This is a genomic window from Streptomyces sp. NPDC002817, assembly GCF_053592055.1.
This window is the reverse complement of the sequence record NZ_JBSFUY010000045.1, coordinates 1-55485: the sequence shown is the minus strand read 5'-3', so window position 1 is coordinate 55485 and position 55485 is coordinate 1. Positions and strand designations below refer to the sequence as shown.

General features: G+C 68.8%; 50 protein-coding genes and 8 pseudogenes (1 of these 58 only partly in view). 26 read left to right on the top strand and 32 right to left on the bottom strand.

Going from position 1 to position 55485, the window contains the following annotated elements:
- On the top strand, positions 1–12 hold the 3' portion of the coding sequence (locus ACWD3I_RS44430; protein ID WP_451084368.1) for a zinc-binding dehydrogenase. 474 nt of this gene lie to the left of the window's left edge; only the last 12 of its 486 coding nucleotides appear in the window; its start codon lies off the left edge, out of view; it ends in the stop codon at positions 10–12.
- Between the two features lie 333 nt (positions 13–345).
- Here the strand turns inward: ACWD3I_RS44430 and ACWD3I_RS44425 are convergent, their stop codons facing one another.
- From ACWD3I_RS44425 to ACWD3I_RS44415, 3 genes are read right to left on the bottom strand one after another with little or no spacing between them, the layout of a single operon-like run.
- Positions 346–1455: a M20/M25/M40 family metallo-hydrolase gene (locus ACWD3I_RS44425; RefSeq protein ID WP_365404076.1), complete on the bottom strand. Its 1110-nt coding sequence runs from the start codon at positions 1453–1455 to the stop codon at positions 346–348.
- Positions 1452–2567, bottom strand: a complete 1116-nt coding sequence (menC, locus tag ACWD3I_RS44420; RefSeq protein WP_365404079.1) for an o-succinylbenzoate synthase — start codon at positions 2565–2567, stop codon at positions 1452–1454. The genes ACWD3I_RS44425 and menC overlap by 4 nt, the downstream gene beginning before the upstream one ends.
- Positions 2564–3364, bottom strand: coding sequence for a GNAT family N-acetyltransferase (locus ACWD3I_RS44415; RefSeq protein WP_365404082.1), 801 nt, complete (start codon positions 3362–3364; stop codon positions 2564–2566). The genes menC and ACWD3I_RS44415 overlap by 4 nt, the downstream gene beginning before the upstream one ends.
- Positions 3365–3465: 101 nt before the next feature.
- Between ACWD3I_RS44415 and ACWD3I_RS44410 the strand changes: the two genes are divergently transcribed.
- A complete protein-coding gene (locus ACWD3I_RS44410) occupies positions 3466–5130 on the top strand; it encodes a PucR family transcriptional regulator (RefSeq protein ID WP_365404086.1) in 1665 nt (554 codons plus the stop codon).
- Positions 5131–5854: 724 nt separating this feature from the next.
- Here ACWD3I_RS44410 and ACWD3I_RS44405 read toward each other — a convergent pair.
- Positions 5855–6416, bottom strand: a pseudogene (locus tag ACWD3I_RS44405) (transposase family protein); the annotation flags it as partial.
- Between the two features lie 60 nt (positions 6417–6476).
- Positions 6477–7592 (bottom strand): ABC transporter substrate-binding protein, encoded by a 1116-nt coding sequence (locus tag ACWD3I_RS44400; protein WP_365404089.1) that lies wholly within the window; start codon positions 7590–7592, stop codon positions 6477–6479.
- A 157-nt stretch (positions 7593–7749) separates the two neighbouring features.
- On the opposite strand from ACWD3I_RS44400, the gene ACWD3I_RS44395 reads away from it, so the two are divergent.
- Both ACWD3I_RS44395 and ACWD3I_RS44390 read left to right on the top strand, forming a co-directional pair.
- Positions 7750–8226 (top strand): MarR family winged helix-turn-helix transcriptional regulator, encoded by a 477-nt coding sequence (locus ACWD3I_RS44395; protein ID WP_365404092.1) that lies wholly within the window; start codon positions 7750–7752, stop codon positions 8224–8226.
- A gap of 103 nt (positions 8227–8329) precedes the next feature.
- Complete coding sequence (locus ACWD3I_RS44390; protein WP_365404095.1) at positions 8330–8482, top strand: hypothetical protein; 153 nt, start codon at positions 8330–8332, stop codon at positions 8480–8482.
- A gap of 207 nt (positions 8483–8689) precedes the next feature.
- Here ACWD3I_RS44390 and ACWD3I_RS44385 read toward each other — a convergent pair whose 3' ends face one another.
- Positions 8690–10339, bottom strand: a complete 1650-nt coding sequence (locus tag ACWD3I_RS44385) for a PucR family transcriptional regulator (RefSeq protein ID WP_365404098.1) — start codon at positions 10337–10339, stop codon at positions 8690–8692.
- Between the two features lie 238 nt (positions 10340–10577).
- Between ACWD3I_RS44385 and ACWD3I_RS44380 the strand changes: the two genes are divergently transcribed.
- The 4 genes and pseudogenes from ACWD3I_RS44380 to ACWD3I_RS44365 form a co-directional block, all read left to right on the top strand.
- Entirely contained in the window at positions 10578–11036 is a 459-nt protein-coding gene (locus tag ACWD3I_RS44380) for a RidA family protein (RefSeq protein ID WP_365404221.1), read from the top strand.
- Between the two features lie 113 nt (positions 11037–11149).
- Positions 11150–12568, top strand: a complete 1419-nt coding sequence (locus ACWD3I_RS44375; protein WP_365404101.1) for an amino acid permease — start codon at positions 11150–11152, stop codon at positions 12566–12568.
- Positions 12569–12627: 59 nt separating this feature from the next.
- Positions 12628–13794 (top strand): alanine racemase, encoded by a 1167-nt coding sequence (locus ACWD3I_RS44370; RefSeq protein WP_365404104.1) that lies wholly within the window; start codon positions 12628–12630, stop codon positions 13792–13794.
- Between the two features lie 239 nt (positions 13795–14033).
- A pseudogene (locus ACWD3I_RS44365) lies at positions 14034–14279 on the top strand (DDE-type integrase/transposase/recombinase); the annotation flags it as partial.
- 478 nt (positions 14280–14757) lie between these two features.
- Here ACWD3I_RS44365 and ACWD3I_RS44360 read toward each other — a convergent pair.
- Positions 14758–15660, bottom strand: coding sequence for a LysR family transcriptional regulator (locus tag ACWD3I_RS44360; RefSeq protein ID WP_365404107.1), 903 nt, complete (start codon positions 15658–15660; stop codon positions 14758–14760).
- Positions 15661–15734: 74 nt separating this feature from the next.
- Here ACWD3I_RS44360 and ACWD3I_RS44355 point away from each other — a divergent pair, with 74 nt between their 5' ends.
- From ACWD3I_RS44355 to ACWD3I_RS44335, 5 genes are read left to right on the top strand one after another with little or no spacing between them, the layout of a single operon-like run.
- Positions 15735–16400 (top strand): RraA family protein, encoded by a 666-nt coding sequence (locus ACWD3I_RS44355; protein ID WP_365404110.1) that lies wholly within the window; start codon positions 15735–15737, stop codon positions 16398–16400.
- On the top strand, positions 16397–17077 hold the full coding sequence (locus ACWD3I_RS44350) for an RraA family protein (RefSeq protein ID WP_365404113.1): 681 nt from the start codon (positions 16397–16399) through the stop codon (positions 17075–17077). Before ACWD3I_RS44355 ends, ACWD3I_RS44350 begins: the two co-directional genes overlap by 4 nt.
- Positions 17074–17688 carry an RraA family protein gene (locus ACWD3I_RS44345; RefSeq protein WP_365404116.1) on the top strand — a complete coding sequence of 205 codons (615 nt, stop codon included), beginning with the start codon at positions 17074–17076 and terminating at the stop codon, positions 17686–17688. The genes ACWD3I_RS44350 and ACWD3I_RS44345 overlap by 4 nt, the downstream gene beginning before the upstream one ends.
- Before the next feature lie 8 nt (positions 17689–17696).
- Positions 17697–18878, top strand: a complete 1182-nt coding sequence (locus ACWD3I_RS44340; protein WP_365404119.1) for an aminotransferase class I/II-fold pyridoxal phosphate-dependent enzyme — start codon at positions 17697–17699, stop codon at positions 18876–18878.
- Positions 18875–19696, top strand: a complete 822-nt coding sequence (locus tag ACWD3I_RS44335; RefSeq protein ID WP_365404122.1) for an alpha/beta fold hydrolase — start codon at positions 18875–18877, stop codon at positions 19694–19696. Before ACWD3I_RS44340 ends, ACWD3I_RS44335 begins: the two co-directional genes overlap by 4 nt.
- A gap of 1049 nt (positions 19697–20745) precedes the next feature.
- Here ACWD3I_RS44335 and ACWD3I_RS44330 read toward each other — a convergent pair.
- The 8 genes from ACWD3I_RS44330 to ACWD3I_RS44295 all read right to left on the bottom strand — a co-directional run bounded on the left by ACWD3I_RS44330 (position 20746) and on the right by ACWD3I_RS44295 (position 28440).
- Positions 20746–21561, bottom strand: coding sequence for an HpcH/HpaI aldolase/citrate lyase family protein (locus tag ACWD3I_RS44330; RefSeq protein WP_365404125.1), 816 nt, complete (start codon positions 21559–21561; stop codon positions 20746–20748).
- On the bottom strand, positions 21558–22427 hold the full coding sequence (locus ACWD3I_RS44325) for a hypothetical protein (protein ID WP_365404128.1): 870 nt from the start codon (positions 22425–22427) through the stop codon (positions 21558–21560). Before ACWD3I_RS44325 ends, ACWD3I_RS44330 begins: the two co-directional genes overlap by 4 nt.
- 42 nt (positions 22428–22469) lie before the next feature.
- Positions 22470–23834: an MFS transporter gene (locus ACWD3I_RS44320; RefSeq protein ID WP_365404131.1), complete on the bottom strand. Its 1365-nt coding sequence runs from the start codon at positions 23832–23834 to the stop codon at positions 22470–22472.
- A gap of 49 nt (positions 23835–23883) precedes the next feature.
- Entirely contained in the window at positions 23884–25350 is a 1467-nt protein-coding gene (locus tag ACWD3I_RS44315; protein ID WP_365404134.1) for an aldehyde dehydrogenase, read from the bottom strand.
- Between the two features lie 15 nt (positions 25351–25365).
- Positions 25366–25959 carry a thiamine pyrophosphate-dependent enzyme gene (locus ACWD3I_RS44310; protein WP_365404137.1) on the bottom strand — a complete coding sequence of 198 codons (594 nt, stop codon included), beginning with the start codon at positions 25957–25959 and terminating at the stop codon, positions 25366–25368.
- Positions 25959–26495 carry a phosphonopyruvate decarboxylase gene (locus tag ACWD3I_RS44305; protein ID WP_365404140.1) on the bottom strand — a complete coding sequence of 179 codons (537 nt, stop codon included), beginning with the start codon at positions 26493–26495 and terminating at the stop codon, positions 25959–25961. The genes ACWD3I_RS44310 and ACWD3I_RS44305 overlap by 1 nt, the downstream gene beginning before the upstream one ends.
- Positions 26496–26639: 144 nt before the next feature.
- The gene (locus ACWD3I_RS44300) at positions 26640–27452 is read right to left on the bottom strand and encodes an alpha/beta fold hydrolase (protein ID WP_365404143.1); all 813 of its coding nucleotides are present in this window, start codon (positions 27450–27452) and stop codon (positions 26640–26642) included.
- A gap of 37 nt (positions 27453–27489) precedes the next feature.
- Entirely contained in the window at positions 27490–28440 is a 951-nt protein-coding gene (locus ACWD3I_RS44295; RefSeq protein ID WP_365404146.1) for a LysR family transcriptional regulator, read from the bottom strand.
- A gap of 130 nt (positions 28441–28570) precedes the next feature.
- On the opposite strand from ACWD3I_RS44295, the gene ACWD3I_RS44290 reads away from it, so the two are divergent.
- The 7 genes and pseudogenes from ACWD3I_RS44290 to ACWD3I_RS44260 form a co-directional block, all read left to right on the top strand.
- The gene (locus ACWD3I_RS44290) at positions 28571–29770 is read left to right on the top strand and encodes a CaiB/BaiF CoA transferase family protein (RefSeq protein WP_365404149.1); all 1200 of its coding nucleotides are present in this window, start codon (positions 28571–28573) and stop codon (positions 29768–29770) included.
- 43 nt (positions 29771–29813) lie between these two features.
- The gene (locus tag ACWD3I_RS44285) at positions 29814–30983 is read left to right on the top strand and encodes an acyl-CoA dehydrogenase family protein (RefSeq protein ID WP_365404152.1); all 1170 of its coding nucleotides are present in this window, start codon (positions 29814–29816) and stop codon (positions 30981–30983) included.
- Positions 30984–31065: 82 nt separating this feature from the next.
- A complete protein-coding gene (locus ACWD3I_RS44280; RefSeq protein ID WP_451084367.1) occupies positions 31066–31251 on the top strand; it encodes a hypothetical protein in 186 nt (61 codons plus the stop codon).
- Between the two features lie 87 nt (positions 31252–31338).
- Positions 31339–31491: a hypothetical protein gene (locus ACWD3I_RS44275; RefSeq protein ID WP_365404155.1), complete on the top strand. Its 153-nt coding sequence runs from the start codon at positions 31339–31341 to the stop codon at positions 31489–31491.
- Positions 31492–31724: 233 nt separating this feature from the next.
- On the top strand, positions 31725–33110 hold the full coding sequence (locus ACWD3I_RS44270) for an IS4 family transposase (protein WP_365404158.1): 1386 nt from the start codon (positions 31725–31727) through the stop codon (positions 33108–33110).
- Between the two features lie 8 nt (positions 33111–33118).
- A complete protein-coding gene (locus ACWD3I_RS44265; RefSeq protein WP_365404161.1) occupies positions 33119–33673 on the top strand; it encodes a hypothetical protein in 555 nt (184 codons plus the stop codon).
- 32 nt (positions 33674–33705) lie between these two features.
- Positions 33706–33810 (top strand): annotated as a pseudogene (locus ACWD3I_RS44260) (IS5/IS1182 family transposase); the annotation flags it as partial.
- Positions 33811–34063: 253 nt separating this feature from the next.
- On the opposite strand, the gene ACWD3I_RS44255 reads toward ACWD3I_RS44260, so the two are convergent.
- Together ACWD3I_RS44255 and ACWD3I_RS44250 are read right to left on the bottom strand one after the other, a co-directional pair.
- Positions 34064–34846 carry a helix-turn-helix domain-containing protein gene (locus ACWD3I_RS44255; protein WP_365404164.1) on the bottom strand — a complete coding sequence of 261 codons (783 nt, stop codon included), beginning with the start codon at positions 34844–34846 and terminating at the stop codon, positions 34064–34066.
- A 238-nt stretch (positions 34847–35084) separates the two neighbouring features.
- Entirely contained in the window at positions 35085–36002 is a 918-nt protein-coding gene (locus tag ACWD3I_RS44250) for a helix-turn-helix transcriptional regulator (RefSeq protein WP_365404167.1), read from the bottom strand.
- Between the two features lie 230 nt (positions 36003–36232).
- On the opposite strand from ACWD3I_RS44250, the gene ACWD3I_RS44245 reads away from it, so the two are divergent.
- Positions 36233–37069: an MFS transporter gene (locus tag ACWD3I_RS44245; RefSeq protein ID WP_365404170.1), complete on the top strand. Its 837-nt coding sequence runs from the start codon at positions 36233–36235 to the stop codon at positions 37067–37069.
- Here the strand turns inward: ACWD3I_RS44245 and ACWD3I_RS44240 are convergent.
- The 8 genes and pseudogenes from ACWD3I_RS44240 to ACWD3I_RS44205 all read right to left on the bottom strand — a co-directional run.
- A pseudogene (locus ACWD3I_RS44240) lies at positions 37005–37730 on the bottom strand (ISL3 family transposase); the annotation flags it as partial. The gene ACWD3I_RS44245 and the pseudogene ACWD3I_RS44240 sit on opposite strands and share 65 nt — an antisense overlap.
- A 279-nt stretch (positions 37731–38009) precedes the next feature.
- Positions 38010–38293 (bottom strand): annotated as a pseudogene (locus ACWD3I_RS44235) (IS5/IS1182 family transposase); the annotation flags it as partial.
- A gap of 262 nt (positions 38294–38555) precedes the next feature.
- Positions 38556–41366 (bottom strand): glycoside hydrolase family 2 TIM barrel-domain containing protein, encoded by a 2811-nt coding sequence (locus ACWD3I_RS44230; RefSeq protein WP_365404173.1) that lies wholly within the window; start codon positions 41364–41366, stop codon positions 38556–38558.
- Positions 41367–41929: 563 nt separating this feature from the next.
- Positions 41930–42436, bottom strand: a pseudogene (locus ACWD3I_RS44225) (alpha-L-arabinofuranosidase C-terminal domain-containing protein); the annotation flags it as partial.
- Between the two features lie 15 nt (positions 42437–42451).
- Positions 42452–42757 carry a hypothetical protein gene (locus ACWD3I_RS44220; RefSeq protein ID WP_365404179.1) on the bottom strand — a complete coding sequence of 102 codons (306 nt, stop codon included), beginning with the start codon at positions 42755–42757 and terminating at the stop codon, positions 42452–42454.
- A gap of 735 nt (positions 42758–43492) precedes the next feature.
- On the bottom strand, positions 43493–43906 hold the full coding sequence (locus ACWD3I_RS44215) for a hypothetical protein (protein WP_365404182.1): 414 nt from the start codon (positions 43904–43906) through the stop codon (positions 43493–43495).
- Between the two features lie 565 nt (positions 43907–44471).
- Positions 44472–44807, bottom strand: coding sequence for a hypothetical protein (locus tag ACWD3I_RS44210; RefSeq protein WP_365404185.1), 336 nt, complete (start codon positions 44805–44807; stop codon positions 44472–44474).
- A gap of 237 nt (positions 44808–45044) precedes the next feature.
- Positions 45045–45557, bottom strand: coding sequence for a hypothetical protein (locus tag ACWD3I_RS44205; protein WP_365404188.1), 513 nt, complete (start codon positions 45555–45557; stop codon positions 45045–45047).
- 161 nt (positions 45558–45718) lie between these two features.
- Here ACWD3I_RS44205 and ACWD3I_RS44200 point away from each other — a divergent pair.
- The 3 genes and pseudogenes from ACWD3I_RS44200 to ACWD3I_RS44190 all read left to right on the top strand — a co-directional run.
- A pseudogene (locus ACWD3I_RS44200) lies at positions 45719–46054 on the top strand (helix-turn-helix domain-containing protein); the annotation flags it as partial.
- 233 nt (positions 46055–46287) lie between these two features.
- Positions 46288–46983: a hypothetical protein gene (locus ACWD3I_RS44195; RefSeq protein WP_365404191.1), complete on the top strand. Its 696-nt coding sequence runs from the start codon at positions 46288–46290 to the stop codon at positions 46981–46983.
- 1350 nt (positions 46984–48333) lie between these two features.
- A complete protein-coding gene (locus tag ACWD3I_RS44190) occupies positions 48334–49410 on the top strand; it encodes a hypothetical protein (RefSeq protein WP_365404194.1) in 1077 nt (358 codons plus the stop codon).
- Between the two features lie 265 nt (positions 49411–49675).
- Here the strand turns inward: ACWD3I_RS44190 and ACWD3I_RS44185 are convergent, their stop codons facing one another.
- Positions 49676–50038, bottom strand: a complete 363-nt coding sequence (locus ACWD3I_RS44185) for a hypothetical protein (RefSeq protein ID WP_365404197.1) — start codon at positions 50036–50038, stop codon at positions 49676–49678.
- A 661-nt stretch (positions 50039–50699) separates the two neighbouring features.
- Between ACWD3I_RS44185 and ACWD3I_RS44180 the strand changes: the two genes are divergently transcribed.
- A complete protein-coding gene (locus ACWD3I_RS44180; protein WP_365404200.1) occupies positions 50700–51095 on the top strand; it encodes a hypothetical protein in 396 nt (131 codons plus the stop codon).
- On the opposite strand, the pseudogene ACWD3I_RS44175 reads toward ACWD3I_RS44180, so the two are convergent.
- Positions 51070–51407 (bottom strand): annotated as a pseudogene (locus ACWD3I_RS44175) (DUF5063 domain-containing protein); the annotation flags it as partial. The gene ACWD3I_RS44180 and the pseudogene ACWD3I_RS44175 overlap by 26 nt on opposite strands.
- 68 nt (positions 51408–51475) lie before the next feature.
- Here ACWD3I_RS44175 and ACWD3I_RS44170 point away from each other — a divergent pair.
- Positions 51476–52290, top strand: a protein-coding gene (locus ACWD3I_RS44170; protein ID WP_451084366.1) for an IS5 family transposase whose coding sequence is annotated in 2 segments (ribosomal slippage) — positions 51476–51808 and positions 51811–52290 — 813 coding nt in all. Because the reading frame shifts where the segments join, the coding sequence is not laid out codon by codon here.
- Here ACWD3I_RS44170 and ACWD3I_RS44165 read toward each other — a convergent pair.
- The 5 genes from ACWD3I_RS44165 to ACWD3I_RS44145 form a co-directional block, all read right to left on the bottom strand.
- Positions 52279–52728: a DUF5959 family protein gene (locus tag ACWD3I_RS44165; protein ID WP_365404206.1), complete on the bottom strand. Its 450-nt coding sequence runs from the start codon at positions 52726–52728 to the stop codon at positions 52279–52281. The two genes, ACWD3I_RS44170 and ACWD3I_RS44165, sit on opposite strands and share 12 nt — an antisense overlap.
- A 267-nt stretch (positions 52729–52995) precedes the next feature.
- The gene (locus ACWD3I_RS44160; protein WP_365404209.1) at positions 52996–53322 is read right to left on the bottom strand and encodes a hypothetical protein; all 327 of its coding nucleotides are present in this window, start codon (positions 53320–53322) and stop codon (positions 52996–52998) included.
- 338 nt (positions 53323–53660) lie between these two features.
- A complete protein-coding gene (locus tag ACWD3I_RS44155) occupies positions 53661–54002 on the bottom strand; it encodes a hypothetical protein (RefSeq protein WP_365404212.1) in 342 nt (113 codons plus the stop codon).
- Complete coding sequence (locus tag ACWD3I_RS44150) at positions 53999–54268, bottom strand: hypothetical protein (RefSeq protein ID WP_365404215.1); 270 nt, start codon at positions 54266–54268, stop codon at positions 53999–54001. The genes ACWD3I_RS44155 and ACWD3I_RS44150 overlap by 4 nt, the downstream gene beginning before the upstream one ends.
- 381 nt (positions 54269–54649) lie before the next feature.
- The gene (locus tag ACWD3I_RS44145) at positions 54650–55138 is read right to left on the bottom strand and encodes a DUF3592 domain-containing protein (RefSeq protein WP_365404225.1); all 489 of its coding nucleotides are present in this window, start codon (positions 55136–55138) and stop codon (positions 54650–54652) included.
- Between the last annotated feature and the right edge of the window lie 347 nt (positions 55139–55485).

The window sequence follows — 55485 nt, the reverse complement described above, 5'->3', positions numbered from 1 at the left end:
GCGGCTACCTGAGAAGGACGGCGAGTGTCGTCGCTCAGCAATGGATGCGAAGTCCGCCAAAAGGCAGGACGCCCAGCGGGCTCGCGTCGGTTACTGGTAGGCCGCTCAGATCCATGATGGGCGCAGCGGGTGCGGAGAGCCGGCGTCGCCGCATAATGCTGTCGGCCTGGATTGCGCCGCCGCGCGTAGGTGCGGCGGCCCGTTGCGCACCGAGGGGCGTCCGGCCACACGCCGCGGGCGGTCCGGTGCCTCGTCTGGACGTATGGTGCGTGGTACGCCGTGGCCCGAGAGCCTCGACATCGCCGGTTACCGGGCTGAGGGATGGAAGACAGGGCTGCGGCGACGTCACACAGGCGGCAGCAGGCGGGCGACGAGGCTGGCGACGAGGGCCGCCCGGCGGGGCATCTCGGCGATGACGGCGTACTCGCCTTCGGCGTGCGCGTGTGCGCCGACCGCGCCGAGGCCGTCGAGGGTGGGGATGCCGATCCCGGCGGTGAAGTTGCCGTCGGACGCGCCACCGACACTGACCGCGCGGATGTCTCCGAGGCCAAGGTCCCTGGCGGCGACGCGCGCGAGATCCAGCAGGGGCAGCGCCTGGCCCGCCTCCATCGGCGGGCGGTTGGGGCCGCCCTCTACGGTGACCGAGGCACTGGGCAGCGCTGGGGACAGTGCGGCCATCCGGGCATGCAGGGCGTCCTGCTCGGCGCGGGTGGTGGCGCGGGCGTCCACGTGGAAGTGGGCCTCGGCCGGGACGGTGTTGGTCGTGGTGCCGGCGGCGGCGAGAGTGGGAGTGACGGTGAGCCCGCCGGAACCGAACGAGGTGACGGTGCGAGCCTGTTCGGCGAGCTCCAGGAGCGCGTTCACGCCCTTCTCGGGTTCCAGGCCGGCGTGCGCGGCCCGCCCCAGGACCCGCACCACATACTGGCTGACGCCCTTGCGGCCGGTCTTGAGTGCGCCGTCCGCGCTGGCCTCCAGCACCAGAACCGCCCCGGCACGGGCGGCAACCTTTTCGATCAGCGGTCGGGAGACGGGTGAGCCGATCTCCTCGTCGGTCGTCAGCAGCATGCCGCAGCCCGCAGGCGAGCCGAGCGCCGCCATCGCGTACAGGCCCTGCACGACCCCGGCCTTCATGTCGAAGACGCCGGGGCAACTGAGGGTGGTCCGAGTGCACAACGGCTTCGGCCAGCGGGCCAGGGTGCCGACCGGCCAGACTGTGTCGAGGTGGCCGAGCAGCAGCACACCACCCGGCGCCGGCTCCCAGTACAGCGCCGGCCGGTCCCGCTCGGTGATCCACTCGGGCGCGCGGCCGAGCAGGCGGGTGCCCAGCTCGGCGGTATGCTCCGCGACCTGGGTCAGTCGGCCGAAGTCCTCGGACGGCGACTCCACCAGGCACAGGTCGAGGGTTGCCCGGGCCATCTCCTCAGTGCGCGCGGTCAGTTCGTCCAGGAGGGTCATGGCTTGAGCACCTGTGTGGTGACAGTGAGTTCGGCCAGTACTTCGGGGATCGGGGCGACGCCGATGCCGGGCCCGGTCGGGATTTCGATGCGGCCGTCCTCGGTCATCGTGATCGGCTCGGTCAGGTCCTGCTTGAAGTAGCGGTCGGAGGCCGAGATGTCCGAGGGCAGGGTGAAGTTGGGCAGGCCGCCCAGGGCGAGGTTGGCTGCCCGGCCGATGCCGGTCTCCAGCATGCCGCCGGCCCAGACGGGGATGCCGGCTGCCGCGCAGACGTCGTGCACGCGCCGCGCTTCGAGGTAGCCGCCGACCCGGCCGGGCTTGATGTTGACGATTCTGCAGGCGCCGGTGCGGATCGCCTCGTACGCGGCCTGGGCGGAGACGACCGACTCGTCGAGACAGATCGGGGTCCGCACGACGCGGGCGAGCTGGGCGTGGCCGGCGATGTCCTCTTCGTCGAGTGGCTGCTCGATCAAGAGGAGCCCGAACGCGTCGAGGAGCGCGAGGTGGCGGGCGTCGGAGCGGGTGTAGGCGGAGTTGGCGTCCACCTGGAGGAGCACGTCGTCGCCGAATCGCTCCCGCACCGCGGCGACCGGCTCGATGTCCCAGCCCGGCTCGATCTTGAGCTTGATCCGGCGGTATCCGGCGTCCAGGTAGCCCGCCACCGCGTCTAGCAGCTCCGGCACGGCGTCGTAGATGCTCACCGACACGCCGGAGTCGACATGCGTCGCGGTCGCCCCCAGGTGGCGGCTCAGCGGAACTCCGGCGGCCTTCAGCTGGGCGTCGAGCACAGCCGTCTCCACCGCCGCTTTGGCCATCCGGTGCCCGCGTACCGGCTCCAGCAGCGGGGCCACCAGGTCGGCGTTGAGCCGGTCCGCGGCGAACAGGCGGGGCAGCAGATGGTCCGCGACAATCCGGTGCGCACCGTCGGTGAACTCGCTCGAGTACAGCGGGTCGGCGATCGCAACGCACTCGGCCCAGCCCTCGGCCTGGTCGGTGATCACCCGTACCAGCAGCACGTCGCGCTCGGTCTGGGTGCTGAACGAGGTGCGGAACGGGGATGCCAGCGGCATGGCGACCCGCCGAAGTTCGACAGCTTCGATGTTCGGGTTCATTGGTTCCTCGGGCTCGTCGGGATCTTCAGGTCAAGGGGAGTGGTGAGGACGTAGATGCCGTTCCGGTCGGCTCCCGTCCATCGGTATCCGGACCGCAGCAGCGGCCGCATCGCCTCGCGCAGAGCGAGGCGCCAGTCCAGGACCAGGGAAACGTCATCAGGCAGCAGCTCCGGGACGCGCAGCCGCACCTCCTCGCCGGGCCGGGGGCCCACGGCCCGGCGCACCGGCCCTCCCGCCTCACCGATATCCAGCAGGGGGCTGTCGGAACGGGCCGGAGCGGGCGAGCGGCCGGGCTCGGCGGCCGCCAGATCCCAGTGCACCAGGACCCGGTCCGTCGGGATCCCGCGGTTGAAGGCATCGTTCATCTGCCCGTAGAACTCCGCGTGGTACGAGATGCCCGTGGCGCCGAGTCCGGCCAGGTTGAAGGAGGCGTTGGCGGTCCGCAGCGGATCGAAGGTCCAGGCCATCCGTTTGATGCCGCGCTCCAGGCACCAGTCGCGCTGGCCGAGCTTGATCGCCCGGCCCACACCCGTGCGCCGCCACTCCTTGCCGACGCCGACCACGTGCGAGTGCAGCAGGGGCCCGTCCGGATCGGAGCCGAGGAAACCCACCGCCACACCGGCGAGCCGCCCGTCGACGAGGCCACCGAGCACCTGTGCCCCGGCTTGGCTGAGTGCCCGCATGAAGGGAAACGGCACCGGCGGAATCTCCGCCTGCCATACCTCGGTGATCAGGTCGGTCGCGGCCAGCAGTTCCTCGACGCCGGTCAGCTCCCGTACCTCCGTGTTCACGACCATGGGCTGTAGCCTGCCGGATCTTGCCCCACCAGGTTTTGTGCTGAGCATCAAAACTGAGGTCGCCGAGTGGGTGTCTACGACAATCCGGCTAGGGTGGCGCCATGGAGCAAGCCCCCACCCTGCACCGCCTCATCCAGGACATCGGTGAGCCCCTGCTGCGGCTCGCCGTCGATCCGGGCGGCTCGGACCAGCCCCTCGCCGGGGTGGCCATTCACGACCCGGCCGACGGGGAGGGAATGGAGGCGGGGTGTTTGGTGCTGTGCGTGGGCGTGACCCGGGGGGCAGAGCTGCTCACCCTCGGCAGCGCCGCGCAGCGCGCCGGTGCGCGTGGCCTCGCAGTGAAGGGACCGCTCCCCGCCGAGACCGCCGACTGCCCGGTGCCGGTCGTCGAGGTCAACCCGGACGCCTCCTGGATGCACGTCGCGACGATCCTGCGGCAGCGCCTGCTGGACCACTCGCGGGCGCAGTGGGAGCCCGCGGGCGCCACCAGCGACCTGTTCGCGCTGGCCAACACAGTCAGCGCGATGATCCAGGCCCCGGTCACCATCGAGGACGCGGCCTCGGCGGTGCTGGCCTGGTCGGCAGGACAGGACGACACGGACGAATCGAGGGTGGAGACGATCCTCAGCCGCGCGGTGCATCCGAGCCGGCTGCACAAGCTCGCGGAGCAGGGTGCCTTCGACCGGCTGCACTCCACCACCGCGCCGGTGTACATCGAATCGTACGAACCGGGCCTTCTGCCCCGGGTGGCGATTGCCGTACGTGCCAACTCCGAAGTCCTCGGCTACGTCTGGGCAGTCGTCACCGCCCCGCTGCCGGAGGAACACACCCGATGGCTCGAACTGTTCGCCCCGGTCGTCGCCCTGCACCTGGCCAACACCCGCTCCGACGGCTCCGCCTGGGCCCGGCAGCAGCGCCGCGAACTGGCCGCGGCAGTGCTCGCCGGGGGCCCGGCCGGGGAAGGTGCGGCCCGTGAGCTACAACTGCACACCGGGGCGCTGTGTCTGATCGCTGTGGGTCTGCGCCCACGGGACGCCGCCTCGGACGCCGCCTCGGACGCCGCCTCCGCAGAGGCCGCCGTCGCAGCCGCCGGCCTTCGCAGGCTGGAGGACGCCCTGACGCTCTACCTCACCGCAGTGCGCCCCTCGGCGGTGGCCGTGCGCGGCGACCGTGCGGTGTACGTGCTGGTGGCCTGGCCGCAGCCGTCCAGAGACGAGATCCTGGCCGCGGCCCGCTCGTTGGCCGCGGACTTCGTTGCCCGGTCGCCGGGAGGGCCCGGAGGGGACTATCTGGCCGCGGTCGCCGGGCCCGCCGCCGAGCCCGGCCGTGTGCCCGCCGTCCGGGCCCAGGCCGACGCCGTGCTGCGCGCCCTGCGCGGTGCCGGGGGCTCGGCGCCCGCCGTGGCCACCCTCGACGAGACGGCACTCCAGGTGCTGCTCGACCGCCTCGGCGACGTCGCCCGTCCGCTCGGCCTGCCGCCGACCACCGGCCCGCTGCGCCGCCTTGCCGAGCACGACGGCCCAGACGGCGTGCTCACCGAGACCTTCGCCGCCTACCTGGCCGCGGGATGCGTGGCTGAGGGCGCTGCTGCCCGACTGCGGGTGCACGTCAACACCTTGCGATACCGGTTGCGCCGGATCAGGGAGGTGTCAGGTCTGGACTTCCATGACGCCGATCAGATGCTCCTGGCCCAGTTGCAGCTGCGGCTGCGCGAGACGACAGCCCCTTTTCGCACAGACGAGAATGCTCGGCTTTCCACGTTCTGATTGGTCGTCACCTGGCTGCCGATAGGGGTGACAGGGCGCGATCGATTCCGCGGTGAGGCGGGTGGCAGAGAAGCAGCGGCGGTGCTTACGTCCCCTCCCAAGAGGGGCCGAACCATGGACCGGACCGCGGCGCACCGGCAAGGTCTCCACCGCGTTGATTCGCCCCGGCCCGCGGAGTCCACGAACGTGTCCAACCCTCGCCCAGCGACAAGCGAGCGCATTCGGAATCGGCGATCGCGTACGGCTCGGTCAAGTCCTGGAGCCCGCATGGCTCCGACCACGTCCCCGATCTCGGGGAGCACCCGGGCGCCGAGCTGGGCGCCAAGACCGGGAAAGCTGAGGATCACGTCAGCATCCGGGTACAGGGGGAACGCCTCCTCCACCGCCTCCGCGAGGTCGGCTGCGGCCATGCAAGCAGCTTCCAACTGCCACAGGAGGGCGAGCATTTGCTTGCCGCGCGCGTCATCGATCGAGGGCCGCTGGTGGACGTACTCGCCGCGGAAGATCTCCCGTATCCGGTGCGCATCGACTTCGATCCCTCGCGTATGCCCTACCCGCGCGAGCTCGGAACGAAGTTGAGCTCGCGAGAGGCCGGTAGTACGGGAGGAAGCCGGTCCTGCAATCGAACAACCCACTCCGGCTACGGTCACCGTCCGGCTGTTGAAACCCAATTGGGCGTTGGACGTGGCGGTGGGTGATCAGGTATGTGGTGAGGCCGAGGAATGCGATCGGGTAGCACGTCGATCCGCTCGTGGTTCCCGCCATCGATGAGCACGGTGGCATAGCGGTGGCGCCGACGCAGGTCGAAGTCGTCGACGCCGATCGAGCGGAGTATTCGGCCGGTGAGCAGTGGGAAACGCAGCCAGGGTCCGAAGAGCGGTGTGCCGCAAGGCGCCTACCGCGAGTATCGCCGGCAAACGAGCCCTGGCCCGCCAACTCCTTGACCACGGCCATGACTTGCCTGGTCAGAAGATCCGTGCGTCGCTGGTGCGGCTCCAGTACACCAGGCACCCGCTCACGGAAGGTGTGCCGACAGTCTCGCGTGGGACACACCAGTCGCCGCACACGGACCACTGCTCGTCGCCCGTCCACCGGTACATCGAGCACCGTCCGTAGGTGAAAGCCATGCACCCGCCCGGACCGTGCCCCACAACTCGGGCACGGCACCATGTCCACCGGCGTCCGTGCTCGCACCAGGATCCGCTCGCCTTGGCCGATGACGTCCTCGATTCTCAGCGGTAACAGCCCGAGAACACCACATCTACAAGCTCGTTGACATCTGGCACTTAAATGTCAACGGCCTTGGCAACCCTCCGTGACCACCGAATGTGTGACAGGGCCGTTGATCAGACATTCCCGCGTCCGGGGTGCAGGCCGAGCCACCCGGGGGAGGGCGCTCCCGTCACCTCGCCGACGTAGAGAGTGAGCTGCTGCCTGAAGCGCTCGACGAGGCCCCGGTCCGCCATGAAGCCCTCGAAGCCGTCGAGGTGGGCGTTGCCGTACTCCCAGATGGGGCGGTAGCCCTGGTGGGGCTGGACGTCGGTGCGTACCGACCACATGTAGAAGTCGGACTGGGTCCTCTTCGACAGCCACCAGTTCATGTACAGCTTCGCAGCGGCGGGGTGCTTCGCGTGCCGGAAAATGGCAGCGCGCTGGGCCCAGGCCATGAACGGGTCGTGTTTCGGGACGACGAAGCGGGTCTTCACGCCCGCTGCCGGGGTCAGCATGCCGTCCGTGCCCAGCGCGACGGCCGCGGTGCCCGCCTCGACCCGGTCCGCGGGTTCCTGCGTACCTCGCACCCAGGCCACGTCCTGGGCGACGAACCGACGCAGCCACTCCCAGCCGTACTTGTCGACGATGAGCTTGTACAGGTACAGCACCGCATCGTCGTCGTTCGGGTACGTCGAGACGATCTTGCCCTTCCAACGCGGGTCGAGGAGGTCCCGGGCCGACGCAGGTGAAGCGCCACCTGCCGTGTCGACGTTGTAGACGGTGGAGAAGGCGTCGACGAAGATGCCGGTCCAGGTGCCGTGGGGGTCCTTGAAGGCCGGGTGGACGCGGGAGAATCCGGCGGGTTTGTACGGAAGCAGCACCCCTTCCTTCCTCCAGCGGGGGAAGTCCTGAAGGGTCTGCAGCTGTACGACGTCCGGGACGAGGGAGTCGGTGGCGAGCTGGTTGTCGATACGGGCGTCGTGGAACTTGCTGTAGTCCACCACGATGTTCAGCGTGATGCCGGGGAATGCCGTCTCGAAGGCGGCCTTGTTGCCGTCCTGCTGGGTGGCGGTGTCGCCGCCCGCGTAGACGGTTAGGGTGCCGCCCTCCGCCTTCGCCTCGCGGTACAGCTGCTTCAGACCCTTGGACTCCTCACCGGACCGAGCGGCGTATCCCGTTCCGGCGCCCAGTATGACCCCGGCGGCCGTGAGCGAACCTGCGGCGAGTACCTGACGTCGTCCGACCGGCATGGCTGTTCCCCTTCAGAGCGGTGCTTCAGTGCAATGGTCGGTGGAGAAGATACCTGCGTCAGCAGCTTTATTCCAGTCTTCAAGTTCGACGATACGGCATGATTACGTACTGATATGTTCCTGCGGAGAGCCCCAAGGTAGCTGTATCGTCAGCTTTATGAGTGAGCTGCTGAACGACGAGACAGTCGTCCTGTACGGCGACATCCTGCGGCTGACGGATGCGATCGGCGGACGGGCCGAGCGCACCATCCGTGAGGCCGCCGGACTGGGCGGATCCGAGTTCGAGGTGCTCCTTCGTCTGGCCCGCCACCGGGAGAACCGGACCACCAGTGCCCGCCTGGCCGAGGACCTGTCGTTCACCTCGGGCGGGCTGACCCGTCTGATCGCCCGCATGGAGGAGGCCGGGCTGCTTGCCCGCCACCCCCACCCCGACGACCGCCGGGCCGCGCTGCTGGAAGCCACCCCAAAGGGTCGCGAACTGCTGAAACGCGCCCTCGCCTCCCACGTTCCGCAGGTCACCACCGACCTGATGGAGCCGCTCACCCCGGTCGAGCGGCTGATCCTGCGCGAGCTCGTGACCAAGCTGCTGGCCCACTCCGCGCGCGGCACGGTGCAGGGCCCCGCGCGACCGTGACCGGTCAGCCTCGCCCTCCCCTCCAGCCTCTCCCCACCTGAGACGCATGCGGAAACGAACAGGAGTACCCCTGTGGAGATCCTTTTGATCGGCGGCCACGGGCATGATCGGCTCCCGCCTCGTCGCGGAGGCGCTGAGCCGCGGCCGTGAGGTGACAGCCGCGACCCGCTCAGGCTCGGCCGCCGCCTTGCCGGAGCACCCGGCCCTGACCCCGCTGGTCCTCGACGCCTCCGTGCCCGGCCGCTGCCGGCCATGACGCGGTGGTCTCCGTGCTCTCCCCGCCCCGCGACGGCTCCGACCCGACCGCCCCGCTCCTGGCGGTCTGCCCCTCTGACCAGATATCCACATTCGCCCGCCTGATCGAGTCAAAGTGCAGGCCGGATGCCCGGTGCACGGTGACGTCCCGGTGAGCGCCGACCCTCATCGGCTCCGCCGGTACGGCGCTCGCACTCGCGCCGGTGGGTCAGCCGCTTTCGGCGGACGGTCGTTGCCGAGTGAGCCGGAACTCGAGCATCGCCGCAAAGCGTTCGTCGGGATCATCCAGATTCAGTTGCGCGATTTCTGCCGCCCGACGAAGGCGGTATCTGAATGTGTTGGGGTGTACATCCATAGCCGCAGACGCGTTCAGGGTGTTGCCGAGGTGGTCGAGCCATAGGCCCACGGTTGCCGCCATCGTGGTTCCGTGTTCTCGATCGTGGTGACGCAGCTGGGCGATGGGGCCGTCCAGCAGTCCGCCCTGGTTGTGCAGTTGGTCACCGATCTCCAGCAAGAGTGCGTCGATTTGGACGTCGGCGACCATCGCGACACGGCCGGCTGGTTCCTGGCGCAGGACACGTAGGGTCCTGTCCGCATCGTGCCGCGAGCGAGCGAGGTCGGCCGGATCGGATGACGAGACTTCGCGGCCGATGCCGATCGCCACTCCTCCAGATCTGTCCCGTGCACGGTCGACGAAATCGTTCGAAACCCGCTGAGCCATGGCCGTGACATCTTCTTTTCCTCTCCGGATCGGCGCTGGCACGATCGCGTAACACACGTCGCCGACCAATGCGGCGACCGCGCCGGGGACCGCGACCGACAGGTGAAATGCGAAGGAGTCGGTGATCCGTTCCAAGGTCTGCCGTCGCGTTTGCCCGGCGGCCGCCGTGTCAGCCGGGTTCCCATTCGGAAGGGACAGGCCGAGCACCGCGATGGTCCGGTGCGCAAGTCCAAGACGCTCGATCGCGCCCGAGGCCGGGGCGCCTCCCATCAATGCGGTTGCGATGAGGTCCGCGCGAATCTGCCGGTCGATGTCTACACCGATACGGTGCCGCAGCAGTTGCAGCGCAACAACTTTCGCCGCATCGACGAGTACTTGCTCCTTCTCGTCGCTCAAGGGCCCGGGGACAGCCGCCCAGATCGAACCGAGCACTTGGTCACCCGCGCGGACGGCTATCGCCACGCGCGGAAGACCTGGCACTCCTTCGATCTGCGGTGTGTCGATGAAGATCGGTTTCTCGCCGGCGTAGAGCCGTTTGAAGACGCCCGCTCGTTCCTGGGCGAGGCGGGCGTGCTGAGGGACGCCCCGTCCGAGAATCGTCTCGATCCGTGTTTGATCAGCCTCGTTCTGGCGATCGGAGAACGCCAGAATCTGTGAGTCGCGATCTTCGATGGTGATCGGCGCGTCGAGTAGCGATCCGATCGCGTTCGCCAGGGCGAACGAGTCTTCCGCGGGCATTCCGGCCAGCAGTTCCTCACCGCTCCTACTGCTGGAGAGCAGCGAGCGGAGCAGAACGACCAACTGTGCCCACGTTGCTCCGCCCGCGAGGCCGAGCAGGACCACACCGCTGCGTTCGATGCGAGCGCGCAGCTCCGGCTCGAGATCCAGCGGCGCACGTACCACGAGGGCGGGCGCCTGGCGTGACACCGCACGATCGAGCAAGGCCGGCACATCTTGGACGTCGGCGGCGGTACACAGAAGCATGGCCCCAGGGCGAACCGGCGCCTGTTCCCGCGGGTCGTCGACGACGACGTCGGTGATCAACGTAGTTCCGTCGACGCTCCCCGCAAGAACCTCCAGCAGGGTGCCGGCGAGCTTGCTCACGATGTTGTCGAGCCTGGCTCCAGGGCTGGTCATGATCGGCACCCTTCGTTCGCTGCCCGCTGCCCGCTGCCCCAACGGTACGTCGTTGGTGAATCCACACCACACCTCGGTCGAGATTGGTGCAGCCGCACGATGCACGTCGTGGTGAAGCGCAGCACGCTGATGCCCATCGACACCCCCACCCCCGAAGGCAGGCAGCGTTTACATGTTCGTGACACCATCCACCAGCGGTGCATCCGACCACGCGCGGAGCACTGCTTCCGCGTCGCCCATGTCGTCATGGGCGGACAACCTCGCCGAGCTCGGGTTCGAACTGCCGTCGACGGCTGCGTCGATCGGTGTCTATGTTCCGGCGGTGCGGACCGGTGGTCTGGTCTATACCTCTGGTCAGTTGCCGTTGGTGCGGGGATCGATCGAACGACCGGGAAAGGTCGGCCGCGAGGTCTCGGTGACGGACGCGTCGAGGGCAGCGGAAATCTGCACTCTAAACGCACTTGCTGCGATCGATGCCCTCATCGGCCTCGACTCGGTCGTACGGGTGGTGAAGGTGACCGGGTTCGTCGCTTCCGCCGACGACTTCGCCGGTCAGCCCGACGTCGTCAACGGCGCCTCGAATCTGCTCGCGAGCGTTTTCGGTCATGCCGGAACACACGCGCGCTCGGCTGTCGGCGTCGCCGAACTGCCACTCAACGCCCCCGTCGAAGTCGAACTCATCGTCGAGGTTGCCTGACCCTCCACACCCAGCCGGACCCGACCGAGCGACACCCGGCGCGGTCTACCGCGGCTGTCCTCGCCGAATCAAAACGCCCATATCCGAACGCTGATCTCGAACAAGGACACATCATGACAGTTGACAGCTCCCCCGAAGGGGCGAACGAGGACGGCCTCGCGCAAGGACTCAACAAGCGGCACATCCGCATGATCGCGATCGGCGGTGCCATCGGAGTCGGGCTCTTCCTCGGATCCGGGAAAGGGATCTCCTACGCTGGGCCCGCCCTGATCGGCGTCTACGCAGTCACCGGTGTGTTCATCTTCATCATCATGCGTGCCCTCGGCGAGCTGCTGATGTACCGGCCCGTCGCAGGGAGCTTCGCCGAGTATGCCCGCGAGTTCCTGGGCCCTGCATACGGCTTCGTCACCGGCTGGGGATACTGGATCACGTGGACCATCATCGGGATGGCCGAGCTCACCGCGGCCGGGGTCTTCGTCAAGTTCTGGTTCCCGGCCATGCCGCAATACCTCACGGCACTGATCGCCCTGCTCGGACTCGTCGGATTGAACCTGGCCAAGGTCGGATTCTTCGGGGAGGCGGAATTCTGGTTCGCATCGATCAAGGTCGTCACCATCGTTGCCCTGATCGGTGGCGGAATCTTGGCACTGGTCTTCAACGTCGGTGAAGCTGGCCAGGCAGGCGGGATCGAGAACCTCTGGATTCACGCAGGCATTGCCCCGCACGGGCTGCTCGCGGTCCTTCTGGCCTTCCAGATCGTGGTCTTCTCCTACCAGGGCGTCGAACTCATCGGCATGACCGCGGCCGAGACCAAGGACCGGGAGACCGTGATACCGAAGGCGATCAACTCCGTGCCCTGGCGTATCGGGATCTTCTACGTCGGCACCCTGATCGTCCTGATGTCACTGTTCCCCTGGGACCAGTTCAGCGCGGACGAGAGCCCCTTCGTCAAGGGCTTCACGCACATTGGTCTTCCCGCGGCCGCTGGCGTCATGAACTTCGTCGTCCTCGCCTCCGCTCTGTCGGCGTGCAGCGCCGGACTGTACAGCAACGGACGCCTGCTCAAGAAGCTTGCCGCGGACGGGCTCGCGCCCAAGGTGTTCGAGAAGACCAGCCGTGGTCACGTGCCTGCGGCCGCCATCATCGCCTCCGGCACTCTGATGCTCGTCGGCGTCGCGGTCAACGCGATCGTCCCGGAGAAGGCGTTCTCGTACATCTCGTCGGTCGCCACCCTGGGAGGAATCTGGAGCTGGGGTGTCATCGTCGTCTGCCACCTCGTCTACCGGCGGCGCGTCGAACGCGGTGAGGCACCCGCGAGTACGTTCCGGCTCCCTTACGCCAAGCCCCTGTGCTGGGCCACTCTCGCCTTCCTCGCAGCCTTGACGGTTCTCCTTGCGTTCGACGAGGGCCAGCGCATCGCCCTGTACGCCCTGCCGGTATGGGCAGCGGTTCTCATCGGCGGCTACCGGATGTCGTCGCGAAACGCCGCCCGCAAGGAGCACATCCCGGCCCGGGCACCAAGCGCGATGTGAGCCGTGAGTCCATCCACTGGCGCTGACGCCCTCCCGAGCAGCCACCTGAAGGAACAGCCGTGATTCCCTCCGCATACCCCCAACTGCGTCTCGACGCCGCCGCCCTCGATCACAACATCCGCGTCATGGCCGACTGGTGCAAAACCCATGACGTCGCGCTTGCTCCCCACGTCAAGACGACGATGTCCGCTCCTATCATCGAACGGCAGATCGCAGCAGGCGCCGTCGGCGTCACCGTTGCCACCGTCGACCAGGCCGCGACCGTGCTCAGCTGGGGACACAACACCGTCCTCATCGCGAACCAGATCGTCGACCCATTCGGACTGGCACGACTTCGAGCCTGGCTCACCGCCGAGCCGGAACGGAAGATCCGGTGCCTCGTCGACTCCGCGGCCGGGATCGCCGCGGCGAAACACGTGTTCGGCGCGCACGGCCCCGCTCTTGAAGTGCTCCTGGACATCGGCACCCCGGGTGGCCGCACCGGTATCCGCGACCCGAAGCAGGCCCGCCGCACAGCGGAGCTTGTCCGAGCAGCTCAAGGACTCCGGCTCGTGGGAGTCGCCGGGTACGAAGGCGTCGCCCCGAACACGAGGACCGACGAAACGCTTGCGGCCGTGGACGAACACTGTCGCCGGGTCCGCGACGTCTACCTCGATGTCGCCGGACTCTTCGAGACCGACCACCCCGTGTACTCGATGGGCGGATCGGCCTTTCCCGACCGTGTCGTCGACTTCCTCCCGACGGACGACGACGTTCCGGGCACCATCCGGTTGCTCAGGTCCGGTTGCTACGTCACGCACGACCACGGTGTCTACGCCCGCGTGAGCCCGATTCCCGGCCTCGTCCCAGCCCTGGCCGTGCGCGCGGTCGTCGTGTCCGCCGCCGAGGACGGCACCGCCGTGATCGGAGCCGGGAAGCGCGACCTTCCCTACGACACCGAGACACCGATCCTTCTGTCCGCCAGCACGGCCGCCGGACAGGACAAGTCCGATGTCCGCGGACACGTCAGCGCGCTGTACGACCACCACGCCGTGCTCTCCGACGCATGGAATCTTGAGGTGACGGACGTCGTCGAGTTCGGGATCTCGCATCCGTGCTCGGCATTTGACCGGTGGCCCGAGTACCTCGTCATCAACGACCACGGTGACGTGATCGATGCCTGGTGCACCGACTTCCGCCGGTCGTCGATCGACACAACCCTCAATGAGTCGGCGAGAAGGGCGTGACTACCTTGGCCACAGCGACGTCGCCATCAGCGGATCGGGGACGGGGATCGGCGACGGGAAGCACATACCTGCCTGCTCAGCGGAGGAATCGCTGTATGCCGTCGGATTCGACATCCGGTCTGCTCAGGAGCGGTCAGAATCGTCATGGGCCGGCCGATCCCCGACGGATGGATCGAGCCGGCGCAGGCCCCTCCGCTCAAGCGTCCCAACCTGCTTCGTGCGGTGCTCAGTGACCGGCAAAGCGGGACTTCGCCGCGATCGAGCCGAACACCAAGTACGCCGGCGACATCACTTGTCTGCCCGTCGGAGATGGCCCATTCCTCTATCTGGCAACGGTGTCGGACCTGCATTCCCGGCGACTCGCGGGCTGGTCGATTGCCGACCACATGTGTACCGAGCTGGTCACCGACGCGCTCGAAGCCGCCGCCCACACCCGGGGCGGCAGCCTCGACGGGGCGATCTTCCACAGTGACAACGGAGCGCGATAGCAGGACCCGGTCTGGGAGCCGTACCTGATCGCCCGCAACGGCAAACCCGTCGCCTACTACTCCGACGAGAACGCCTGTCTCAGCTACGACACCACTGCTGGCATACCGGTCCTCGACCTGGACGACGACACCGCGCCGGACTCGGACGGCCAGATCCTCGCGCACAAGGTCTGGGACGGCCGCAGCACGTCCTGGAGCCGGCCGGTCGTCGACATGGCAGTTACCGCGGTCAGCCGGGGCAACGGCAAGACGCAGATCGGCGGCTAACGCCCGGGTAAGACGACGCCGGCCCCGACGACCGACGGCAAGTGGATCATGACCTACGAGTACTTCTTGGGCGGACCGGACGTCCGCTACAGGATCGCGGACGATCGGCTGAAGTTCTACGCCGCCGCCGACCACCCGATCGGCCAGAGAGCCAGCCGTTTCTGAGCAGCCGGAAAGTCGAGTACGACGTCTGCTTGTTCGTCCGGAGTCAGTCGTGCGGCGGCGCCGATGCTCTGGTCAGTTGCGACGCGATGGCGGTGAGGCGTTCGGCCAGCGCACCAGGTTCGGACCTTGTCATGGCGGTCAGTTCGATGGTCGCCGTCGCGTGACGGAGTGGTCTGAATCGTACGGCGGGGTGTGACGCGGACGCGGCGGCCGGTACGACGGTGACGCCGAGCCCGCACTCGACCATGGCGATCTGCGAGGTCACCGACCGTGCCCAGTGGTTGGGAACGGGGCTGAAGCCGGCGGCTCGGCACATGGTTGCCATGGCGTCGTGGTAGTCGGGCGAGATGTGGCGGTGCAGCCACACCCAGGCGTCGCCCGCGAGGTCCGCCAGATCCAGTGGACCGGCGTCGTCCGCCGCCGGGTGACCCGAGGGGAGGGCCGCCACGAACCTGTCGGCGTAGAGCGAGGTTGCCGTGGTGCCGCGGACCGGGGCGGTCTGGCGGACGATCGCCCAGTCGAGCGAGCGGTCGAGGAGGCCCGGGCCGGCCTCGTGGGTATCGATTTCCTGGGTGCGGATCTCGACGTCCGGCAGCGCCTCGTGAAACCGCTTCAGCACAAGGGGCAACGGCCAGGAGAACGCCGAGGCGACCGCACCCAGGGTCAGTCGCCCACCCAGTCCGGTGGCGGCCTGGCGTGCGGCGATCTCCGCCTCCTCCGCCTGTCGGACCAGTGCGCGGCAGTGGTCCAGGAATACGGTCCCGGCGGGGCTGAGGGCGGCCGACCGCTGGGTGCGGTGCAGCAGTTCGCAGCCGAGCTGCTGTTCGAGCTGCTTGATCGCCTGGGACAGCGGTGGCTGGGACATCTGCAACCGCTGCGCCGCGCGGCCGAAGTGGAGCTCTTCGGCGACCGCGACGAAATAGCGGGCCTGCCGGATCTCGACCATGATTCGCTCAGCCTCTTACTGATAGTGGAAATCAGACCTTCCAAATATAGATGGTGGCTGTTGAAGTGGAAGCCATGAGCAACTCATCTCTCCTGGACCGCTTCGCGGCGCTCGACTCCGCCGCGGTCAGCGACGCGCTCGACCAGCTCGGGCTCCCCTCCGGAGTCGGCGGCATCCGTCCGGTGTGGGGCCCCGCAGCAGTGGTGGGGTTCGCCGTCACTGTGGGGCTCGAACCGTGTACCGAAGGGCCGGCCGGCTCCCACATCGCCACCACCGCCGTCGAGAGCGCGGACGAGTACAGCGTGATCGTCGTCGACAACCAGGGGCGCACCGACGTGTCGTGCTGGGGCGGAATCCTGAGCCTGGGCGCTTCCCTTCGGGGTGCGCGCGGCGTCGTCGCCGACGGTGTGTGCCGCGACGTAGCGGAGGCCCGCGCACTGGAGTTCCCCGTGTTCTCGCGAGGATCGATCCCGGCCACGGCGCGGGGCAGGCTGCAGCAGCGCTCCACCGGCGAGCCGGTCAGCGTCGCCGGGCTCACGGTCGAGCAGGGCGACGTCGTCCTCGCCGACGAGACCGGTCTCGTCGTCGTCCCCCGGGACCGGGCCGAGGAAGTGGCCGAGATCGCCACCGCGATTGTCGCCCGGGAGCGCGCCATCGCTGACGAGGTGCGCGCAGGCGCGCCCCTCTCCCAGGCCATGCGCGACGCCCGCCTCGCCGGAGAGACGGAGTCGGTCCGATGAGTGACCCCACCGCCCCATCGAACCTCGCCACCGACCTGTCCACCGCGTCGGTCTCCGACGCTCTCGACTCGCTCGGGCTCCCGGGATCCCTGCACGGCATCGGCGCGCTGCGCCAGGGCCAGAGGACGGTCGGACCGGTCTTCACCGTCACCTACGAACCGGTCGACGAGGCCGGCGGCACGGTGGGCGACTTCCTGGACGACGTCCCCGTCGGCGCGGTGATCCTCATCGACAACGCCGGCCGCACCGACTGCACGGTGTGGGGCGGCATCATGAGCCAGACTGCCCACGCGCGCGGCATCGCGGGCACCGTCATCCACGGCACCTGCCGAGATGTCGCCGTCGCGACCGATGTTGGGTACCCGATCTGGTCGTTCTCCCGGTTCATGCGCACCGGTAAGGACCGCGTGCGGGTGGCCGCGGTGCAGACGGCCGTCACCGTCGACGGCGTCCTCATCCGTCCCGGCGACATCCTTGTGGCCGACGACGACGGAGCCGTGGTCGTCCCGGCCGCTCGCTGGGACGAGGTCGCCGACATCGCCCGCCGTATCGACCGCGTCGAAGACGCCATCGTCGAGGCCGTCCGCGGCGGTGCCACGCTCGCCGAGGCGCGTGCGCGACACGGCTACCACTCGCTCCAGACCCCGAACGACCAGACCCGGAAGGACCCCTCGTGAGCAAGCACGACCTCGCCCGCGGTCACTCCAGCGCGACGCTGTCCGAGGCGTCCGGGCTGCCCGTGGCCCTGTCCCCCCAGATCCGGTCGCTGTGGGCCGGTGCCCGCCTGTGCGGCCCGGCGTTCACCGTGCAGGGCGCCGGCGGCGACAACCTCGCCCTGCACCACGCCGTACTGCAGGCCCCATCCGGGTCGGTCCTCGTGGCCGACCTCGGCGGCGCCCGCTTCGGCCACTGGGGCGAGATTCTCACGGTGGCCGCCCAGCACCGCGGGATCGCGGGCCTCCTCATCGACGGCGGCGTCCGCGACGCGGCGGAGACCGAGGCGCTCGGCTTCCCGGTCTTCTCCCGCAACAACTCCATCCTCGGCACCCGCAAGGATTTCCGCGGCGTTCTCGGGCGCCCCGTCAAGGTCGGTGGCGTCATGGTCCACACCGGCGACCTCGTCGTCGGCGACGTCGACGGAGTCGCGGCGCTTCCGGCGTCCGACACCGAGCGGATCCTCGACCGGGCCGACGCGCGCGTGGCCCACGAGAACGAGCTGATGAAGCAGCTGCGGGAAGGCCGCAGCACCCTTGACCTGTACAACAACTTCGAAGCTGCCGGGCGGTGACGACACCCATGACGGACAACCCGATCTTCGCTGTGGCCGCCCAAGCCGAAGCGCTGCGGGCCAGGGGCGCGGACGTCATCACACTCGCCGCCGGTGAGCCCCAGGCCGCCAGCAGTGCCGCGGTGGTGGAAGCAGCCATGGCCGCGGCCCGCGACCCCGCCACCCACCACTACGGGACCGCCCAGGGCGACCCGGCCCTGCGCGCGCTCGTCGCCACCACCGTCGCCGGTGACACCCGGCTCCCCTGGAGCGCGGACGACGTCCAGATCGCCCTCGGCGCGAAGCACGCCCTCTTCGTCGCCACCCAGACCCTGATCGACGCCGGTGGCGAGGTCCTGGTCGCCGCGCCCGGCTGGCCCGGACACGCCGAAGTCGTCACCGCCGCAGGCGGTCTCGCCGTCCCGGTCGCCACCGACGAGGCGTTCCGGCTCTCGGTCGACGCACTCGACCGCTGCCGTGGCCCGCGCACCCGGGCATTGATTCTGTCCAGCCCGGGCAACCCCACCGGCGCCGTCCATCCCGAGTCCCGGCTGCGGCAGATCGCCGACTGGGCGCAGGAGCACGGCATCTGGGTCATCAGCGACGACATCTACCGGGCGTTCGACTACACCGGGACCTACCGGTCGATCCTGCGGGTGGCTCCGCAACTGCGCGGCCGTACCGTCGTCGTGGGCGGGGTGTCCAAGGAACATGCCATGACCGGCTGGCGCGTCGGCTGGCTCGCAGCGCCGCCGGAGGTCATCGCCTCGGCGCGACGGCACGTGTCCCGCACCATCACCCATGTCCCTACGGTCAACCAGCGGGCCGCCCTTGCCGCTCTGGGCGACACTGGCACCCCCGTCGAGGCCGCACGCGACTACCGGCGCCGGCGCGCTCTGCTGGTGGAGGCGCTGAACGGGATCGACGGCATCTCCTGCCCGCTACCCGACGGCGGCATGTTCGCCTTCCCCGACGTCAGCGGACTGCTCCGCGACCGCGGCTGGACCAGCAGCGCCGACCTCGCCGCGTGGCTCCTCGACACGGTCCATCTCGCAGTCGTACCCGGCGAGGCGTTCAACGCGCCTCGACGCATCCGCGTGTGCTTCGCTGTCGACGACGACACGCTGATCACCGCGATCGAGCGACTGCGGACCGCCTTCGGAACCACGGTGCGAGAGACGGCCGCGCAACAGCTGGAGGAGGTCCGATGAGCCCGGTGAGGAAACTTGAACGCTTCACGTTCCCTCTTACTGTCGGCGCGACCCGCGTCAAGGTGTCCGGCCTCCACCGCGGTGGGACCGGCACGCCCCTGGTCTTCCTGCACGGCTTCGGATCGACGAAGGAGGACTACGCGGACGTCGTCCATCAGACCGCGCTGGCCGACCGGCCCGTACTGATCTACGACGCGCCAGGCTGCGGCGACAGCGCCTGTGCGGACCTGGGCGCCGTCTCCATCCCCTTCCTCGTCTCCGTCGCCGAACGGGTTCTGGAGGCTCGGCAGATCGACCGCTTCCACGTCGTCGGGCACTCGATGGGTGGCCTGACCGCACTCCTGCTCGCCGACGGGGATCCCGGCAGGGTCGCGAGCTTCACCAACATCGAGGGCAACCTCGCCCCCGAGGACTGCTTCCTGAGCCGGCAGATCGTCACTCACTCCCAGGACGGTCCCGACGAGTTCCTGGCCCGGTTCGCCGAACGCGTCGGCGGCTCACGCTTCTACGGTGGCGCCCTGTACGCGTCGAGCCTTCCCCACAAGGTCCGGGCCGCAGCGGTCAGGGCGATCTTCGAGTCCATGGTCGACCTCTCCGATCACGGCAAGCTGCTCGACCGGTTCCTCGGGCTCCCCACGCCGAAGATGTTCATGTACGGGGAGCAGAACAGCACGCTGTCCTACCTCCCCGCCCTGGCCGAAGGCGGCGTCGAGCTCGCCGAGATCGAACACTGCGCCCATTTCCCGATGTACTCCAACCCGCCGCAGATGTGGGCCCGTATCGCGGACCTCGTCTCACGTGCGGACGCCGGCGCCTGACGGCTCGGTGCCCCGAGGCGATGTCGGCCGTGCCGGCGGCGACGTCCAGCCGCCACCGGACCGACCGCGCACGAACCGTGATGGCCCCGTCGACCTCACCGTCGACGGGTTCGTCCTGTCGGACGGGAGCCTCGGGACAAAGGGACCGGCTCGGCTGCCTCCGCCTCGTGAACAGCCCGGAAGTCCGGAGTCGGGCACCGAGCAGAGCGTGGCCTGCCAGCGGGTTTCCGAGTGGGCCTCGGTGACGACGGACGGCCGGAAAGGGTACTCATGACTGGCTCGGCCGTCGCTTCGGCGTCGGACAGCTCTTGCGTCGTCCCGAGAGCCTGTGCACAGACGTGTTGTTCCGCGCCCGTACGGACATGGGGTGGCGGCACTTTCGGCGCTGGGGCGTTTGCGGTTCGGTCCGTGGCTTCGACGACGGGACGACCAGCCCCGGGCCTCGCCGAGTCCCTGCTCGCTGCCGATTGGGATCGGAACGGGGAAGGGCGGTTGTCCGCCCTGGTCGAGGCACACAACTGCCCAACGCCGTGATTGGTCTCACCGCGGCGGCGAACCGAGGGAATCAGGTCGTACCGGAGGAATCGAATCCCGCCGATGGGGCGGGTAGGCCGACGGGCGCGACCCGGCTGTCGTGCCCCTCCTCTGACTCGCTATCAGGGCGATGCGGTCAGGCAGAGAAACCACCCACCGACGAGTGCGGGAATGACAAGCAGCAGGGAGAACGTCGTAGAGGTGCCGACCGGATAGTCGGGTCCGATGAGCACGAGCACGGCGGCCGGGAAGGCAAGAGTCAGATACGAGGTGTACGGGGCTCCGAACAGCTGGAACTTCCTCGCCGATCCTCAGGACGGGCTTCCGAAGACGGGCCTGGAACCCGTCCTTGGGCCACGCCCGTCGCGAGGGGCAGTGTGCGGTCCCGGCCACCTGGCCGCAGTCAGCCTCACGAGAGAGGCGGCGCAAGCACACGTGAAACACACCGACTCCGCCGCCGCGGCCCGGCACGTGCGTCGTAATTCGTCGCGCCCGCGTTCCGAGCACCAGCCCTGTCAGGTTGCGGGGTGCGGTCCGTGGGCCTGTGCCAGGACGCGGCGTGCGCGTTCCAGCACCGGCTTGTCGACCATCTGCCCGTCGACCGTGGTGACCGAGTTTCCGGCGTCTAGGACCGCGCGCGCCCACCGCACTGCCTCGGCCGAGGGCGTGAACCCCTCGGCCACTCGCGGGAGTTGGTGGGGGTGGATGCAGAGTTTGCCGGTGAAGCCCAGCCGTCGGGCGTGGGCGATGTCGGCGGAGAGCGTGTCCATGTCCCGCACGGCGGTGGTGACGCCGTCGACGGGTGGGGAGATGCCTGCCGCGGCCGAGGCGACGACCAGTCTGGAGCGGGCGTGGGCAAGCGCCGTGTGGTCGTCGTGGGCGATGCCGAGTTGGGCAGCCAGGTCGACGTTGCCGAAGGCGGCACGGGTGACGCCCGGTGCGGCGCACACCTCGCGCGCCCGTTCCACGCCGAGCGCGGTCTCGACGAGTGGGATGAGGTCACATCGGCCGGCAGTCCGGGCGGCCAGGTCGGCCAGTACGGCGGAGTCCTCCGCCTTGGGCACCATGACCGGGCAGCCGTGGTCGGCCGCCACGCGCAGGTCGGTCTCGGACCAGGGGGTCCCGGGCGCGTTGATCCGTACGGTCGCGCGGTTGCCGAGGGCGAGCCAGGCTGCGGCGTTGGCGCGGGCGCGGTCCTTGTCCTCGGCGGCGACCGCGTCCTCCAGGTCGATGATCACCACGTCGGCGCCGGAGGAGGCGGCCTTGTCGAAGCGGTCGGGCCGGTGTCCCGGCACGAAGAGGAGGCTGCGGGCGGAGAGGACCGGGATCATGCGAAGGTCACCTCCGCCTCGGCGTGCCGTTTCTCCCGGTGGGTAGCGACGCGCAGTTCGGCGCGGTCGCCGTGAGGCGTGCCGCAGGCCAGGAGGTGTTCGCCGGCGAACACGGGCCGATGCAGCCGGTACGACAAGGAGCGCACCTGGCGGTCGGGGGCGTGACGGCGGGCGAGTTCCAGCATCAGCAGGGCCAGCAGAGGGCCGTGGACGACGAGTCCGGGGTAGCCCTCCTCACCCCGGCAGTACAGGGCGTCGTAGTGGATGCGGTGGGCGTTCGCGGTCAGGGCGCTGAAGCGGAAGAGCAGGGCAGGGTCAGGGTGCAGGGGGAGCTGCCACGGCTCGTCCCCGTGAGGGCCAATCAACTCGTCGACGCTGGAAGGGTGTTGTCCGGTGCTGCGTCCGGAGCGGTAGACGATGTCCTGCTCCTCCACGAGGCAGGTCCGCCCGCGCTGGCGGAACTCGCGGCGCTCGGTGACGAACAACATCTCCCCGGTGCGCCCCCGCTTGGCGGTCACGGAAGCGAGAGAGCTGACACGTTCGGCGGGTACGCCGAGGCGGAGCGGCTCGGTGATCTCGCAGCGGCCGCCCGCCCACATGCGCTGCCGATGGGGAAGGGGCGGCAGGAAGTGGCCGTTCGAGGGGTGGCCGTCGGTGCCGAGTTCCCGTCCGGCGGGCCAGTTCAGGAAATAGAGCCACTGCCACAGCGGGGGGAGCAGCCCGTCGGCCCTCGGGCCGGGGCCGGGGAGGCTCAGGACCGCCGACAGGGTCGCCGCCGGGCCGGCGTCCAGCGGGTCCTCCTCCTCGACCGGCCCCGGAGTCCACGACTCCACGTAGGTGCTGAGCGGGGGTGGGGTGGGCTGCATCGTCCTTCTGTCCTTGAGGTCTGGCATGCGGCTGGGCTGTGGTCAGGCGAGCGGTGCCGTCTTCGGCCGGGGACGGGAGGCGGGGGTCTCGGCGGTTTCCAGAAGCGAGGTGCGGGACGGCTCGGGTACGAGGAGGGTGGCCAGGAAGGTCAGCGCGATGCATCCGGTGACGTACCAGAAGAAGACCGTCTCGTGGCCGCTGTTCTTGAGGCCCAGGGCGATGGGTTCGGTCATCCCGCCGAAGGTGGCGGCGACCAGGGCGTGCGGGAGGCCGACGCCCAGGGCCCGGACCTTGGTGGGGAACATCTCCGCCTTGATGATGGCGGCCAGGGCCGAGTAGCAGCTGACGAAGGTGAGGGCGATCGTCATCAGCAGGAAGGCGATCCACGGACTGTCGGTGTGGCCGAGGACGGTCATGATCGGGACGGTGAGCAGCATGCCGCCGACGCAGAAGACGAGCATCACCGGGCGTCTACCTACGCGGTCGGACAGATGGCCGGCCACAGGCTGGAGCAGCATGAACACGAACAGGGCGGCGAAGCCGATGACGGAGACCGTCGACTTGGGGATGCCCGCCGTGTTCACCAGGTACTTCTGCAGGTAGGTGGTGTAGGTGTAGAAGGCGACGGTGCCGCCGATGGCCAGCCCGAACACGGCGATCAGCTGGCGCGGGTACTCGGCGAACAGAGCCCGCAACCCCTTGCGCTCCTTGACGTCCGCCTCCTGCGCGGCGGCTTTCGCCTGTTCCTCCTGGAAGTGCTGCGACTCCTCCATGGTGCGGCGCAGGTACATCACGACCAGGCCGGAGACGGCGCCGATCACGAAGGGGATGCGCCAGCCCCAGCTCTGCAACTGGTCCTCGGTCAGCAGGTTCTGAAGCACGATCATCACGAGCAGCGCGGCGAGCTGGCCGAGCACGATGGACACGTACTGGAAGCTGGAGTAGAAGCCGCGTCGGCCGGGCGGGGCGATCTCGGCGAGGTAGGAGGCGCTGGAGCCGAACTCGCCGCCGACGGAGAGTCCTTGGGCGAGCCTCGCCAGCACCAGGAGGGCTGGTGCCCAGAGGCCGATGGCGTCGTGGGAGGGGGTGAACGCGATGGTCAGCGAGCCGATGCTCATGAGCGTGACCGACAGGGTCAGTGCCTGGCGGCGGCCGTGCCGGTCGGCGTATGCGCCGAGCAGCCAGCCGCCGAGCGGACGTATCAGAAAGCCGACGGCGAAGACGACCGCTGTGGACAGGAGTTGGGCCGTCTGGTTGCCCTTGGGGAAGAACACGGACGCGAAGTAGATGCTGAAGGTGGCGTAGATGAACCAGTCGTACCACTCGACGAGGTTGCCCAAGCAGCCGCGTACGACGTTGGCGGTGACCCGGGTCGGTGCGGGGGCAGGGGTGCTGGACTGCGACATGGGAAGCTCCGTTGCTCGTGTCGCCGGGGAGATGTCTTTGTGGGGTCTTTCAGCGCAGGACGAACGGATTGCTGGTGGCCGCGCCGGTGTTGATCCAGACGCTCTTGTCCTCCAGGTACGCCGCGATGGCGCCGATGCCGTTCTCGCGGCCGATGCCGGAGTCCTTGAAGCCGCCGAAGGGCGTCAGGTAGCTGACCGCGCGGTAGGTGTTGACCCAGACGGTGCCGGAGCGGATGCGGTCGGCCATGCGGAAGGCGCGGCCGATGTCGCTGGTCCAGACGCCGGCGCCGAGGCCGTAGCGGCTGTCGTTGGCGAGGGTGACGGCCTCGTCCTCGTCGTGGAAGGGGATCACGGCGAGGACGGGACCGAAGATCTCCTCCTGGGCGATGCGCATGCTGTTGCGTACGCCGGTGAAGACGGTCGGCTCGACGAACCGGCCTCCGTGGTCCGCGGCCTTGCCGCCGAGGGCAAGCCGGGCGCCTTCGCGCTGCGCGATGTCGATGTAGTCGAGGATCTTGGCGTACTGGGCCGGGGTGGTGATGGGTCCGACCTGGGTGGCCTCGTCCATGGGGTCGCCCGTCCGGGCGGTGCGCGCGAGGTCGACCAGGCGGCCCACGACCTCGTCGTGCACGTCCTGCTGCACCAGGAGCCGGGATCCGGCGATGCAGGTCTGTCCGGTGGCGGCGAAGATGCCGGAGATGGCGCCGTTGACGGCGGCGTCCAGGTCGGCGTCGGCGAAGACGATGTTGGGTGACTTGCCGCCGAGTTCGAGGCTGACGCGCTTGAAGTCGCGTGCGGCGGCCTGGTTGATGCGGCGGCCGGTGGTGTCCGAGCCGGTGAACGTGATCTTGCGGACGAGGGGGTGCTCGACGAGGGCGGCGCCGACGTCCTGGCCGAAGCCGGTGACGACGTTGACCACGCCGGGCGGCAGTCCTGCCTCGTGGAGGAGCTGGACCAGTTCGAGGGTGGAGGCGGAGGTGAACTCCGACGGTTTGACCACCACTGTGCAGCCGGCGGCCAGGGCCGGGGCGATCTTCCAGGCGAGCAGCAACAGCGGGGAGTTCCAGGGAGTGATGACCGCGACGACCCCGACGGGCTCCTTCTTCGTGTAGGCGAAGTAGCCCTTCTTGTCCAACGGGGGGACGGTGCCCTCGATCTTGTCGGCGAGCCCGCCGTAGTAGTGGAACCACTGGGGGAGGTAGGTCAGTTGGCCGTACATCTCCGTGAACAGCTTCCCGTTGTCGCGGACTTCGGTCTCCGCGAGGCGGCGGGTGTGCGTGGCGATGGTGTCGCCGAGCCGTCGGAGCAGCGCGCCGCGGGCGCTTGCGGTGAGTTCGGCCCAGGGTCCGCTGTGCAGGGCGCGGTGGGCGGCTCGGACGGCGTCGTCGACGTCTTCCGCGGTGCCCTTGGCGATCTCGGCCCATGAAGTGCCCAGGTAGGGGTTGTCGGTGGGGAACCATTCGCCCGCGCCGGGCTTCCGGTTCTCCCCGTCGATGAACATCTCGTAGCGCTGCATGGAGAGTCCTGTCGGCTAGAAGGTGCTCAGACCGAGTGCGGCGCGGAAGGAGTTCTTGTTGGCGACGCCGTCGCGGGGCGGCAGGGCGCGCGGCGGCTCGTCGGTGGTGATCAGCACCTGTGCGTACGTCGTCGCCGCGCGCGCCTTGATCCGCAGGGCGAGGTCCTCCGTCCGGTCGGCGTCGGTGATCCGCACGACATCGCGGATGCCGAAGCCCTGGGCGACGGCCAAGAGGTCGGTGCCGAGCCCGGTGTGACTGGGCTGCATACCGGTCTCGCCGAAGTGGGCGTTGTCCAGCACCACGACCGTCAGGTTGGGCGGGAGTACGGCCCCGATGGTGGCCAGGGTGCCGATGCCCATGAGGTGTTCTCCGTCGCCGGTGATGGCGACGACCGGGCGGTCCGGCCGGGCCAGGGCGAGGCCGAGGGCGAGCGGGGCGGCGGCGCCCATCGCGCCCCAGAGGTAGAACGTGCCGGGGCGGTCGCCGGCGGCGAACACGTCGTAGCTGGGCGAGCCGAGGCCGGTGACGATCAGGGCGTCCTCGGGGAGGCGGCCGATCAGGTCGGCGACGAAGCGGCGCCGGTCGAGGCGGGGGAGAGCGGAGGTCATCAGTTGCGCTCCCACTTCTTGCGGCCGATCAGTTTCTGTCCGAGGAGCACGGCGACGCGCTCGCCGGCCTCGAACACCGAGTCGAGGGCGGCCTCGACGGTCTCCGCTACGTCCTCGGGTTCGTCGGCCCGCAGGGCGGTGATGCCCATGAGTTCCAGGGCCTGCTGGGTGGTGCGGCCCATGGGGCTCTGCCACGGGTTGAACTCGGCGTACTCGCCGCGCATCGTCACCAGCGTGAGGAAGGGGAACCGGGCCATCTGCGGCAGGGAGAACATGTTGACGCAGTTGCCGACGCCGCTGCTCTGCATCAGCAGCACCGCCCGCTGACCGCCCAGCCACGCCCCGCTGACCACGGCGACGCCCTCCTCCTCGGTGGTCAGCACCACGTCGTGGATGGCCGGATCGCGTCGGGCCTCACGGATGGTGTGGGAGTGACCGGAGTCGGGCACATAGGCGATCTGCTGGACTCCGTGCTTCTTCAGCGCGGTGAACACGTCCTCCTGCCAGGAGGGTGCCGGGGCATGTGTCTGGCTCATCCGTAGCGACTCCGCTGATCGGTCGGCTCAAGGTGCCACACATCATGAGTGCTGATGGATGAGGTTAGACAATAGAAATGTGTGATATCCGCATGCCTTGCTCGCATAGCGGGAGCCGCGGGCCGCGATGGGCCCGTGGTTCGGCTACGACCGTTCGCCTTCGCCGAGGAACGCCACGACGAGCGGACCGGCCTGCGTGCGGCACTCCTCGAAGTAGGCGTGGCGGGCGCCAGGGATCAGATGCGTCCGGGCATCGGGTATGCGGGCGGCCAGCAGAGGGAGGTTGTCCGGCGGAGTGAGCCGGTCCTGGTCGCCGTGCAGGATCAAGGTGGGCGCGGCGATGAGGGCAAGGGCCTCCCAGGCGTCGTGGCCGTTGCTGGCGACCAGATGGCCGTGGCGGGCGTGCGGGGGCATGCCGGGATCGCCAAGGGTGGTGTAAGGGCCGGGGTGGGTGGCGCGCCAGGCGGGGGAGTACATCAGGTCGGTCAGCGCCTGCCGGGCGGCCTCCGGGTCCGGCTGGGCCAGGGCCCGTCGTACGGACCTGTCGCGCTCGACGGCGTGCGGACCACCGGGCGAGGTGCAGCCCAGGACGAGCCGCCGCACACGGTCCGGGTGGCGGGCGGCCACCCACTGGGCCACGCGGCCACCCATGGAGGTGCCGTAGACGTCGGCCCGCCCGACGCCCGCGTGATCGAGGACGGCGATGACATCCTCGGCGAACTGCTGTGTGGAGTACGGGCCTTGGGGCTTGTCGCTGTCGCCGGTGCCGCGCTGGTCGAGGGTGAGGGTGGAGTGCGTGGCGTGGAAGTCCCCGCGTACGGCGTCCCACCAGTGGTGGTTGTTCGCCTGCCCGGCCAGCAGGACGAGCGGATATCCGTCGCCCTGGAGCTGGTAGGACAGCGCGATGCCGTCCTGGGCACGGGCGATGGCGGTCGACCGGGGGCCGGTGTCGTTCATGGAGGTTCCTTCGACGGTGTTCTCGGGGTGCGGCGCGTCACTCGTCCTCGGCGGCGTCGGTGCCCTGGATCCGGGCGGACGGCCATCTGCCCAGGGACACCGCCGAGTTGATCCTGCGGACCAGCTCACGCGCGACGACCTCCACGGCGGGCGGGGTGCGCCCGGACCGCGGAGTGCCGAGGACGATCGACCGCCACACGTCGGGCTCGCACAGCGGCGCGGCGCTCAGGGTGCCCTGTGCGACGTCCTCGGCGATGCCCACGCCGGGCAGCACCGTCCAGCCGTGCCCCGCACGGACGAGCTGTTTCTGCACCCGCATGGAGTTGGTCTGCACGACGACGTCCAGGGCGGAGTCGGCGCGCACCGCCGCCGCGTCGATCAGCCGGCGCAGCGCATGCCCCGAGGCGGGCATGACGAGCCGATGCCCCGCCGCCTGAGCGAACGGCACCGGACGGTCGGCACGCAGGCCGGCCGACGGCGGAGCGACCGCCCACAGACGCTCGCGCACCAGCGGGTGGGCGTTGAGTGAGGGCGTGCTGTCCAGGTTGTAGAGCAGGGTCAGATCAAGGTCGCCGTCGTCGAGCCACTGCTGGAGGTGACCCGAGTAGGCGGTCATCAGTCGAAGCTCGACGCCGGGATGGCTGCGGGCGACAGCGGTCACCAACGGCTCGGAAAGCAGATCGCTGGTGCTCTCCAGCAGGCCGACGGTGACAATGCCGGACACCTCGCCCGGGGCCGGTTGCACCTCGGCGCGGGCCCGCTCCAGCTCGTTCAGGGCCCGCCGGGCACGGTCGACCATGATCGAGCCCGCCTCGGTGGGGCGCATGCCCGTCCCGGTCCGCTCGAAGAGGTCGACGCCGAGTTCCTGTTCCAGGGTGCGGATCTGCCGGGTCACCGCGGGCTGCACCAGATGCAGCAGCGCCGCGGCACGCGTGACGCTGCCCACCTCGGCGACCGTGACGATCGCCTTGAGCTGCTTGACGTCCAAGAGGGGCCTTCCTTCCGCAGCCATCCGGTGTGTGCATGGGGGTATCACACAATGGCATTTCACTGACATCACCATGAGCATTCATGATGGTAGCCCCGGTTCGGGACCCGTATCCCCCTGGAGGCCACCCATGACCGAGCCCGCCGAAGCGCTGCCGCTGGCCGGCCTGACCGTCGTCAGCCTCGAACAGGCGGTCGCCGCCCCCTTCGCCACCCGCCAGCTGGCCGACCTCGGTGCCCGGGTCATCAAGGTGGAGCGGCCGGGTGGAGGCGACTTCGCCCGCCGCTACGACACCACCGTGCACGGCGAGTCCAGCTACTTCGTTTGGCTCAACCGGTCCAAGGAGTCCGTCACGCTCGACCTGAAGTCGGACGCGGGAAGAGCCGTCCTGGAGCAACTCCTCACAGACGCGGACGTGTTCGTGCAGAACCTTGCCCCCGGCGCAGCCGCACGCATGGGCCTGGGCGCTGATGCGCTCGCCGAACGATTTCCCTCTCTCATCCCGTGTTCCATCTCGGGCTACGGCTCCAGCGGCCCGTGGGCCGACCGCAAGGCGTACGACCTGCTGGTGCAGTGCCAGACCGGCCTGGTCTCGCTCACCGGCAACGAGCACGGCCCGGCCCGTGTCGGCGTCTCGATCGCAGACATCGCCGCAGGCATGTACGCCTACTCCGGCATCCTCACCGCGCTGCTCACCCGCGCCACCACCGGCGTCACCCGTGCCGTGGAGGTCTCGCTGTTCGAGGCACTGGCCGAGTGGCTGAACCAGCCCTCCTACTACACCCGCTTCGGCGGCACCCAGCCCCCGCGCCTCGGCACCCAGCACGCCACCATCGCCCCGTACGGCACCTACACCGCCGCCGACGGCAAGGCGGTGCTGTTCTCCGTCCAGAACGAGCGCGAATGGGCTGCACTGTGCGGCCGGTTCCTCGGCCTGCCAGGGCTCGCCGCCGATGCACGCTTCGCCACCGGCTCCGCCCGCGTCGCCCACCGCGAGGAGCTGAACGCGATCGTGGCCGAGCGGTTCGCTGAGCTGGACGGCGACGAGGCGATGAAGCTGCTGGACGCGGCGGGCATCGCCAACGCCGGGGTGAACGACGTGACGGAGTTCCTGGAGCACCCGGTCCTCGGCGGCCGGGACCGCTGGCGGGACGTACGGATTCCCGGCGGAGCCACGGTGCCGGCGTTGCTGCCGCCGACGGACCTGGCGGGCCTCGCGCCGCGTATGGATCCCGTCCCCGCGGCAGGCGAACACACCGAGACGGTCCTGGCCGAGCTGGGGTACGGCACGGCCGACATCGACAGCCTGAGGGCCGAACGCGTCATCTGAACCGCCCTTCGCCACCCGCCAGTTCAGCAAGGAGCCCCGCCCCATGACCACCCTCGACATCCTGTCCGAGGACGAGCAGTTCATCGTCAGTACGGTGCGCGACTTCGTCGACAAGGAGGTGAAGCCGGTCGTCCGGGAACTGGAGCACACGAACACCTACCCCGAGGGTCTGATCGAGCACATGAAGCGGCTCGGCGTCTTCGGCCTCGCCGTCCCCGAGGCGTACGGCGGCATCCCCGTCTCCACCCCGTGCTATGTCCTGATCACCGAGGAACTGGCGCGCGGCTGGATGAGCCTGGCCGGCGCGATGGGCGGCCACACCGTGGTCGCCAAGCTGCTGCTGCACTTCGGCACGGAGGAGCAGAAGCGTCGGTACCTGCCGAAGATGGCCACCGGCGAGATCCGCGCGACCATGGCCCTCACCGAGCCGGGCGGCGGCTCCGACCTGCAGGCCATGCGCACGGTCGCCCGCAAGGACGGCGATCGCGGATACGTGGTCAACGGGGCGAAGACCTGGATCACCAACTCCCGCCGATCCGGCCTGATCGCCCTGCTGTGCAAGACCGACCCGGACGCCACGCCGGCCCACAACGGCATCTCGATCCTGCTCGTGGAGCACGGTCCTGGGCTGACCGTCTCACGTGACCTGCCCAAGCTCGGCTACAAGGGAGTGGAGAGCTGTGAGCTGTCCTTCGAGGACTACCGGGCCCCGGCCAACGCCGTACTCGGCGGTGTGGAGGGCAAGGGCTTCGCACAGATGATGAAGGGCTTGGAGACCGGACGCCTCCAGGTCGCCGCCCGCGCGCTCGGGGTCGGCCGGGCGGCGTTCGAGGACGCCCTCGCCTACGCCCAGCAGCGGGAGTCGTTCGGCAAGCCGATCTGGAGGCACCAGTCGATCGGCAACTACCTCGCGGACATGGCCACTTCGTTGACCGCGGCCCGCCAACTCACCCTGTACGCGGCCCGGGAGGCGGACGCCGGACGTCGGGTGGACATGGAGGCCGGGATGGCGAAACTGTTCGCCTCCGAGACCGCCATGCAGATCGCCCTCAACGCCGTTCGCATCCACGGCGGTTACGGCTACTCCACGGAGTTCGACGTCGAACGCTACTTCCGCGACGCTCCGTTGATGATCGTCGGCGAGGGCACCAACGAGATTCAGCGGAACGTCATCGCGAGCCAGCTCGTCAAACGCGGTGGTCTGGACGTATGAGGATTGTTGTCACTGTGAAGTACCCTTCCGATGCCGCAGGCGACCGGCATCTCGCCGAGACCTGACCTTCGCCCGGGAGAATGTGGGCTGCCTACCGCCCGATCTGGGCGAGTTCGAGGTCGAGCAGGCACTGCAGATCTCGGAGATCCCCGGCGACGACGCGGAGATCGCCGCACTGACGCCGGGACTTGAGGACGCCAAGGACGAGGTGCTCCGAGATCGGACCCTGCGCCGGCGCCTGGGGTGCTCGCCATGCGCGAGGTGGTAGCGACCGTCCGCTGGAGTCATCGGGTATCGGTGCTGCGCGAGGAGGCCGGGCGCTGACGTGAGGCTGTCGTGATCGCCGAGTACTGCGATGCCCTGCAACGTCGTCTTGCTGGACAGCGTCGTCGTCCTTACGGTTCATCCGGGCACACAGCATCAGGGCGGCAAAAACCTGATTCTGCACGGGTTCCGCCTCGACGTCAGCGTGATGGATCAGGTCTGGCGCTTGCTCGGCGAACTCTGACAGGGCATCACCCTCCAGCAACACGGCTTCGAGATCGCCGTCGGTGAGCGACAGCGGCACAGGCCACGAGGTCGTGTCCCTTGATGTGCAACACCGTTGCGTTATGCCGTCCGGCATCTTGTCAAGTTCATGAACGAGAGGACGGGACCCCTGGTAGATCCCTGTGGTGTCGAGCCCAGAGATCGTCGTAACCGGAGGTCCCGTTGCCGCGGCATTCTGCCACCCCGCCACCCGTGGCGTCAGCTCATGATGTGTACGCTCCCGGCCACCTGGGAGAGTTGACGCAGGTCATCGACCCGCAGCTGGTTGACGCGGTCATCGAGGAGACAGGCTCGCGTGAGCGGCGCGTGCGGTTACTGCCTGCGCGGGTGGTGGTGTACTTCGTGTTCGCCCTCGCCTTCTTCGAGAGCTCGTCCTACCAGGCGGTGTGGGGCAAACTCGGGACGGGACTGCAAGGGATCGCGGTGACGCGGCCGTGCGTCTCCTCGTTGTCGCGAGCCCGACGCCGACTGGGCAGCGCCCCGCTGCGCCGCCTGTTCGAGGTCTTGGCCGGTCCGGTGGCCGCCCGGGCACAGGCCGGCTCCTTCTACCGCGGTCTGCGGGTGGTCGCGGTGGACGGCATCACCTTGAGCATCCCCGACGAGGAGGCAGTGACCTGGCACTTCCCCAAACACGGCGGTCCGGTGCTCGAATTCGGCTACCTCCTGCTGCGCCTGGTGGCGCTGGTCGAGCGCGGCACCCGCGCCCTCCTCGGCGCGGCCTTCGGCCCGGACACCACCGGCGAACTGAACTACGCACGCCGCCTGCTGTCCCACCTGGACGCCTCGATGGTGCTGCTCGCCGACGCCTACTACGACGCATACGACTTCCTGGCGGCAGTGACCGGCACCGGCGCGTCCTTCCTGCTGCGCTCGACCCGTAAGCGGCGCCCGACGGTGCGCCGCCCGCTGCCGGACGGCTCCTATCTGACCACCATCTGCGCCGGGAAATACCAGGCCGGGCGCGGTTACGGGCGACTCGAGGTACGGATCATCGAAGCCTGGATGACCATCGAGGTGGCCGACGGCACCCGCCGCACCGAGCTGTGGCGGCTGATGACCAGCCTCCTGGACGCCGAGAGCTACCCCGCCCACGAGCTGATCACGTTGTATCACCGCAGGTGGCAAGCGGAGACCTGCTACTTCTCGTTGAAGTCGACCATCCTCAACGGACGGGTGCTGCGCTCGCGGACGGTCCCCGGACTCGAGCAGGAGATCTATGCCCTGCTGACGGTCTACCAGGCGCTGGTGCCGACCGCGGACGACCTGGTCACGGCCCAGCCGGGCCTGTCGGCGGAGCGCGTCAGCCTGATCGTGCTGCTCAACGCCGCCGCCGACCAGATCGTGGCCGCCAACGGCATCACCCCGGCCGGTCCGGTGGACCTCGTCGGGGCGATCAGCCGTGTCGCCCTGGCCGGCCTCCTGCCGAAGGGCCGACGCTGGCGACTGAAGGCCCGCGTCCGCAAGCGCAACAGCAAGTACACGTTCACAACCGGCAAGCACCCCAGAAAAGCCCAGGCATACGCCCTTCACTTCGAAATGATCAAGGAAGGTGGCCTTGACGCCACCAACGGTGGCTAAACGCAACGGTGTTGCACGACAAGGGACGCCATCGACGGTTCGGCGGAATTCCGCTGCGACGGGACAAGAAGACGGTCATCAACGACCGACGGCTGGCCCCGGTCAACACCAAACGCAAGGAACTGGTCACCTGGCTTCTTGCCGGACGGTGCGTGTCCTGTGGGCGGATCGACGCGGTGGAAGTCCACCACGTCGCCAAGTTCTTCGATCCGCGCTGCTCCCAGACCTCTACGATCACTCAGGCTGCAGCGGGGAAAGTCGGCGATGTGGGGGACCTGGTGATGGAGGCATTCAAACGGGCGTTTTGGGCGGTTGATCGCAGTTTGGGGGGTGATCGGCCACCTACTCGGCCACGCGGGCGGTTCCTGCGCCATCCGGCACTCTGTGGGCTCGTCGGCGCTCTCTTCTTCGGCGGCCTCTGCGCTGTGGCTCTTGGGAGGGTGAACCTGCAGGTCACCCTTTACAGCTTGGCAATGGGCGTATTTTCGGGCTTTCTCGTCATAGCCGAACGGAAGCGTTTGGACCACTACGGCTTCCCATGGAGGAAGGGGCGCGACGACTGAAGGGTTACCTCGGGGAGTGAGATGATCTTGGCGTGGCTGGTGTGATCACGGCGTCGGAGCCCTCCTGGATAGCCGCGTTTTCCGGGCTGAGCCCGCGGCAGTTCGGCAAGCTGCTCACCGCGCTTCGGCGTGAGGGTGTCAGACAGCCACTCGTCCTTGGGCTGCACGTAGCCGGTGAGGTGGGTGAGGGTGCAGCCGTCGGCGAGCAGGTCGTCCGGGGCGTCAGTGTCGCCGTCGAGCGTTGCCTGCAGGTAGGCGTGGAAGGCTGTGGTGACTTCGTCGTGGGCGCTTTGGTCGGGGGACTGTTGCACGGTGGCTCCTGTTTGTTCGGCAGGTCGGTGGGGATCTGAGGCGCGTCGGCCGGGGTTTGTTGCTCCATGTGTCCTGTTGTCAGGAGACGGACCCGGTGCGTAGGGCCGCCAGGCCCGTCAGCAGCCACGGGGCTTTCCCGGACGTCGAGCCGGGCTCGGCGTGATGGACGACGAGGGTCTGGTCCGTGTCGCCGGGTAACCCCATGGCTTCGAAGGACAGGGTGAGTTTGCCCACCACCGGGTGCCGTAGCCGCTGGACGCCGTGGCCTCTGAGGCACACGTCGTGCCGGGCCCACAATCGTCGGAAGTCGTTGCTCTTCTTCGTCAACTCGCCGATCAGGGCGCCCAGTTCCGTGTCCTCCGGGTGTGTGCCGGCGTCCACGCGCAGGACGCTGACGACGTCCTGCATCCTGGCTTCCAGGTCGGTGAAACGGTCGCGTGCTGCAGGGCAGAGGAAGGCCAGCCGGGACAGGTTGCGCTCCCGGGGCGGGAGCCGGGACCAGTCACCGAACACGGTGGTGGCGAGCCTGTTCCAGCCCAGGACGTCCAGGCGCCTTCCGCAGACGTACGCCGGAACTCCGTCGAGCGCGTCCAGCAGTTGCTGGACGCCCGGCCGCAGCCTCTGTCTCTGCGGCACGGTGTGGCGTTTCGCGTGTAGTTCCGGCCGGGCAAGGTGGAACAGATGGGCGTGCTCGTCTTCACTCAGGCGCAGGGCGTGGGCGACGGCGTCCAGCACCTCGGTCGACATGGTTGCCCCATGGCCCTGTTCCAGGGGGGTGTAGTACGCGAAGGACACCCCCGCCAGCCGTGCGAGCTCCTCGCGGCGCAGGCCCGGCACCCGGCGTCGCCCGGAAGACGGCAACCCCACGTCCTCGGGTCTGAGGCGGGCCCGCCGGGGATCGGAGGAATTCCCGCAGTTCTGCGCGCCGGTCGAGTCCGGACTCCGAACTGCTGCCTATCGGTGGAGGCGGCGGCTGCGCGCTTGTGAGCGTGACGTGAGAGGGCATGAGGGTCCGTGTGGGGGGCCGGGTTCCGGGCTGTCAGAGGTTCGTGGGCATGCGTGTGACGTACGGCTTTTCCAGGGAGCGGGTCTCGTCCCGTCACGCGTTCTCGATGGTTTGGCTGTCGGGTGAGCGTCTCGGGTCGTGCTCGGACTCGGTGGCGGCCAGGTCGAGCAGGGTCAGCGTGTCGTGTTCGGGTGTGCCGGCCTCGGCGTAGTACACGACCATGCACTGGCCCGGGGTGCCCTGTAGTTGCATGGTCTGGTAGCCCAAGGTCAGGTCGCCGACCTCGGGATGATGGAAGGTCTTGCGCCCGTAGGAGTGGCCCTTGACGTCGTAGCGCTCCCACATGCGCGCGAACTCGGGGCTCTTGAGTGGGAGTTCGCCGACCAGTTGCGTCAGGGCGGGTGCGTCCGGCTCCATGCCGGCCAGGGCGCGCAGTCCGTTGACGCAGGTGCGGACCTGGCCCGACCAGTCGTCGAACAGGCCTCGGGCGGCGGGGTGCAGGAGGACGTAGCGGGCGATGTTGCGCTGCTTGGCCGGCCAGTCGTCCAGGCCGGGAAGCAGCCGCAGCCCGGCCGGGGTGTACGCCAGCACGTCGCCGGTGCGGCTGAACACGTGCGCGGGGTAGGGGCGCAGGCTTTCCAGCAGCAGCTTGACGCCGGGCCGCACGGTGGGGTTAGGCGCCGTTGGCGGCTCGGGTGTCGACCGGGCGGCGAGCGCGGTGAGAGCGCGCAGGTGAGCGCGCTCGTCCTCCTCCAGCTTGAGCGCACGTGCGAGGGTGTCGATCACGGACGGGCTGGGCCGGGTCTCCGTGCCGCGCTCCAGCCGCGCGTAGTAGTCGATGCTGATGCCGGCGAGCGTGGCCAGCTCCTCCCGGCGCAGTCCAGGTGTGCGGCGCCGCCCGCCGCCGGCCGCCAGGCCGACCTCTTCGGGCGTCAGCCGGGCACGGCAGGCGCGCAGAAAACGCCCCAGCTCCGTACCGCGGGTGCCGCCGCTGTGCTGCTCACGATCCATGTGTTCAAAGTGTGGGGATGCCGCGACCTGGGCGGAAGGCGCGTGGGGTGCCCTGACACAGCACCGAACGCGGCTCCAGGGCACAGCCCGGCCTGCCACATCTCGCCGCCGGCCCGCACGCTTGACGAGCGTGGAAGAGGGCCCTGCCCGCGCGGCCGACAGTGTGGTCCCGCTCTCCGGTGTCCGGCGCTTCCCTTCGTTCCATCCGTCACAGAAATCGAGCTGTTCCCATGTCTGCAAGTCAGAATCCTGCCGGTGCGCCGACGCCCGATCCGCGGCGCTGGAAGGCGCTGACGGTCATCGCGATAGCCCAGCTGATGGTGGTGCTGGACGCGACGGTCGTGAACATCGCGCTGCCGCACGCCCAGGCGGACCTGAACATCTCCGACGGCAGCCGGCAGTGGGTGATCACCGCCTACAGCCTCGCCTTCGGCGGTCTGCTGCTGCTGGGCGGACGGATCGGCGACCTGTGGGGCCGCAAGCGGGCCTTCATCATCGGCTTGGTCGGTTTCGCCCTGGCCTCCGCGCTCGGCGGCGCCGCCGTCAACCTCGGCATGCTGCTCGCCTCCCGCGCCCTCCAGGGCGTCTTCGGCGCCTTGCTCGCCCCCGCCGCTCTGTCCCTGCTCACCGTGGCGTTCACCGAGGCCAGGGAGCGTGCCAAGGCGTTCGGTATCTTCGGCGCCATCGCCGCGGCAGGCGGTGCGGTCGGCCTGCTCCTGGGAGGTGTGCTCACCGAGTACATCAACTGGCGCTGGTGCATGTACGTCAACATCGTCGTCGCCGTCGTAGCAGCGGTCGGTGCCACCGTCTACATCAGCGACTGGGGAGACAAGCGCAACCTGGGTCATCGCATCGGGAGCGACCGGAGTCGGAGACCGCGTGCACCGTCTCGAACAGCCGCTTGGCGTGGCGCCGGGCGGGGCTATCGGCGGCCTCGGGCTGTTCTGCCGACGGTGGTGAGGCCGGTTCGGCGTCAGGCACTGCGGCGGACAGGCAGCCGCGATGGGCGGCGGCGATGTCCGAGACCCGTTTGGAAAGCCCTTGCCAGAGCTGGAAGCGATCGCTGACCTGCACCGCGTTGGGGGCTCCGTCGGTGATGCCCTGCCGGTAGACCAGCGAGCCGTCCCGGCACACCACCTCCACGCCAGGATGCATGCGCAGCCAGGCGGCCAACTGGCCGGCATCGCGCCCAGCCCACAAGTCGATCGGCAGCCGCGTGTCGGCATCCACGAGCAGCGTGCCGTAGACGTCCGCGTACAGGGCGAAGTCGTCCACGCCCAGCACGCGCGGTGTCGCGGCCGACGGCAGCCGCATGCGCATCAAGTGGAACAGCACGCTCGTCCGTGAGAGCGGCGCCTTCAGGATGCTCAGGAGCCGGGCGCCGCCGCGGCCGGCGAGCAACACACCAGCCGTCTCGACCAGGTGCTGCAGCAGCGGGCTGCGTCGCTGGTAGCGCGCCGTCAGCCCCTTGACCTGCTCGGCGAATGTCCGCCGAGTGCAGTTGGGGCCGTCGCAGTACAACCGCCGCACCGACAGTCCGATCAGCACCGGGCGGCCACCCACAGCGACGTCGGCCAACGTGCGGAGATACCGGCTGTGCACCCGTTCCGACTCGCAACCGCAGTCCGGACACACCACCATCAACTCCCGGGTGCGGGCCGCGATGCGGACTACACCGCCCGCCGACCACACCCGTTCCACCTGCACCGCATCCAGGTGCGGAGACATGATCCGTACGAGGTCATCACACTCGCTGACACTGCCGCTACCCGTGACGGAGCGTTACCGGCGCACGGTGGCACACTTGAGCTTCACGGAAATCTTGCCAGGGCCACGATCATTTGTACGCGGACAAGTGCACCCACTGCGACCGCCGACGAGCCGCCGGCACCGTCACGTCGCAGCACAGCGAAACCTCTTCAACCGCCTTATGGGCATGCTCTTCCACTGCCTCCAGAACGGTCACGCCTAGGACGAAGCGATCGCTTTCCCGCAGTCCTCAGCGGGCCTCAAGGCGGCGGCTTGACGCCTATCCGCGTGGGATGTCTTGTCCGCAGCGACAGCGCCGGGCCGGGTGCGCGGGCGGCCGACCGGGCCACGCACCCTGATGCCCTCCAGCACCGGGTCGAAGCGGGGGCCGTCGGCGGCCTGTCCCGGGGTGAGGACGAACGACAGGGGCCAGCACCAGCGTTCGGCCGCGAGGTGGGTCTTGCTGGTCAGCCCGCCCGGGAACGGCCCATTTCAGCCGCACGGAGCCGGGCTATGCGCCGCCGCCGTAAACGCCGCCGCTCCTCGCACGCCACGTCGTCGCCGACCTCGCCCGATGGGCTACCGGTGCGATTTGCCTGTTTCGATAGCTTGGGGCCTGCTACGTGGGCATCGGCCCAGGGAACTCCGGGTTGTTCACGTTGCCGAGAACGTCCTCGGCACGGCTGCTCATCCAGGTGCGTGCCGCCTCGACGAGCTCCGCGGTACTGATCAGCCCCACGCGCAGCCGTGTGGGATGGCGGCTCAATGCTGTCCGCGATCCGAGACGGTAATGGGGGAGACGCGCTACTGGGAAAACGAGAAGTACAGCGTCCGGCCGTAGTCGCCTGTCGCCGTGGTGGGGGCGCCGCTGGGGCCGAGGGCGCCCGGCGGGTCGAACTTGGTGCCGATCGCCGGGATGGCGTCGAGGAAGGAGAGGTCGCCCTTCGGGAAGGGCGGCGCGGTGTGGCGGGGGTCGGGTCCGAAGCGGGGGGTGAAGAGGCGCAGGTAGAGGTTCTCGTCCTCGGAGACGACCGTGATGCGTCCGGCGGTGGTGTGCAGGGACGCCCAGCGGACGTTCGCGTGGTAGCCCTTGAACTCCGGGTACACCCAGCCGTCGGCACCGGTCGCGGTGTCGTTGTACTGCTTCGTCCAGACGTCCGTCGCGACCCCGCGCAGCCGGTTCTTCCACACCCTGTGGGGTCCGTGGCCGAGCCAGGTTACGCCGGTCACCTGCGATTCGGGATGGTCGAAGCCGACGCCGAGGAAGTCGTGCTCGCCGGCGAGGTGGTAGCGGTAGTCCAACTGCAGCCAGCCGCTGGGATGCAGGCACCACCGGACGTGGCGCAGGACGCCGGAGTACTCGGCCTCCGCCATGTAGCCGTTGCCGTCGGGCCCGCGCGTCAGGCGGGTGAGGTCGGCCGTTCCGGTGGTGGGCAGCGGGCCGCGGGACAGCGCGAAGTCCGTCCCCCGGTGGGTGACGCCGGCCAGCATGCCCGTCGTGGCGTCGAGCGTAACCGTGGTGTGGCGGGATACGAGGGTGAGCCTGTTGTCCGTGAGGGAGCCGCGTACGCCTGGTCCCGGGCCCGTCCGTACCAGTCGTCGAGCCTGGTCGGCGGCCGACGCGATGGTCCAAGTCCAGCTGCGGATCTCGCGGCCGTCGGCATCGGTGACGGTGAGCGCCAGGGCGTCGGCGCGTCGCCGGCCGGACGGCAGGGGCAGGCGCAGCACTCCTCGCGCGCCGGGCTCGATGTCCGGCGCGGAGGCGGTGCCCTGGGCGCGCACCGTGTGGCCGTCCCGTCGCTGCGAGGGGGTGCAGAAGTCCAGAAGTCGCCAAGTGAACCGGCACGTGCGGGTGTTGGTGAAGGCGTAGTGGTTGGTGAGGCTGATCCGTCCGTCGAAGTCGTCCGGCAGGCCGGAGGCGAACCGCTCCGGCTCGGAGAGTTGTACGGGCGACCAGATGTCCCTGATCGTGTAGAAGCTGGCCTCCTTCTCGCGGAAGGGGCCGAGGATGCCGTCGGGTGCGGCGTTGCCCGCCACGTCGATGGCGCCGCCGAGGTCGTCCCGCACTATGCCCTCGTCGATCAGTGACCAGAGGAAGCCTCCGGCGGAGAGCCGTTCACGGCCCATCAGCTTCCAGTAGTCGTCGAGGCCCGCGCCGGCGCCGCCGTCGTAGAGGCCGTGGAGGAACTCGGTGGGCATGAAGACGTCGCCCTGTTCCTGGAGGATGCGGCGGGTGCTGTCGTAGTTCTCGTAGTGGTCGGTGTTGATGCCGCCGAAGTTCGCCCAGGGGTGGAGAACGGTGCGCCGCTGGGGGTCGTGGCGGGCGTAGTCGTCGTCGAGGGCGGTGTTCCAGCCGCCTTCGTTGCCGTTGCACCAGAACAGGATCGAGGGGTGGTTGACGTCACGGGTGACCATCTCGGCGACGAGGGGTCTGCCCGCCGCCTCGTCGTACGACTTCTGCCAGCCGGCCAGTTCGTCGAGCACGTACAGCCCGAGTTCGTCGGCGAGGTCGAGGAAGTGCGTGTCCGGCGGGTAGTGGGACATCCGGACCGCGTTCATGTTCATCTCCTGCATCAGGAGGATGTCCTTGCGGCTGATGCGCGCGCTGGTCGCCCGGCCGGACGTGGGCCAGATGGTGTGCCGGTTGGCTCCCTTGAGGATGACTTTGACGCCGTTGACGTACACGCCGTCGCAGGGGCGCACCTCGACGGTGCGGAAGCCGAACCTCTCGTCGACGCGGTGGACGGTGCGGTCGTCGGCGCGAAGCGCGACCTCGACGCGGTATAGGTGCGGGGTCTCCGCCGTCCACTGGCGGGGGGAGTCGACATCGGTCCTGAGGGTCACCGTCGTGGCGCCGGGAGCGACGGCCGCGGTGGCTGTGGCGCCGACCGGGCGCCCGGAGAGGTCGGTGACCTGGGCGACGAGACGGTCGGCGGAGCCGGTACCCGACAGGTGGGCGTCGATCCGCAGCGTGCCGTCAGCGCGGGCGTGGACGGCGATGCGCTCGATGTGCTGGAGCGGGAAGGCCTCCAGGTGGACGGGGCGGTAGATGCCGCCGAAGTTCCAGTAGTCGCCCAGGCGTTCGGCTCGGTTGACGGAGTCGTCGGTGGACTCCTTGCTGACGGTCACCTCCAGGAGGTTGTCCCGGCCCGGACGCAGCTTGCCAGTCACCTCGTGCCGGAACCGGTAGAAGCCGCCGCGGTGGATGGGCCCGGCCGGCTCGCCGTTGATCCACGCCTCGGTCTCGGTCATGGCCCCTTCGAAGACGAGGAAGACGCGTCTGTCACGCCAGTGGTCGGGGGGCGTGAAGGTGTGCCGGTAGCGGCCCTTCTCCTCCGGGCGCAGATTCCACCCGTAGTTATAGGTGCCGTATCCGTGGAACTCCCAGTTGGACGGAACCGGGATGCTGCCCCAACTGCCGCTGCGACGCCCGCTGGTGCACAGGAAGTCCCAGTCGACCGGGTGGTCGGCGTCCTCTCCGGACAGATACAGGCGCTCGGTGCGCGTGGAGACGTCCGTTCCGTCGGCCGTCCCGGCGGCCCGGGCCGAGCCCGTGGGAAGGCCTCCGGCGCCGGCGGCGCCGAGGATCAGAACGCCACGACGTGAAATTTCCATGACATCTCCAGCCTTCAGGGAGCCATCGAGGAGGGAACGACGGGACGCGCGATGCAGTCGGCGGGGCCCGGTCGGAGCTCACTGTCGAAGCGCTTCCGTGCCTAACGCCGCAGATCAGAAACGCACTCGAAACGAAGATGACCCTAGAAGTCGAAGGGCATCGAACGCAAGAGGGCAGCAGAAACACAGGCGCCTCCGGAAGCGCGCAGCGCCGGGGCCGCCGACCTCAGTGGCCGCCACGGCCGAGGTGCGGGGCTCGCTTTGCTGCACCGCGACCGGGCCTTCGAGTGCACCGTTGCCGTCAACGGCCAGGCGCTCCCCTGGTACGGCCCCGAGGCCCGCGAATGAGCCAAGGGCGTGTACCGGCCGTCGCGGGGAAGTCGCGGCCATGGGCCGTAGAGCCCGTGCAAGCGCCATCGCTTCCCAAGCTGAGAGCGTGAGTTCTCAATTCGTCACCCGCTCCACGAAGAAGGCTCCGAGAGCGGGTTCGAGGGATGCGGCCAGCCTTCACTGGGCACTGAGACCGGTTCCAGTGAGGACCCAGCCAGGGGCGGTCACGGTGCTCAGCCGAGGGCGATGGCGGCCCACGACACTGGTGGCAGTTCGACGATGAGCACGCCGTCGGCCAGTTTCGCGGTCGTGTTCGCCGCCGGGGTTACGAGGTTCTGCTCCTTGAGTATGTTCTTCGCGTACACGTCGAGGTCGGCGAGCGTGACCGCCTCGGTGACCTGCGACGAGCCGAGGCCACGGACGTCGATCGCGACCTGCGCGGGCTCGTGCAGGTCACGGTTGACGAGGAAGACCGCGGCCCGGTCCTCGTCCACGGTGGCGACGGCGTCAATCAGGGAAGCCTCACCGTGGCGCGCCGTCTCGTACACGGGCGCCTCGATCACGGGCCAGATCACCTCACCGGAGGCGAGCTGGCTGGTGATCGAGAACGGGTAGACGGTCGTCTGCCGCCAGGCCGGGCCGCCGGGCTCGGTCATGATCGGCGCGATTACGTTGACCAGTTGCGCGAGCGAGGCCGAGGTGACGCGGTCGCTGTGCTTGAGCAGCGTCATCAGCAGGCTGCCGTCGACGACGGGTCAGCCAACGAGTAGACGTCCTCCAACTGCCGGGGGCGTGCCGCCACTCCACGTTGACCTCGTCGACTCCGCGTGCTCCTTTTGGTAGCAGACGTTGACGGCGGCGAGCAGAAGGCCGACGACGTACAGCAGCGGCAAGGACAGCCATCGGAGGTACGCGGCGAGCGGCACGCACAGCAACAGGACTCCGCCCACCATCTTCCCCCAGGTCAGCAATGCGAGCTTGCGGTGCCGGTCGACCAGAGCCCCGCCGAGAAGGACCGTCACTGCGGGCGGGAACCGCTGGGCGGCGTAGAGCACGCTCATCTACAGCGGCGAGGCCTGCAACGTGATCAGGGTCAGGCTCGGCAGAGCGACGGAAGTGACCGCGCCGCCCAGCACGCCGACCGCCAGCCCGTGGTTGTACCGAGTGAGGTCGCGGTTGACCGTGTCCTCGGCGGCACCGAGGCCGAGGATGGGGCAGAACGGGGGAGTGGCTCATCGGAAGCCGTCACGCACAGCCTCCTTCGGCACCGTCCAGGCGGATCCGTACTCGTCCGAGGCCCAGTGCTCGCCGCGGCGACGGCCGCCCGGTGCTCATGCCGGCGCCGTCGGAGCCGGCACCGCAGGACTGGAGGAAAGGAAGTTCGCCGACTTGGCGGCCAGATGCCGGTCGAGGTATTCCGCGGCGTCGTCGGGGCGCATGCGGGCCAGGGCGACCAGGGCCGTGATGACTACATCCGCGACTTCCGCATGCGCGTCCTCCCACGACGCGGTCGCTTTGCGGGGGTTGGTGCCGCGGGCGCCGATGACCGCCTGGGAGGCTTCCCCGGTCTCCTCGGCGATCTTGAGGACTTGCAGGCTCCACTGCTCCTCTTGGCCAGGCCGAGCGCGGCGTCGTGTTCGTTGAAGCGGCGGGCTAGTCGGTGGATGGTGTCCCAGACAGTGCTTTGCACGGTGTGGTGTCTCCTTCAGGGAGTACGCGGGGGAGGCCGGTGGTGCGGCTGACGCGATTGTTGGCGTGGAGGCTGCGCGTGACCGCATGAAGGACGGTCCATACGATCACCGGAGGTCTGCGGTGCCCTTGAGGTCGTCTGCTGTGGTACTGGCCGGAGTGTTGTTGTCCAGGGCGGGCCAGTGGAAGACCAGCCGGGAATCGGCCTTGCCCAGCACATGGCCCGCGGGCAGGTCTTGGTCCGCCGTGTCGGCCGGGTGCACGGTGAGGCGGGGGTAGCCTGCGCCGTGGACGGTGGTGTCCCAGTCGCGGACCCGGGCGGCCATCCGCTGGGCGAGGCCTTCGCCAGTGGGGCCGAAGGCGTGGACGATGAACTCGCTGCGCCGTTCGGTAGGCGTGTGCCCGTCCTGGACCAGGACGTGGGTCAGGTATGCCAGAGACTCTTCACGCACCAGGGCGGCCGCGTCCGCGCCGCGCGGCACGGCCGCCAGACCGCCGTCGCGCTCGCGGTGATCTGCCATTGCAGCCATTGGCCAGGAGCCAGACGAACGGCGGGCGGGCGCCGATTGCGTCGTGGCATGGTAAACAGGCTCACCTCTGGTGGGTCTACGCGCAGCAGCCCGTCGACCTGGCGGAGGATCGTCCCGGGTGCCGACAGATCCTGCACCTGTGTACGAGGCTCGAAGGAATCGGATTCCCCCATGGCGACCTCGTGGAGGCCAGTACTCATACCGGAAGGCAGCAAGAAGGCTGTTGGGGCGGCGTTTCTGCGCGCAGCTTCAGAGCCGCCGCGCGACTTCTTCGTCCACGACGTGCACACCCGCTGAACGACGACATCCATGGCGCCAATCATCGGGCGTGACGCAGCACTGCGGCCACAGAGTTGCGTGTCGCGCCAGCACCGTGCCAGATACCTCGGGGAACCACGGGAACACCGGTCATCCGCCCGGAGACAGCCTCAGCGGGGGACGCCGCGCAGTAGCAGGTCAGAGGGGACTTGTCGGCCCCGTCGATTCCAAGCTCCCCAAGGGGATGACGCTGCGAGTACGAGGTGGGCCCACGCCACATCAGAGTGATGCTGGTAGGTCAGGTGTCGTCGGTGATGGGTGTGAGGGTGTCGAGCCAGACGTCGAAGACGAAGCGTGTGCTGTTGGGGCCGCCCTCCAGCCACCAGGTGCTGACCGTGGCGACGTCGTCATCGATCTCTTCGATCGTGCACTGGATGCTGGTGGGGCAGGGGTAGCGAGCGGTCGGCTGCAGCTCTCCGCCGAAGTAGACGGTTTTGCCGACCAGTTGGTGGGGGCGCTCGTAGACGTCGGCGAACTCCACCAGGATCAGGCCCGGGAACGGATCGTCGGTGAGCCAGCAGACAGCGGTAGCGGGCAGTTCGCAACCATCACCCTCGCCCAGATTTGTCCCCATGCCCGCACACTACCCATCGGCTGTCGCACGGCACTACCGGTTTAGCGGCACCTCACCCCCATCGCTCAGGAACCCCAGAGTGAGAACCCTCTCGCACGGATACCCCCGACACGCCATCGTCCATCAACGTCCACGAGTGTCCATAACTGTCCACGACGAGGGGCGCAATTGCCAGGATCGGTCACGACTGGAGCGGAAGGTGGGAGTGGTGAGGGCCTTCGTCGCGTCGTGGAGTGGTCAGTTGTGTGTGCCGTACCAGGTCCAACGTGAGGACTCGATGCCGGGCTGGGCGTAGCGGGTGGAGTAGACGGCGTCACCATTCGCTGAGGTACGCAGGTGGCTGGCCGAGAGCCAGGGGCTGCTGGTGATCGTGTTGCTGTCAGCGCGCCAGTACTGTCCGTCATTGCCTGTGTCGCAGGGGCTCGTCCAGACGGCGTTCGTGTCGGTCTTCCAGTCCGTGGTGAGGCAACGGTCGCCGGTGACGTACCAGGCCTTCAGTTGGCGGAGGGTGATGCCGCTGGTGTTGTCGGTCCACGAATCACCCCAGTACCAGGCGGTTAACCCGTCACAGGGGCCCGACCAGACGTTGCTGGTCGTGCCGGAGTAGGTGAGGCAGTTGCCCTCGAAGGCGTTCTGGTACACCCAGCGGGTGGTCGCCGCGGACGCGGTGGACATCGCGCCCGCCACGGTGAGCATCAGGGCGGCGAACATCATGGGCAGCGTCAGTCTCAGAGTCTTCAGAGATTTCATGATCGCGAAAATTGGGAGATCCTTCAGAGTGGTAGATGCGGAGATCCAATGGACGGTAATCGTCGCTCGAGCCGAGAGGCCGATCAACGCTTTTCCGTGGAAGGGCGACACAGAGCCAACACTTGGTGGACTCATAGCACAGATCCGGCTCCTCGCTGCTCGTCCGGCGAGTCCGGCCCTGGCGGTTGCCGCTCGAGGACCGGGTGTTGCTGGTGGCGACGTACATGCGCACGAATCTGACGTTGCGGCAGGTGGCGCCGCTGTTCGGGGTATCCAAGTCGGCCGCGGACCGGATTTTGGACCATCTCGCACCGTTGTTGGCGATCTCACGAGCCCGCCGCAGACGGGAAGACACCGTCTCCATCGTTGACGGCACCCTGGTCCCCACGCGAGACCACAGCATCGCGGCCTCGAGCAAGAACTACCGGTACTCGACGAACCTGCAGGTGGTCATTGATGCCAACAGCCGCCTGGTGGTGGCCATCGGCGATCCGCTGCGGCTGTCTCAAGATCGCAGTCCAGTGTCCTGTTGATCTGCTGGATCTGGGTGATGGCGGTGTGCAGGCCGGAGCGGTTCCCGGCCGCGTGCTCGGTACGCATCAGGTCCTGGTAGGGCAACTCGGCACTGTCGTCGGCGCCAATGCCGGTCACGACGGCTCGCCTGGCCGTGCTGAGGTCGTGCAGCGGGTCACGTGGGTACGGCGTTCCGGCCGCCTCGTATGCTGCGCGGATGAGCGATCAGAGGATGGACGCGCCCGTGGCGGGTGGCGTCGGGGACGCGGCCGGGGCCGGAGTGCCCGCTCCAGGTGGGCAGGGCACGGGAAGGAGCGCCGGGGCGTCCGTACTCGCCACGCTCTGGGTGCTGCTGGTCGCCTGGGGGATCGCCGCCGGTAACACCGGTCTCGCCTACGTCACGCTGGGAATGGACTTCATTCCGATCGCGGCGGGCGTGCTCGGCTGCCTGGTTTTCGTGATCGTGCTGCGGCTGCTCCACAGGGCGTGGTGGCTCGCCGTCCTGTCCGTGGTCCCCGCGCTCTTCATTCTGGTCGGGTCCGTCCAGTACGCCCCCGAGGCGGCGCTCGAGCGACGTGGCGTCCGCGAGACCGTCACGATCACCGCGGACAGCGCGGCGGGAACGGCGAGCAAGAACCACCGGTTTACACTGGTCGGACCGGGCGGTGAACTCGACGAGACCCTTGAGTACCGGGGGAGCAACCCCGGTTACCGGGTGGGCGACCGCATCGAGATCCTCCGTGACCCGGAAGGCGCTGTCCCCCTGGAGGACGCCGTGGACGTCGACCCCGAAGGCAGGCTCGGCGGCCTCGTCACGGGAGTCGCCGCATGGACGGGCATGACGCTGCTCGCGGGCTGGCGCGGCCATGTGCGCCGACGGGAGAACCGCCGGGCGTGGAGCGGCACGATCTAGGAAGGCACGGGCGACGGGGGCCCCGTGCAGGACTGCGAGGTAGCGGTCGACCTCCCCGGCACCGGTCAGATACGCGGCCAGGAACTCCCCGACCGCGGACGGCAGATCACCGCCCGCCGGCACCGTCACCGTGTACGGCGACGGCGGCCTCTCGATGCGTGACGGGGACGCCACCACCGCAGGGGCGGCGGACACCGCGAACGAGGTCCCTGCGCGATCGGTGAGGACTGGCACTGCGAAGTAGCGCAACCGTCCGTCGGCGTACTGCGCAGCCGACACCTCGGGAAGATCAACATGGGGGGCCATCGACTGCGCAAGCCGGGCCTGCGCACTGCTCTCGTCCCCTGCGCGGCTGCGCAGCCACGCGGTGAGGAACACCGAGGCGTAGCCGGACGGGTTGCCCGGCGCGGCCGTCTTCACGGTGGCCGGCTTGGTCGCGGGGGCCGCACGGACCACGGTGGTGGGGCTGGCCACGGCGACGGCCAGCGCGACGGGCCCGGCCGCCATCACGGCCCACACGCTCAGCCGGGTCAGGCGGACCCGGCGCCGCATCTGCTGCAGCCGGGCCCCCGCAGCGGTCGCAGGAACAGCCTGCTCCTGCGCTGCCTGCTTGGCACGAAACATTCCGAACTCCCAGGTCAGAACCAGTCGTTGCTTCTGACCCGAGACAACCCGCTGCCCCAGACCACACCGCAGACCATGAAGGCCAGACCACGATTACGAAGGGGAGACAAACCCGTGGTATGGCCTGTGGTACGCCCAGACCACGAGCCGCACCACGACATTTCGCCCCCCCACGACGCCCTGCCTCGAGAGGGAACTTCACGCGGTTGCCGGGACGGCAGATGCGCGCTGCGCAGCCGTCTGAAGCGGTCGGGCAAGCAGTGGCGCGCGCCCGTATCGGCCGGGCTGCGCAGTCGGCTGCACAAGCCGGTTGCGCAGGAGCGCGCGCCGGTGCGCAGGACCCGACAAAGGCTGCGCAGTCGGCTGCGCAGGACGCGGGGCCCGGCTGCGCAGTCACTCGCACAAGTCGATTGCGCAGGATCTGCGCAGCGGTGCGCAGGACGCCGGCCGCGGTTGCGCAGTCGGTCGTGCGCACCGATTGCGCAGCCGTGCCGGGATGCGTGGTACGGCCCGGCCATGGGCGTACCAGGCCCGTCCAGAGCGCAAGTTGTCGGATCGTGACCGTTGGTCGGGGCTGGTGGTCGGCCCTCTGGTCTGGGGCGCCGGGTGAGCTGACGGTATGGATCTCGCCCACGTCTATTCAGTCAACGCTTCTGTTCGCTCCGCCCGCTCAGGTAGGCCGCAGAGCATCGGCGGCCGCGGGTGCATGGCGCGTGAGGGATTGCGATGAGCCGCTTCGGAGCGGGGATCCGTCGCGGGGTGATGGCGGCGGATCAGTTCACGCAGATTGCCAACGGTCTCTTCCGCGATGAGCGGCTGTCGTTCAAGGCGAAAGGGCTGTTCGGTCTGATCAGCACGCACCGGGACGGCTGGCAGGTGACGGTCGCGGACCTGGCGCGCTGCGGCCGCGGCGGAGTAGCGGCCGTGAAGAGCGGCCTCAAGGAGCTGGAGCAGCACGGCTTTTTGCGCCGGGAACGGACCCGCAACGAGGACGGCACCCTCGGTGCGGTCGTGTACTGCATCACGGACCTGCCGGGCCTGGAAAACCGCAGGTCGCAACCGGTGACGGGTTTTCCACCAGTGGATTACCCGGCGCCGGGTAATCGCCCCCTTAAGAACACCAACAGAAAGAACACCACTCAGCAGAACACCAGCCCCCTCCGTCCGTGCGAGCGCGGCGACGCCGCGCACACCTCCAGCGGGACACCAGCCTCGGACGCGTCCGCACCCGCGCCGCCGGCGGACGAACTCCATCCCGGCATCCAACTGCTGCTCGAACTTGCGGCAGCCCGGCCCGAACTGCTGCTGACCGGGCAGGCGCTGACCGATCAAGGCCGCATCCTCACGGTGATGATGGACGTCGGCTGGAGCCGCGAGCAGCTGCAGCACATCATCACTAGCCGGCCCTTGCCGCAGCCGGTGCGCACCTCCGTCGGCGCGATCATCGCCGCCCGCCTGCGCGCCGCCCAGGCATACCCGCCACCCGTCACCATGACCCCCCACCGCCACGACGACGTGCTCGGCGAGGAAGCGCCGTGGGAGCCGCCGACAGCGCGGACCTCCACGGCATCCGTCGCCCGCAGCGTGACCGAGGCCCTGACCTACCGGGCGCTCGTCGAATGCACCGGCTGCGGCAGGCCCGGCACAGCTCCAGGCGAAGACCTCTGCCCGACCTGCCTCGACTGGCCCCTATGCCACACCTGCCCCGGCCCCACCCCCCGCCGCGCCCACCCCGACAGCGACGGCCGCTGCCGCACGTGCACCTCCGCCCTTGCCCGCGCGCAGGAAGGACCGACGCCATGACGGGCCCCACATCGCCGATATTCCACTACCCGACCGCTATGCCCTCACGGGTGAAGGAACAAGCGCCGACCACGGCACCCAGACCCGCGAGCGCACCCGCGTCGCATCAACGGCCGGACCAGCGGACCAGCCCTCTGGCGGGGAACGCCCGTTGGGCCGGCTCCCGCCCGGCTTCGAGAGAGGGGCTCGGCCAACCCATGCACCTGCGCCACGCACGTCACTACTGAAGGGACCCCAGCCCATGACGCACAGCCAGAGCGACGACTCAGCCCGTGCCACGGACACCTATCTGCTCTTCGCGCACGAGGCGTACTACCCCGGCCCCGGCACCCAGGAGATCAACACCACCGTCGTCGCCGCCGACTCGCTGCTCCACCCGCAGGTACACCAGCCTGACGGCGCCCGGATGCACGCCCTCCTCACCCGAGGACGCCGGCCGGGGGAGATCATCCCGCTGTCCACGCTCACCCACGAACTGGGCGGAGGCGCCGACTGGCCGATCGTCGGCGACTGGGAGCGCGTCACCACCGACCTGCTCCACCTCGTTCACTCCGGAAACTGCGATGCCCTCAGCCTCGGCCTGCCCGAGATCGCACGCGCCCTCCTCTGCAACGGCCCGCATAGCCACGTACGCGCCTACGACGCCGCGGCAGACGACTTCATCGCCTACGGGCCCACCGACCGCGCCGCTGTCCTGACCGAGGTCGACATGTTGGTCACCGGCCTCGTGGCCGAGCAGAAGATGTGGCCCGGGGACGGCCTGCTTCCCCGATCAACTCCGGGACAACCAGGTGAGGTTCGGCTACGCGGCCCACGAATTTCGGCCGGAAGTACCGCGATTGCAGCGCTCTGCGAGGCTGCTGACCGTGCAGGGGCCAGAGAGCGGAGGCGGAAGGCTCGTCTGGGGCCGCGTTGTCTGCGGAGCCGAGTGCAGCGGCCAGCGCGTCGGCTGCAGCGGCTTCGCCGACAGGAGGCGTACTCACCGCAGGGTCGGCATCGCGCGCACGGCCGGCAAGATAGGCCAGTACCTCGTCGCCGCTGGCGAAGGTGCGGAACTCCTGCAGCCTGCGCAGGCACTCGTCGGCGTGCTCGACCCGCGCGAGATACTCCTCCAGGGCGCCCGTCCACACCATGCCCTTGACCGGCTCGCCATACGACCATCATGCGGGAGGACGCCGCCCGGCAGGGCCCAGGCGGGCACTTCCGCCCTGACATCTGTCAGGTACCCGCCCTGCAACGCCCCCTGGTAGGCATGAGACATGTCAAACAGAGCCAGGAAGGGAACCGTCATGAGGAACAAGCTCCGCAAGCTGCTGGCCGTGGCCGCCGTCGCCGCCGCGACCGGCACCACCGTGCTCACGGGCGCGACCGGCGCCTCCGCCGCCGCTCAGGCGGACTGGGCCGGCTGCCCGGACGGCAACGTCTGCATCTACGCCGAGGGCCGCTACAGCAACATCGGCGCCGGCGACGTCACCAACGAGTACTTCCGCTACGGCACCTACAACCTGTCGAACCAGGTCAACGAGCACTGGGTCCTGAACAACCAGAACGGCCCGTTCGAGGAGGCGTACGTGAAGCTGTGCACCGGTTACAACGGCACCGGCGACTGCAGCAAAGTGCTGGGTCCCGGCTACGGGGAGTACCTGAACCTGACTCCGATCAACTCGATCGTCCTGTACCGGTAATTCCCAGCGGTCCCGCGATCTCCTCCGCCATCACCCGGCCCGCCTCGAACTCCAGCGTCTCGTCCCCCATGGCCTGGTCGGTGTCGAGGCCGTCCAGTTCCTCCAGGGGCAGGTTCAGGCGGACATGGGCGACCACCGACTGCAAGGCCCTGAGCGTCGCCGAGCCGTGGAACCCCAGTTGGAGAAGTAGGAGAACTGCCACCACCACAGGGCCTCGGTGGTGCGGCCGGCACGGTAATGGGCCATGCCGTGGCGCAGGTCGGCAATGACGTCGGCGAGGTCGTCGGAGATCCGGGCGGGCACGGGGGCCTTAGAACTCCTAACGAAATGATCTTCGGGGTGGTTGGATCGTTTCGGGTGCGTTGATCCGGGGGTGTGAGGTGGCTCGGCCGAAGCCGTGGCATGTCGAGGACGAACTCTGGGCGGTGATCGAACCGCTGCTGCCGAAAGTCGAGCGTCGCACTCACCATCCCGGACGGAAGCGGCATCCGGACCGGCTGGTGTTCCAGGGCATTCTGTTCGTGCTGCATACCGGGATTGCGTGGGAACACCTGCCGCAGGAGCTGGGCTTCGGTTCAGGCATGACGTGCTGGCGGCGCCTGGCCGAGTGGACCGAGGCTGGTGTGTGGCCTCGGCTCCACGAAACACTCTTGGCAAAGCTCCGTAGCTCGGACGCCCTGGACTTCTCCCGGGCGGCGGTCGACGGCTCTCATATCCGGGCGTTAAAAGGGGCGCCAAGACAGGACGAAGCCCCGTCGACCGGGGCAGGACGGGCAGCAAGCACCACTTGATTACCGATGCCACCGGCATCCCGCTCGCCGTCACTCTGACTGGCGGCAACCGCAACGACGTCACTCAGCTCATCCCACTGCTTCAGGCAGTGCCGCCGGTGCGGGGCAAGCGCGGCCGGCCTCGGCGTCGTCCCGACGTTGTGCTCGGTGACCGCGGCTACGACCACGACAAGTACCGCCACCTCGTCCGCGTGCTCGGTGTGAAGCCACTGATCGCGCGGCGTGGCACCGAACACGGTTCCGGACTTGGAACTCAACGCTGGGTTGTCGAGCGCACCTTCGCTCACCTGCACTGGTTCCGCCGCCTGCGGATCCGTTGGGAGATTCGCGACGACATTCACGAGGCCTTCCTCAGCCTTGGATGCTCCCTCATCTGCTGGCGGAAGCTCCGCTCACTCCGGTGACAAGTGGTCATCCCAAGCACGGAGTACGGCGCCGAGTAGGCGCCGGTGGGTCGCGATCCAGTCGGCCGGTAGGTCAATCGGCACCCGAACGGTCACCATGGAGGCGAGATCGTCTTCAACCACCACCTCAGGACAGTCACGCTCGCTGCTGAGATGGATGAAGATGGACGGTCCACGCTGGACGTGCAACCAGGCGATGTCCTCGCCGGCCTCAAGACGATCCAGGGCATCGCCCCACGAAGTCAGCCGTGACCGCCACAGCGAGAGATTCACGCGTCCGGCGACGAATGGCGTGTCAACGACGACCTCCGCGGCGAGCCCCCCAGCCACACCCTGCAGAGCGCCGAGCACCGTGATGCGAACGCTGTTGCCCTCGTCGTCACAGAACAGCGCCAGATTCAGCTGCGCTGCCGTCTCCAAGTCGCGTCCCATCAGCATGAAGCGATCTTGACGCACGTCCGGTCAGCTGACCAACGACCCGGACCTGCGCCCACTCATTTCGTTAGGAGTTCTTAGCAAGAAGCAGCCGAGGATCCGTAGCGATGGCCGGTTCCGCGAAGCCGTACGGCTTCGCGGGGGAGGGGTTGGCTGACCTCTCCGTACCGGCCATCGTGTGGCGTCTGGCCCGCCGGGATTTCGTCGATCCCTTCAACCAGATGCCACGTCTGACAGTATCCCGCGCAACGGGGCCGCGGGGTGGGTGCCTCAGGGTGCTGAGGTGCGGCGGGCGGCGAGTTCCTCGAGGCGGTCTCGTTTCCAGCGTTGCTGGCGGGGGCGGCCGGCGCTGCCGCGGCGGTACTCGTATCCGTCGGGCTGCTCGAGCTCGGGCAGCAGTCCGTGTCCGAGCGCGCTGAGGAAGCTGTCCGCGTCCTTGTACCCGAGGATTTGGGCTGCTTCCCCGGCATCGGCCAGGTCCTGGCCGGCCTGGTCGGCGGCCGGGAGTACACCGCGCTGGCGGGCGGCGTCGACGACGGTCGCGCGGCGCCATTTCTTGCTGGCCCGGCCCTCCTTCTGGCTTGAGGGCCTCGGCATCCGCCCCCACCAGGAGTGGTTACTGCCAGAAGACTTCTTCGACGATGATCTGTGGGTCGGTCGTGCGGCGGATGAAGACGTAGCGCAGCCATCCGCGGCCGTGGTCGAAGTAGGCGATGTGCGGGCCGTCGGGCACGGTTGAGTGTGCGGGTTCCACCCAGCAGCCCTCGGGTAGGTCGGGCAGGTTGTCGATGCCGCGGAAGTAGGGGTCTTTGACCGTACGAGTTCGGCGCGGACGTCTTCTACCAGGGCGCGCACTGGCGGGGGCAGCGCATCGTGATCGGCGCGCACCGAGCGGACCCAGTCCATCTGCCACGGCGGGCCCATGAAGGCGAAGTTCACTGACCGGGCTCCGCCTTTGCGGCTTCACGGCGCAGATGGGCGGCCTGGGTCAGCAGCTGCAGGGCCTGTTCGTTGGTGGCGGCGTCAGCGGAGCGCTCTTCCAGCTCACGAACGTGGCGGTCGAGGTCAGGGTCGCGGGCAAGGGCGAACTCGGTCCACCAGCGGGCGAGGAAGGCCGGTACCGGAGTGGTGTAGCGGGGCTGTCCGATGGCGGCGTCCCAGTGCCGGTCGTAGTCGGCGAGCAGCTGCGGAGTGTGTTGAGCGATCGCGGCGCGCAGCGCTTTGGTGTTTCGCTCGGGCATCGGCGGGACGCCTGATGGCTTGGGTGCACTGGTCATGCCTCCTCCTCCTCCTCCTCGCTGGCGGTGTGTGCCTGCTGGGCCTTGTAGGCGAGGGTAAGGGTGGAGATGTGCTGAGGGGTGACATCCAGGTGGCGGGCGACGGCGGAGTTGCCTCCTCTGCCCAGCTCCACGGCGATACGCCCCGCGGCGTGCGCGAACGCTTCCTTCGCCTGCGTGATGGCTGCTTGCAGCTCATCGAGCTCCAGGCGCTGGGCCGGCGTGAGCTCGGCCTGCCGGGCGCGGACGCGTGGAGTGTCGCTCATGAGGAGAGTGTGCACTCCACCGTCCCTTAATTGCAACTGGAGATTGATATAAACGGGCTGGCGAACTCTGCTGCTCACTCCCGTCGGGAAGACAGAAGGGACACGTCTTGCTCCCGAACCCTGCGCGGGTGCGCCCGCCCTCGACGGCGTCCGGGCTGGACGATCGCGTGCCGCGGTCCGCGCAGCGTCAGCGGACGTCGGGGTGTCGCCCCGCACTTGCTCGACCTCGGCGTACAAGTCGGCCAGCCGCGGCCGCCGGCCGATCGACAGCAGCACGTCACGGCGGGAGGTGGGAGCATGAGCTTCGCCCGGGGGAATCGCGCTGCTGGGTGACCCGACCACAAGGGGATGGGCTGACGCTGGACCGGCGTGCCAGCCGGATTATGCCGCTCCAGGACTCGGGCCTGCGCGCTGCTGCCGCACCGCGAGTACAGCCACGACGACCGAGATCATCAGGAAGAACAGGGCGCCTGCGCCCGACATCACCACCGATGCGGCTGCCCCGCCGCCCCCGACATCCTCTTCACGGGCGACCACCTGTGGATCGTCTGTCTGGTACCGGACGGTGAGCGGGGTGCCGACAGGGTCCTTGCCGCCGCCGCTGCCTACCGGCAGATTCGCCACCACGGTCCGCCCATCGGCCTCGAACCTGACCTGACAGTCGCCCAACATGCATGAGCCGCTCGTACGCAGCGTCGCACGAGCCCGCTCGCCGTCCTGGAGGGAGCGTAGGTGCTGGGCCGCTGGAAACATCACCAGCGCCGACAGCGAGCCCAGTAGGAGCGCGAGGGCCAGCGAAATCAGTAGAGACGTACGAGGTCTCAAGCCACCGTTCTGCCGGTGCGCGCCGGAGACACTTGGGTCCGACATGCCGACCACGACTCTCACCATCCGATTCAGTTCGTGTCGAGGCGGCCTGCCACGTCTCACCCGTGGGCTGCACCTCGTTGCTGAACAGGGTAAAGAAGTCTGCCGAGTTGGCATCACGTAGTGATGCGGCACATGAGACACGGCCCGGCTGCCTGCTGTCGGCAACGAAGGGCGACGGAGCGGCTCCGGACATGAGGGCCGTGGTCTTCAAAAGCGTCAAAAACGTCCGAGGCGTCCAGGAGACGGATCGAGTGACGGCGGCCGTGGCAAAGTCCAGATGTGCGGCCAGCCGAGTCCAGGCTGATGGCCACCGGAATTCCAGGTGGATGGCCGTCTGACCAGTGGTG

What these genes read in the sequence shown, in the direction of transcription:
- ACWD3I_RS44425 (WP_365404076.1), bottom strand. Translation starts at nt 1,455, where the DNA reads ATGACCCTCCTGGACGAACTGACCGCGCGCACTGAGGAGATGGCCCGG.
- menC (WP_365404079.1), bottom strand. Translation starts at nt 2,567, where the DNA reads ATGAACCCGAACATCGAAGCTGTCGAACTTCGGCGGGTCGCCATGCCG.
- ACWD3I_RS44415 (WP_365404082.1), bottom strand. Translation starts at nt 3,364, where the DNA reads ATGGTCGTGAACACGGAGGTACGGGAGCTGACCGGCGTCGAGGAACTG.
- ACWD3I_RS44410 (WP_365404086.1), top strand. Translation starts at nt 3,466, where the DNA reads ATGGAGCAAGCCCCCACCCTGCACCGCCTCATCCAGGACATCGGTGAG.
- ACWD3I_RS44400 (WP_365404089.1), bottom strand. Translation starts at nt 7,592, where the DNA reads ATGCCGGTCGGACGACGTCAGGTACTCGCCGCAGGTTCGCTCACGGCC.
- ACWD3I_RS44395 (WP_365404092.1), top strand. Translation starts at nt 7,750, where the DNA reads ATGAGTGAGCTGCTGAACGACGAGACAGTCGTCCTGTACGGCGACATC.
- ACWD3I_RS44390 (WP_365404095.1), top strand. Translation starts at nt 8,330, where the DNA reads ATGATCGGCTCCCGCCTCGTCGCGGAGGCGCTGAGCCGCGGCCGTGAG.
- ACWD3I_RS44385 (WP_365404098.1), bottom strand. Translation starts at nt 10,339, where the DNA reads ATGACCAGCCCTGGAGCCAGGCTCGACAACATCGTGAGCAAGCTCGCC.
- ACWD3I_RS44380 (WP_365404221.1), top strand. Translation starts at nt 10,578, where the DNA reads ATGTCGTCATGGGCGGACAACCTCGCCGAGCTCGGGTTCGAACTGCCG.
- ACWD3I_RS44375 (WP_365404101.1), top strand. Translation starts at nt 11,150, where the DNA reads ATGACAGTTGACAGCTCCCCCGAAGGGGCGAACGAGGACGGCCTCGCG.
- ACWD3I_RS44360 (WP_365404107.1), bottom strand. Translation starts at nt 15,660, where the DNA reads ATGGTCGAGATCCGGCAGGCCCGCTATTTCGTCGCGGTCGCCGAAGAG.
- ACWD3I_RS44355 (WP_365404110.1), top strand. Translation starts at nt 15,735, where the DNA reads ATGAGCAACTCATCTCTCCTGGACCGCTTCGCGGCGCTCGACTCCGCC.
- ACWD3I_RS44350 (WP_365404113.1), top strand. Translation starts at nt 16,397, where the DNA reads ATGAGTGACCCCACCGCCCCATCGAACCTCGCCACCGACCTGTCCACC.
- ACWD3I_RS44340 (WP_365404119.1), top strand. Translation starts at nt 17,697, where the DNA reads ATGACGGACAACCCGATCTTCGCTGTGGCCGCCCAAGCCGAAGCGCTG.
- ACWD3I_RS44335 (WP_365404122.1), top strand. Translation starts at nt 18,875, where the DNA reads ATGAGCCCGGTGAGGAAACTTGAACGCTTCACGTTCCCTCTTACTGTC.
- ACWD3I_RS44330 (WP_365404125.1), bottom strand. Translation starts at nt 21,561, where the DNA reads ATGATCCCGGTCCTCTCCGCCCGCAGCCTCCTCTTCGTGCCGGGACAC.
- ACWD3I_RS44325 (WP_365404128.1), bottom strand. Translation starts at nt 22,427, where the DNA reads ATGCAGCCCACCCCACCCCCGCTCAGCACCTACGTGGAGTCGTGGACT.
- ACWD3I_RS44320 (WP_365404131.1), bottom strand. Translation starts at nt 23,834, where the DNA reads ATGTCGCAGTCCAGCACCCCTGCCCCCGCACCGACCCGGGTCACCGCC.
- ACWD3I_RS44315 (WP_365404134.1), bottom strand. Translation starts at nt 25,350, where the DNA reads ATGCAGCGCTACGAGATGTTCATCGACGGGGAGAACCGGAAGCCCGGC.
- ACWD3I_RS44310 (WP_365404137.1), bottom strand. Translation starts at nt 25,959, where the DNA reads ATGACCTCCGCTCTCCCCCGCCTCGACCGGCGCCGCTTCGTCGCCGAC.
- ACWD3I_RS44305 (WP_365404140.1), bottom strand. Translation starts at nt 26,495, where the DNA reads ATGAGCCAGACACATGCCCCGGCACCCTCCTGGCAGGAGGACGTGTTC.
- ACWD3I_RS44300 (WP_365404143.1), bottom strand. Translation starts at nt 27,452, where the DNA reads ATGAACGACACCGGCCCCCGGTCGACCGCCATCGCCCGTGCCCAGGAC.
- ACWD3I_RS44290 (WP_365404149.1), top strand. Translation starts at nt 28,571, where the DNA reads ATGACCGAGCCCGCCGAAGCGCTGCCGCTGGCCGGCCTGACCGTCGTC.
- ACWD3I_RS44285 (WP_365404152.1), top strand. Translation starts at nt 29,814, where the DNA reads ATGACCACCCTCGACATCCTGTCCGAGGACGAGCAGTTCATCGTCAGT.
- ACWD3I_RS44275 (WP_365404155.1), top strand. Translation starts at nt 31,339, where the DNA reads ATGCCCTGCAACGTCGTCTTGCTGGACAGCGTCGTCGTCCTTACGGTT.
- ACWD3I_RS44250 (WP_365404167.1), bottom strand. Translation starts at nt 36,002, where the DNA reads ATGGATCGTGAGCAGCACAGCGGCGGCACCCGCGGTACGGAGCTGGGG.
- ACWD3I_RS44245 (WP_365404170.1), top strand. Translation starts at nt 36,233, where the DNA reads ATGTCTGCAAGTCAGAATCCTGCCGGTGCGCCGACGCCCGATCCGCGG.
- ACWD3I_RS44230 (WP_365404173.1), bottom strand. Translation starts at nt 41,366, where the DNA reads ATGGAAATTTCACGTCGTGGCGTTCTGATCCTCGGCGCCGCCGGCGCC.
- ACWD3I_RS44220 (WP_365404179.1), bottom strand. Translation starts at nt 42,757, where the DNA reads ATGAGCGTGCTCTACGCCGCCCAGCGGTTCCCGCCCGCAGTGACGGTC.
- ACWD3I_RS44215 (WP_365404182.1), bottom strand. Translation starts at nt 43,906, where the DNA reads ATGGCAGATCACCGCGAGCGCGACGGCGGTCTGGCGGCCGTGCCGCGC.
- ACWD3I_RS44210 (WP_365404185.1), bottom strand. Translation starts at nt 44,807, where the DNA reads ATGGGGACAAATCTGGGCGAGGGTGATGGTTGCGAACTGCCCGCTACC.
- ACWD3I_RS44205 (WP_365404188.1), bottom strand. Translation starts at nt 45,557, where the DNA reads ATGAAATCTCTGAAGACTCTGAGACTGACGCTGCCCATGATGTTCGCC.
- ACWD3I_RS44195 (WP_365404191.1), top strand. Translation starts at nt 46,288, where the DNA reads ATGAGCGATCAGAGGATGGACGCGCCCGTGGCGGGTGGCGTCGGGGAC.
- ACWD3I_RS44190 (WP_365404194.1), top strand. Translation starts at nt 48,334, where the DNA reads ATGAGCCGCTTCGGAGCGGGGATCCGTCGCGGGGTGATGGCGGCGGAT.
- ACWD3I_RS44180 (WP_365404200.1), top strand. Translation starts at nt 50,700, where the DNA reads ATGAGGAACAAGCTCCGCAAGCTGCTGGCCGTGGCCGCCGTCGCCGCC.
- ACWD3I_RS44165 (WP_365404206.1), bottom strand. Translation starts at nt 52,728, where the DNA reads ATGCTGATGGGACGCGACTTGGAGACGGCAGCGCAGCTGAATCTGGCG.
- ACWD3I_RS44160 (WP_365404209.1), bottom strand. Translation starts at nt 53,322, where the DNA reads ATGCCGAGGCCCTCAAGCCAGAAGGAGGGCCGGGCCAGCAAGAAATGG.
- ACWD3I_RS44155 (WP_365404212.1), bottom strand. Translation starts at nt 54,002, where the DNA reads ATGACCAGTGCACCCAAGCCATCAGGCGTCCCGCCGATGCCCGAGCGA.
- ACWD3I_RS44150 (WP_365404215.1), bottom strand. Translation starts at nt 54,268, where the DNA reads ATGAGCGACACTCCACGCGTCCGCGCCCGGCAGGCCGAGCTCACGCCG.
- ACWD3I_RS44145 (WP_365404225.1), bottom strand. Translation starts at nt 55,138, where the DNA reads ATGTCGGACCCAAGTGTCTCCGGCGCGCACCGGCAGAACGGTGGCTTG.